This is a genomic window from Halomonas sp. KM072 (assembly GCF_050710315.1).
Classification (GTDB): Bacteria; Pseudomonadota; Gammaproteobacteria; order Pseudomonadales; family Halomonadaceae; genus Vreelandella; species Vreelandella hamiltonii.
On sequence record NZ_CP136132.1, the window covers coordinates 1,476,488 to 1,534,158 of the forward strand.

The 57,671-nt window shown below is 59.6% G+C and carries 47 protein-coding genes, 2 tRNA genes and 2 rRNA genes (1 of these 51 cut by a window edge); 19 read left to right on the forward strand and 32 right to left on the reverse strand.

Features of this window, described 5'->3' with window-relative positions:
* The 4 genes from RVM26_RS06950 to RVM26_RS06965 form a co-directional block, all read right to left on the reverse strand.
* Positions 1 to 2,701: ribosomal RNA gene (locus RVM26_RS06950) — 23S ribosomal RNA — on the reverse strand (it extends 192 nt beyond the left edge of the window).
* Positions 2,702 to 2,945: 244 nt separating this feature from the next.
* Positions 2,946 to 3,021, reverse strand: a tRNA-Ala gene (locus RVM26_RS06955).
* Positions 3,022 to 3,135: 114 nt separating this feature from the next.
* Positions 3,136 to 3,212 (reverse strand) — tRNA-Ile (locus RVM26_RS06960).
* A gap of 85 nt (positions 3,213 to 3,297) precedes the next feature.
* Positions 3,298 to 4,830: ribosomal RNA gene (locus RVM26_RS06965) — 16S ribosomal RNA — on the reverse strand.
* Together the 16S and 23S rRNA genes with 2 tRNA genes alongside form the textbook arrangement of a ribosomal RNA operon.
* 405 nt (positions 4,831 to 5,235) lie before the next feature.
* Here RVM26_RS06965 and RVM26_RS06970 point away from each other — a divergent pair.
* Positions 5,236 to 6,219, forward strand: coding sequence for a cytochrome-c peroxidase (locus RVM26_RS06970; protein WP_498941495.1), 984 nt, complete (start codon positions 5,236 to 5,238; stop codon positions 6,217 to 6,219).
* Positions 6,220 to 6,259: 40 nt separating this feature from the next.
* Here the strand turns inward: RVM26_RS06970 and RVM26_RS06975 are convergent, their stop codons facing one another.
* The 6 genes from RVM26_RS06975 to RVM26_RS07000 form a co-directional block, all read right to left on the reverse strand.
* Complete coding sequence (locus tag RVM26_RS06975) at positions 6,260 to 7,252, reverse strand: adenosine deaminase family protein (protein ID WP_498941496.1); 993 nt, start codon at positions 7,250 to 7,252, stop codon at positions 6,260 to 6,262.
* A gap of 31 nt (positions 7,253 to 7,283) precedes the next feature.
* Complete coding sequence (cydC, locus tag RVM26_RS06980) at positions 7,284 to 8,990, reverse strand: thiol reductant ABC exporter subunit CydC (RefSeq protein ID WP_287805988.1); 1,707 nt, start codon at positions 8,988 to 8,990, stop codon at positions 7,284 to 7,286.
* Positions 8,987 to 10,663, reverse strand: coding sequence for a thiol reductant ABC exporter subunit CydD (gene cydD, locus RVM26_RS06985; RefSeq protein WP_172416231.1), 1,677 nt, complete (start codon positions 10,661 to 10,663; stop codon positions 8,987 to 8,989). Before cydD ends, cydC begins: the two co-directional genes overlap by 4 nt.
* A 3-nt stretch (positions 10,664 to 10,666) precedes the next feature.
* Positions 10,667 to 11,668, reverse strand: coding sequence for a cytochrome d ubiquinol oxidase subunit II (cydB, locus tag RVM26_RS06990; protein WP_054644964.1), 1,002 nt, complete (start codon positions 11,666 to 11,668; stop codon positions 10,667 to 10,669).
* A gap of 3 nt (positions 11,669 to 11,671) precedes the next feature.
* On the reverse strand, positions 11,672 to 13,087 hold the full coding sequence (locus RVM26_RS06995) for a cytochrome ubiquinol oxidase subunit I (RefSeq protein WP_062360351.1): 1,416 nt from the start codon (positions 13,085 to 13,087) through the stop codon (positions 11,672 to 11,674).
* Between the two features lie 220 nt (positions 13,088 to 13,307).
* On the reverse strand, positions 13,308 to 14,282 hold the full coding sequence (locus RVM26_RS07000; protein ID WP_287805984.1) for a calcium/sodium antiporter: 975 nt from the start codon (positions 14,280 to 14,282) through the stop codon (positions 13,308 to 13,310).
* 185 nt (positions 14,283 to 14,467) lie between these two features.
* Between RVM26_RS07000 and RVM26_RS07005 the strand changes: the two genes are divergently transcribed.
* From RVM26_RS07005 to RVM26_RS07040, 8 genes are all read left to right on the forward strand, one after another.
* Positions 14,468 to 15,811, forward strand: coding sequence for a PqiA/YebS family transporter subunit (locus RVM26_RS07005; RefSeq protein ID WP_287805981.1), 1,344 nt, complete (start codon positions 14,468 to 14,470; stop codon positions 15,809 to 15,811).
* A complete protein-coding gene (gene pqiB, locus RVM26_RS07010) occupies positions 15,804 to 17,477 on the forward strand; it encodes an intermembrane transport protein PqiB (protein WP_039182135.1) in 1,674 nt (557 codons plus the stop codon). Before RVM26_RS07005 ends, pqiB begins: the two co-directional genes overlap by 8 nt.
* An 11-nt stretch (positions 17,478 to 17,488) precedes the next feature.
* Positions 17,489 to 18,085, forward strand: a complete 597-nt coding sequence (locus tag RVM26_RS07015; protein WP_287805977.1) for a PqiC family protein — start codon at positions 17,489 to 17,491, stop codon at positions 18,083 to 18,085.
* Positions 18,086 to 18,332: 247 nt separating this feature from the next.
* The gene (locus RVM26_RS07020; RefSeq protein ID WP_039182139.1) at positions 18,333 to 19,589 is read left to right on the forward strand and encodes a DEAD/DEAH box helicase; all 1,257 of its coding nucleotides are present in this window, start codon (positions 18,333 to 18,335) and stop codon (positions 19,587 to 19,589) included.
* 75 nt (positions 19,590 to 19,664) lie between these two features.
* Complete coding sequence (locus RVM26_RS07025; RefSeq protein WP_039182141.1) at positions 19,665 to 20,168, forward strand: hypothetical protein; 504 nt, start codon at positions 19,665 to 19,667, stop codon at positions 20,166 to 20,168.
* 9 nt (positions 20,169 to 20,177) lie between these two features.
* Positions 20,178 to 21,380, forward strand: coding sequence for an MFS transporter (locus tag RVM26_RS07030; protein ID WP_287805972.1), 1,203 nt, complete (start codon positions 20,178 to 20,180; stop codon positions 21,378 to 21,380).
* A 29-nt stretch (positions 21,381 to 21,409) separates the two neighbouring features.
* Positions 21,410 to 22,480, forward strand: a complete 1,071-nt coding sequence (locus RVM26_RS07035; protein ID WP_287805969.1) for an asparaginase — start codon at positions 21,410 to 21,412, stop codon at positions 22,478 to 22,480.
* Positions 22,481 to 22,566: 86 nt separating this feature from the next.
* Positions 22,567 to 22,806, forward strand: a complete 240-nt coding sequence (locus RVM26_RS07040) for a DUF2789 domain-containing protein (RefSeq protein ID WP_039182146.1) — start codon at positions 22,567 to 22,569, stop codon at positions 22,804 to 22,806.
* A 9-nt stretch (positions 22,807 to 22,815) separates the two neighbouring features.
* Here RVM26_RS07040 and RVM26_RS07045 read toward each other — a convergent pair whose 3' ends face one another.
* Together RVM26_RS07045 and RVM26_RS07050 are read right to left on the reverse strand one after the other, a co-directional pair.
* Positions 22,816 to 23,484, reverse strand: a complete 669-nt coding sequence (locus RVM26_RS07045; protein ID WP_498941497.1) for a TVP38/TMEM64 family protein — start codon at positions 23,482 to 23,484, stop codon at positions 22,816 to 22,818.
* A complete protein-coding gene (locus RVM26_RS07050) occupies positions 23,477 to 23,893 on the reverse strand; it encodes an SRPBCC family protein (protein ID WP_498941498.1) in 417 nt (138 codons plus the stop codon). Before RVM26_RS07050 ends, RVM26_RS07045 begins: the two co-directional genes overlap by 8 nt.
* Before the next feature lie 193 nt (positions 23,894 to 24,086).
* Between RVM26_RS07050 and queC the strand changes: the two genes are divergently transcribed.
* Genes queC through RVM26_RS07070 form a run of 4 tightly spaced genes read left to right on the forward strand, consistent with a single transcriptional unit; the run spans position 24,087 to position 26,582 of the window.
* Positions 24,087 to 24,794, forward strand: a complete 708-nt coding sequence (gene queC, locus RVM26_RS07055; RefSeq protein ID WP_498941499.1) for a 7-cyano-7-deazaguanine synthase — start codon at positions 24,087 to 24,089, stop codon at positions 24,792 to 24,794.
* Entirely contained in the window at positions 24,794 to 25,468 is a 675-nt protein-coding gene (gene queE / locus RVM26_RS07060) for a radical SAM family protein (RefSeq protein WP_498941500.1), read from the forward strand. Before queC ends, queE begins: the two co-directional genes overlap by 1 nt.
* The gene (locus RVM26_RS07065; RefSeq protein WP_287805956.1) at positions 25,468 to 26,301 is read left to right on the forward strand and encodes a 6-carboxytetrahydropterin synthase; all 834 of its coding nucleotides are present in this window, start codon (positions 25,468 to 25,470) and stop codon (positions 26,299 to 26,301) included. The genes queE and RVM26_RS07065 overlap by 1 nt, the downstream gene beginning before the upstream one ends.
* Positions 26,298 to 26,582 (forward strand): YkgJ family cysteine cluster protein, encoded by a 285-nt coding sequence (locus RVM26_RS07070; protein WP_287805953.1) that lies wholly within the window; start codon positions 26,298 to 26,300, stop codon positions 26,580 to 26,582. The genes RVM26_RS07065 and RVM26_RS07070 overlap by 4 nt, the downstream gene beginning before the upstream one ends.
* Here the strand turns inward: RVM26_RS07070 and RVM26_RS07075 are convergent.
* Both RVM26_RS07075 and RVM26_RS07080 read right to left on the reverse strand, forming a co-directional pair.
* Positions 26,579 to 30,484 (reverse strand): ATP-binding protein, encoded by a 3,906-nt coding sequence (locus RVM26_RS07075; RefSeq protein ID WP_287805950.1) that lies wholly within the window; start codon positions 30,482 to 30,484, stop codon positions 26,579 to 26,581. The genes RVM26_RS07070 and RVM26_RS07075 overlap by 4 nt on opposite strands.
* A 30-nt stretch (positions 30,485 to 30,514) precedes the next feature.
* The gene (locus RVM26_RS07080; RefSeq protein WP_026001703.1) at positions 30,515 to 31,171 is read right to left on the reverse strand and encodes a MiaE family protein; all 657 of its coding nucleotides are present in this window, start codon (positions 31,169 to 31,171) and stop codon (positions 30,515 to 30,517) included.
* 539 nt (positions 31,172 to 31,710) lie between these two features.
* On the opposite strand from RVM26_RS07080, the gene acnB reads away from it, so the two are divergent.
* From acnB to RVM26_RS07095, 3 genes are all read left to right on the forward strand, one after another.
* The gene (gene acnB, locus RVM26_RS07085) at positions 31,711 to 34,314 is read left to right on the forward strand and encodes a bifunctional aconitate hydratase 2/2-methylisocitrate dehydratase (protein ID WP_287805946.1); all 2,604 of its coding nucleotides are present in this window, start codon (positions 31,711 to 31,713) and stop codon (positions 34,312 to 34,314) included.
* Between the two features lie 143 nt (positions 34,315 to 34,457).
* On the forward strand, positions 34,458 to 34,952 hold the full coding sequence (gene rraA, locus RVM26_RS07090; protein ID WP_287805943.1) for a ribonuclease E activity regulator RraA: 495 nt from the start codon (positions 34,458 to 34,460) through the stop codon (positions 34,950 to 34,952).
* Positions 34,953 to 35,039: 87 nt separating this feature from the next.
* Positions 35,040 to 36,923: a glycerophosphodiester phosphodiesterase family protein gene (locus tag RVM26_RS07095; protein WP_498941501.1), complete on the forward strand. Its 1,884-nt coding sequence runs from the start codon at positions 35,040 to 35,042 to the stop codon at positions 36,921 to 36,923.
* A gap of 22 nt (positions 36,924 to 36,945) precedes the next feature.
* Here RVM26_RS07095 and ggt read toward each other — a convergent pair whose 3' ends face one another.
* Positions 36,946 to 38,733, reverse strand: coding sequence for a gamma-glutamyltransferase (ggt, locus tag RVM26_RS07100; protein ID WP_287805937.1), 1,788 nt, complete (start codon positions 38,731 to 38,733; stop codon positions 36,946 to 36,948).
* 167 nt (positions 38,734 to 38,900) lie between these two features.
* Entirely contained in the window at positions 38,901 to 41,285 is a 2,385-nt protein-coding gene (gene ppsA / locus RVM26_RS07105; RefSeq protein ID WP_039182175.1) for a phosphoenolpyruvate synthase, read from the reverse strand.
* Between the two features lie 342 nt (positions 41,286 to 41,627).
* On the opposite strand from ppsA, the gene ppsR reads away from it, so the two are divergent.
* The gene (gene ppsR / locus RVM26_RS07110; protein WP_016913992.1) at positions 41,628 to 42,461 is read left to right on the forward strand and encodes a posphoenolpyruvate synthetase regulatory kinase/phosphorylase PpsR; all 834 of its coding nucleotides are present in this window, start codon (positions 41,628 to 41,630) and stop codon (positions 42,459 to 42,461) included.
* Between the two features lie 9 nt (positions 42,462 to 42,470).
* On the opposite strand, the gene RVM26_RS07115 is transcribed toward ppsR, so the two are convergent.
* The 4 genes from RVM26_RS07115 to RVM26_RS07130 all read right to left on the reverse strand — a co-directional run bounded on the left by RVM26_RS07115 (position 42,471) and on the right by RVM26_RS07130 (position 45,362).
* Positions 42,471 to 43,049 carry a hypoxanthine-guanine phosphoribosyltransferase gene (locus tag RVM26_RS07115; protein ID WP_096922894.1) on the reverse strand — a complete coding sequence of 193 codons (579 nt, stop codon included), beginning with the start codon at positions 43,047 to 43,049 and terminating at the stop codon, positions 42,471 to 42,473.
* Positions 43,050 to 43,079: 30 nt separating this feature from the next.
* Complete coding sequence (gene nagZ / locus RVM26_RS07120; protein ID WP_287805930.1) at positions 43,080 to 44,099, reverse strand: beta-N-acetylhexosaminidase; 1,020 nt, start codon at positions 44,097 to 44,099, stop codon at positions 43,080 to 43,082.
* A gap of 83 nt (positions 44,100 to 44,182) precedes the next feature.
* Positions 44,183 to 44,698, reverse strand: coding sequence for a L,D-transpeptidase family protein (locus RVM26_RS07125; RefSeq protein WP_498941502.1), 516 nt, complete (start codon positions 44,696 to 44,698; stop codon positions 44,183 to 44,185).
* Complete coding sequence (locus tag RVM26_RS07130; protein WP_287805925.1) at positions 44,676 to 45,362, reverse strand: TetR/AcrR family transcriptional regulator; 687 nt, start codon at positions 45,360 to 45,362, stop codon at positions 44,676 to 44,678. Before RVM26_RS07130 ends, RVM26_RS07125 begins: the two co-directional genes overlap by 23 nt.
* Positions 45,363 to 45,586: 224 nt before the next feature.
* Here RVM26_RS07130 and lexA point away from each other — a divergent pair, with 224 nt between their 5' ends.
* Complete coding sequence (gene lexA, locus RVM26_RS07135; protein WP_287805922.1) at positions 45,587 to 46,264, forward strand: transcriptional repressor LexA; 678 nt, start codon at positions 45,587 to 45,589, stop codon at positions 46,262 to 46,264.
* A 34-nt stretch (positions 46,265 to 46,298) separates the two neighbouring features.
* On the opposite strand, the gene RVM26_RS07140 is transcribed toward lexA, so the two are convergent.
* On the reverse strand, positions 46,299 to 46,970 hold the full coding sequence (locus RVM26_RS07140) for an energy-coupling factor ABC transporter permease (protein WP_096922891.1): 672 nt from the start codon (positions 46,968 to 46,970) through the stop codon (positions 46,299 to 46,301).
* 23 nt (positions 46,971 to 46,993) lie between these two features.
* Positions 46,994 to 47,848 carry a formyltetrahydrofolate deformylase gene (purU, locus tag RVM26_RS07145; protein ID WP_189464045.1) on the reverse strand — a complete coding sequence of 285 codons (855 nt, stop codon included), beginning with the start codon at positions 47,846 to 47,848 and terminating at the stop codon, positions 46,994 to 46,996.
* A 274-nt stretch (positions 47,849 to 48,122) separates the two neighbouring features.
* Between purU and RVM26_RS07150 the strand changes: the two genes are divergently transcribed.
* Entirely contained in the window at positions 48,123 to 49,721 is a 1,599-nt protein-coding gene (locus tag RVM26_RS07150) for a ribonuclease J (protein WP_498941503.1), read from the forward strand.
* A 92-nt stretch (positions 49,722 to 49,813) separates the two neighbouring features.
* Here the strand turns inward: RVM26_RS07150 and moaE are convergent, their stop codons facing one another.
* From moaE to RVM26_RS07200, 10 genes are all read right to left on the reverse strand, one after another.
* On the reverse strand, positions 49,814 to 50,293 hold the full coding sequence (gene moaE / locus RVM26_RS07155; protein ID WP_287805916.1) for a molybdopterin synthase catalytic subunit MoaE: 480 nt from the start codon (positions 50,291 to 50,293) through the stop codon (positions 49,814 to 49,816).
* A 3-nt stretch (positions 50,294 to 50,296) separates the two neighbouring features.
* Entirely contained in the window at positions 50,297 to 51,091 is a 795-nt protein-coding gene (moaC, locus tag RVM26_RS07160; RefSeq protein WP_039182206.1) for a cyclic pyranopterin monophosphate synthase MoaC, read from the reverse strand.
* Between the two features lie 4 nt (positions 51,092 to 51,095).
* A complete protein-coding gene (gene mobB / locus RVM26_RS07165; protein ID WP_287805913.1) occupies positions 51,096 to 51,656 on the reverse strand; it encodes a molybdopterin-guanine dinucleotide biosynthesis protein B in 561 nt (186 codons plus the stop codon).
* Between the two features lie 23 nt (positions 51,657 to 51,679).
* Entirely contained in the window at positions 51,680 to 52,909 is a 1,230-nt protein-coding gene (locus RVM26_RS07170; RefSeq protein WP_039182211.1) for a uracil-xanthine permease family protein, read from the reverse strand.
* A gap of 89 nt (positions 52,910 to 52,998) precedes the next feature.
* On the reverse strand, positions 52,999 to 53,628 hold the full coding sequence (gene upp / locus RVM26_RS07175; RefSeq protein WP_039182214.1) for a uracil phosphoribosyltransferase: 630 nt from the start codon (positions 53,626 to 53,628) through the stop codon (positions 52,999 to 53,001).
* A 97-nt stretch (positions 53,629 to 53,725) separates the two neighbouring features.
* Positions 53,726 to 54,409, reverse strand: coding sequence for a uracil-DNA glycosylase (gene ung, locus RVM26_RS07180; protein WP_287805909.1), 684 nt, complete (start codon positions 54,407 to 54,409; stop codon positions 53,726 to 53,728).
* A gap of 1 nt (position 54,410) precedes the next feature.
* Positions 54,411 to 54,890, reverse strand: coding sequence for a xanthine phosphoribosyltransferase (gene gpt, locus RVM26_RS07185; RefSeq protein ID WP_100731227.1), 480 nt, complete (start codon positions 54,888 to 54,890; stop codon positions 54,411 to 54,413).
* Positions 54,891 to 54,896: 6 nt separating this feature from the next.
* Positions 54,897 to 55,442: an adenine phosphoribosyltransferase gene (locus RVM26_RS07190; RefSeq protein ID WP_039182221.1), complete on the reverse strand. Its 546-nt coding sequence runs from the start codon at positions 55,440 to 55,442 to the stop codon at positions 54,897 to 54,899.
* A 34-nt stretch (positions 55,443 to 55,476) separates the two neighbouring features.
* Entirely contained in the window at positions 55,477 to 56,775 is a 1,299-nt protein-coding gene (locus tag RVM26_RS07195; RefSeq protein ID WP_498941504.1) for an NCS2 family permease, read from the reverse strand.
* A 192-nt stretch (positions 56,776 to 56,967) separates the two neighbouring features.
* The gene (locus tag RVM26_RS07200) at positions 56,968 to 57,594 is read right to left on the reverse strand and encodes a riboflavin synthase subunit alpha (protein ID WP_100731228.1); all 627 of its coding nucleotides are present in this window, start codon (positions 57,592 to 57,594) and stop codon (positions 56,968 to 56,970) included.
* Positions 57,595 to 57,671 lie beyond the last annotated feature (77 nt).

Sequence of the window (57,671 nt, forward strand, 5' to 3'; positions counted from 1 at the left end):
ATGCCACTGGCGTGACAACCGGAACACCAGAGGGTCGTCCACTCCGGTCCTCTCGTACTAGGAGCAGCTCTTCTCAAACATCCAACGCCCACGGCAGATAGGGACCGAACTGTCTCACGACGTTCTAAACCCAGCTCGCGTACCACTTTAAATGGCGAACAGCCATACCCTTGGGACCGACTTCAGCCCCAGGATGTGATGAGCCGACATCGAGGTGCCAAACACCGCCGTCGATGTGAACTCTTGGGCGGTATCAGCCTGTTATCCCCGGAGTACCTTTTATCCGTTGAGCGATGGCCCTTCCATACAGAACCACCGGATCACTAGAACCTGCTTTCGCACCTGCTCGACGTGTCTGTCTCGCAGTCAAGCACCCTTATGCTCTTGCACTCATTGCACGATGTCCGACCGTGCTGAGGGTACCTTCGTGCTCCTCCGTTACGCTTTGGGAGGAGACCGCCCCAGTCAAACTACCCACCACACACTGTCCTCGATCCGGATCACGGACCTGAGTGAGAACGCCAATGATGCCAGGCTGGTATTTCAAGGTTGGCTCCCCCGAACTGGCGTCCGGGGTTCAAAGCCTCCCAGCTATCCTACACAGGCAACATCAGCGTCCAGTGTGAAGCTATAGTAAAGGTTCACGGGGTCTTTCCGTCTAGCCGCGGGTACACCGCATCTTCACGGCGATTTCAATTTCACTGAGTCTCGGGTGGAGACAGCGTGGCCATCATTACGCCATTCGTGCAGGTCGGAACTTACCCGACAAGGAATTTCGCTACCTTAGGACCGTTATAGTTACGGCCGCCGTTTACCGGGGCTTCGATCAAGAGCTTCGGACGAATCCTAACACCATCACTTAACCTTCCGGCACCGGGCAGGCGTCACACCCTATACGTCCGCTTGCGCGTTAGCAGAGTGCTGTGTTTTTACTAAACAGTTGCAGCCACCTGGTATCTTCGACCGGTTCGGGCTTGGAGAGCAAGTCTCGTCACCCTACGCCGGCGTGCCTTCTCCCGAAGTTACGGCACCATTTTGCCTAGTTCCTTCACCCGAGTTCTCTCAAGCGCCTTGGGATTCTCACCCTGACCACCTGTGTCGGTTTGGGGTACGGTCGCACATGATCTGAAGCTTAGAGGCTTTTCCTGGAAGCGTGGCATCAATGACTTCGACACCGTAGTGTCTTCGTTTCGTGTCTCGGCCTTGGAGGGTCCCGGATTTACCTGAGACCCCAGCCTACTCACTTTCACCAGGACAACCAACGCCTGGCTCACCTAGCCTTCTCCGTCCCCCCATCGCAATCATGTCCGGTACGGGAATATTGACCCGTTTCCCATCGACTACGCCTTTCGGCCTCGCCTTAGGGGCCGACTCACTCTGCTCCGATTAGCGTCGAACAGAAACCCTTGGTCTTCCGGCGAGGGAGTTTTTCACTCCCTTTATCGTTACTCATGTCAGCATTCGCACTCGTGATACCTCCAGCATGCTTCTCAACACACCTTCATCGGCTTACACGACGCTCCTCTACCGCTCATCCGTAAGGATGAACCCGTAGCTTCGGTACCTGGTTTAGCCCCGTTACATCTTCCGCGCAGGCCGACTCGACTAGTGAGCTATTACGCTTTCTTTAAAGGATGGCTGCTTCTAAGCCAACCTCCTAGCTGTCTGAGCCTTCCCACATCGTTTCCCACTTAACCAGGATTTGGGGACCTTAGCTGACGGTCTGGGTTGTTTCCCTTTTCACGACGGACGTTAGCACCCGCCGTGTGTCTCCCACGCTGGCACTCACCGGTATTCGGAGTTTGCCTCGGGTTGGTAAGTCGGGATGACCCCCTAGCCGAAACAGTGCTCTACCCCCGGCGGTGATACGTGAGGCGCTACCTAAATAGCTTTCGAGGAGAACCAGCTATCTCCGAGCTTGATTAGCCTTTCACTCCGATCCACAAGTCATCCAAATCTTTTTCAACAGATCCTGGTTCGGGCCTCCAGTTGATGTTACTCAACCTTCACCCTGCTCATGGATAGATCGCTCGGTTTCGGGTCTATATCCAGCGACTGTGTCGCCCAGTTAAGACTCGGTTTCCCTACGGCTCCCCTATACGGTTAACCTCGCCACTGAATATAAGTCGCTGACCCATTATACAAAAGGTACGCAGTCACCCAACAAGTGGGCTCCTACTGCTTGTACGCACACGGTTTCAGGATCTATTTCACTCCCCTCTCCGGGGTTCTTTTCGCCTTTCCCTCACGGTACTGGTTCACTATCGGTCAGCCAGGAGTATTTAGCCTTGGAGGATGGTCCCCCCGTCTTCAGTCAAGGTTTCTCGTGCCCCGACCTACTCGATTTCACGTGATCAGATTTTCGACTACGGGGCTATCACCCGCTATGGCCAGACTTCCCAGTCTGTTCGTCTAATCTTTCACACGCTTAAGGGCTGGTCCCCGTTCGCTCGCCGCTACTGGGGGAATCTCGGTTGATTTCTTTTCCTCAGGGTACTTAGATGTTTCAGTTCCCCTGGTTCGCCTCTTACGCCTATGTATTCAGCGCAAGATACTCATCTTGTGATGAGTGGGTTTCCCCATTCAGAGATGTCCGGGTCACAGGTCGTTTGCCACCTCACCGAACCTTATCGCAGGCTACCACGTCTTTCATCGCCTCTGGCTGCCTAGGCATCCACCGTGTGCGCTTCATTGCTTGACCCTATAACCCGAAGGGGTCTGGGGTTCGCAATGATAACGATTGCCGGATACGCTTGAGACGTATCACAATACAATTTACGTAGAAACGCGTTCAACGCGTTTCTGTCAGCATGATATACATTGTTAAAGAGCGACTGTTCTATGAACAGTGATAAGACAACGCAGTGCGTTCTGGCTTATCAATGGTCACAAAACCAACAAACGGCACGAGAAGCACAGGAGGTATCACCTGGTACGACGCGATATGGTGGAGCCAAGCGGGATCGAACCGCTGACCTCCTGCGTGCAAGGCAGGCGCTCTCCCAGCTGAGCTATGGCCCCATCGTGTTATGCAAGACCAACCTCTTGTTATAAATTCCTCGCAGACACGTCAATGAACCGCACATTGCAGCAAGCTGCAGGGGGCGATGTCGTCGTTTCGGCGTAACAGGAATTTGGTGGGTCTGGGCAGATTTGAACTGCCGACCTCACCCTTATCAGGGGTGCGCTCTAACCAACTGAGCTACAGACCCAAGAGGGGTCGTGCGAAAACCGTTTGCTCTATCATCTGATCAGGTAATTCATTGTGAGCGCTTGCCGCGAGGGGAAGACATCGTTTAAGGAGGTGATCCAGCCGCAGGTTCCCCTACGGCTACCTTGTTACGACTTCACCCCAGTCATGAACCACACCGTGGTGATCGCCCTCTTGCGTTAGGCTAACCACTTCTGGTGCAGTCCACTCCCATGGTGTGACGGGCGGTGTGTACAAGGCCCGGGAACGTATTCACCGTGGCATTCTGATCCACGATTACTAGCGATTCCGACTTCACGGAGTCGAGTTGCAGACTCCGATCCGGACTGAGATCGGCTTTTCGGGATTGGCTCACTCTCGCGAGTTGGCAACCCTTTGTACCGACCATTGTAGCACGTGTGTAGCCCTACTCGTAAGGGCCATGATGACTTGACGTCGTCCCCACCTTCCTCCGGTTTGTCACCGGCAGTCTCCTTAGAGTTCCCGCCATTACGCGCTGGCAAATAAGGACAAGGGTTGCGCTCGTTACGGGACTTAACCCAACATTTCACAACACGAGCTGACGACAGCCATGCAGCACCTGTCTCTGCGTTCCCGAAGGCACTAAGGTATCTCTACCGAATTCGCAGGATGTCAAGAGTAGGTAAGGTTCTTCGCGTTGCATCGAATTAAACCACATGCTCCACCGCTTGTGCGGGCCCCCGTCAATTCATTTGAGTTTTAACCTTGCGGCCGTACTCCCCAGGCGGTCGACTTATCGCGTTAACTTCGCCACAAAGTGCGCTAGGCACCCAACGGCTGGTCGACATCGTTTACGGCGTGGACTACCAGGGTATCTAATCCTGTTTGCTACCCACGCTTTCGCACCTCAGTGTCAGTGTCAGTCCAGAAGGCCGCCTTCGCCACTGGTATTCCTCCCGATCTCTACGCATTTCACCGCTACACCGGGAATTCTACCTTCCTCTCCTGCACTCTAGCTTGACAGTTCCGGATGCCGTTCCCAGGTTGAGCCCGGGGCTTTCACAACCGGCTTATCAAGCCACCTACGCGCGCTTTACGCCCAGTAATTCCGATTAACGCTCGCACCCTCCGTATTACCGCGGCTGCTGGCACGGAGTTAGCCGGTGCTTCTTCTGTGAGTGATGTCTTTCCTGATGGGTATTAACCACCAGGCGTTCTTCCTCACTGAAAGTGCTTTACAACCCGAGGGCCTTCTTCACACACGCGGCATGGCTGGATCAGGGTTCCCCCCATTGTCCAATATTCCCCACTGCTGCCTCCCGTAGGAGTTCGGGCCGTGTCTCAGTCCCGATGTGGCTGATCATCCTCTCAGACCAGCTACGGATCGTCGCCTTGGTGAGCCGTTACCTCACCAACCAGCTAATCCGACATAGGCTCATCCGATAGCGGGAGCCGGAGCCCCCTTTCTCCCGTAGGACGTATGCGGTATTAGCCTGGGTTTCCCCAGGTTATCCCCCACTATCGGGCAGATTCCTATGCATTACTCACCCGTCCGCCGCTCGTCAGCGGGTAGCAAGCTACCCCTGTTACCGCTCGACTTGCATGTGTTAGGCCTGCCGCCAGCGTTCAATCTGAGCCATGATCAAACTCTTCAGTTTAAGATCAATGCGATCCTTACTCGCTGCCCGAAGGCAACAAAAGCGGATCAAACTTGGCTCAAGGTTCAAACGAATTCACTGCGATACTCCGAAGAGTATCTTGGTGTTCGCTTGCCTTGATATTGGGTGATGATTCACCCTCATCGGCAAGCGCCCACATGAATTACCTGATCAAATTGTTAAAGAGCCATCTGTCGGCGTTGCCGTTCGATGTGGGGCGTATTCTACCCAATTCTTTTTGATCGTCAAGCTTTTTTCTCATTCACCGTTCAAGCACCTGCGGGTCACCAATGGCCGGAAAGTTGACCTGAGGCAAGCCCTGCCCTTCCCCGCTTTTTTAGACTTGTTGAAGCACCGCTGAAAAGAACGGTGCACACCAGACCGGTCAAACAGGAGGGGGAAACCATGACAACATCACGTATTGCCATCGGACTTGCGAGTGTCGCGCTATTAGGCACGACTTCACTGTGGGCAGACGACGAACTCGGTAGCTACCGCGACAGGTTCGAACCGCTGCCCCACTTACCACCTTTACCTGCCCACAATTCACAGACCGATGAAAAGGTGATGCTGGGCAACATGCTGTTTTTCGAGCCCAGGATCTCCGCCAGCGGTGTCATCAGCTGTGCCACTTGCCATAACCCGGCGCTCGGCTGGTCAGATCGCATTCCTAGAGCCGTGGGCCATAACGGTCAGGTTGGCGAACGCAACACACCCACCGTGCTCAACAGTGGTTTCCTGGGATCGCAATTCTGGGATGGACGGGAGCCGGATTTGGAGGGTCAAGCACTGGGCCCCATCGAAGCCGATGTCGAGATGGCCATGCAGTTGGAACACGCCCTGGACAGGTTGACAGAGTTCGAGCTCTACCAAGAGCGCTTCACGGAAGCGTACCCCGACCAGGATGACCCTATCAATGCCGAGAACCTGGCCAAGGCACTGGCCGCCTTCCAGAGAACGCTCAACACGCCCAACGCACCTTTCGATCGTTATTTGCGGGGTGATATGGACGCCATCAGCGATCAGGCAAAAGAGGGCATGGTAGCTTTTGTTGATAATGGCTGCATTGCCTGCCATCGCGGCGCCAACTTTACCGATAGCCAGTTCCACGCCATTCAGGTGCCGGGGTCGACAGATTTGGGTCGCTACGTGGTGACCGGCGAAGAAAGAGACAAGTACCGCTTCCGCACCCCCACCTTGCGTAATGTCGGCGTCACTTACCCGTACATGAACAATGGTGCCACCGAAACGCTCGAAGAAGCCGTGGCCATCATGGGCCAGGAAATGCTGGGACGTGAGTTTGACGAACCCACCATTGATAACATCACGGCATTTCTGCACTCCCTGACAGGTGAAATGCCCGATTTCGAGGTGCCCACTCTACCCTGATGCACTATGCCGCCGCCCATAGGGGCGGCGGCAGGCTGTATCAGGCTGCCTCCAGGCGCTTCAGCAGTTCGGCGCGCCGCGCGTCGCTGACGAAGGCTTCTTCCATGGCATTGCGATTCAGCCATTTGAAGGTATCTTCTCCCCAGCCAAAGGCATCGGCACAGGCGATATGATTTTCGAGCAGCCCACCACCAAAATAGGCAGGATCGTCAGAGCTGATGGTGACCTTCAGACCCGCTTCCAACAACGCCGGTAGCGGATGCTGATCCAATTGATCGACCACTTTCAGGCTGACATTGGAGAGCGGGCACACGGTCAGTACCGTCTGGGACTCCTTGAGACGCTGCACGACGTCTTCGCTTTCGAGACAGCGCACGCCGTGGTCGATGCGCTGAACGTCCAACAGGTCCAGGGCTTGCGTAATGTAAGCGGCAGGCCCCTCCTCGCCCGCATGGGCCACACGCACCAGCCCAAGCTCCTTGGCGCGCGCAAACAGGGCCTGAAACTTCTCGGGCGGGTTGTCACGCTCGGCGCTGTCCAGGCCAATGGCATCCAGTATTTTCCAGTAGGGTGCCGCCTGCTCGAGAACGTGCAGTGCCTCGTCGGCTGGACGATCTCTCAGGAAGGCCATGATCATGCCCACTGAAAGGTCCAGCTGGCTCTCGGCCTCCTGTTTGGCCCTGAGCAGTCCCGCCATGACCACCTCCAGAGGCACTCCACGCTGCAGATGCGCCTGGGGGTCGAAGTGCATATCGATATGCAGCACGCCTTCCGAACGGGCACGCTTGAAATAATCCATGGCCAGGTCATAGAAGTCCCGTTCACTGCGCAAGACGTTCATGCCCTGGTAATAAAGATTCAGAAACCCTTGCAGGTCTTTGAAATCGTAAGCTGCCTTGGCCTCTTCGACCGTGGCATAGGGGAGTTCGATGCCGTTGCGTTCCGCCAGTTGGAACATCAGTTCCGGCTCGAGAGAACCTTCGATATGCAAGTGAAGCTCAGCCTTGGGAAGGTGCCGTAAAAAGTCGTTCATGGTCGCCGCCTACTTGCCGATTCGGTGAATATCAAAATGAAGTATCGTGAATTAACTTACCACCATCAAGCCGCCATTGATGAGCCAAACCCGGCACCAGAGCCGCATCATCCACTTGATGAACAAAGAAAATCGCCGTACGGCCTACCAACCAGGCGTCCAGCGAGGCCGCCACGTGCCGGGCGGTTGCCGCATCCACTCCCGCGAAGGGCTCATCCAGCAATACCACCGAGGGCGAGCGTAAGAACAGCCTCGCCAACGCCACTCTGCGCGCCTGCCCGCCTGAAAGCTGCTGCCCTCTTTCTCCCACCTGAGTCGCCAACTGACGAGGCTGGCGTTTCGCCCAGTCCGAGAGAGCGACCTGGGCAAGCACCTGCCAAAGCTCTTCGTCTGTCGCGTCAGGCTTGGCGATCCTCAGGTTATCGGCCAGCGATCCATCGAACAGGTCTATTTGCTGGGGCAGATACCCCATATGTGCTGCGCTACTTTCGAGGGTAATGACAGAGGGTGCATGCTCGGCCACCCACACATCCCCTTCAGTGGGAGAGATACGGCCCATGATCAAATTGGCCAGCGTCGATTTGCCCGAACCCGAAATACCCATGATGGCACCACGTTGACCGGCAGGCAGCGTCAGAGAAACCTGACATATCGCCCAGCTCGCCGCATCAGGATAACGGAACATGACCTCACGCAGTTGCAGGGCATGGCCACCCTCGTCATCCGGAAGCGAGCCCACCCGCGTTTGCCCTTGTGTCGCCTGCAGGGCATTCAGCCGCTGAGCCGCCCCGTGGCTGGTGCCAAACCGCACAAAAGCGGCAGGCAGGCTGGCCAACACTTCATTGATACCAAACACGGCAATCACGGCCATGACCATGATGGGGCCCACCACGCGCTGTTCAGCCAGTGCCAGACTCCCCAACCAGAGCACACCAATGATCAACAGCCCCGTTACCGCCATCAGTAGCGCATTTCCCAGCGCGGCCTTCACGGCCAACTGACGCTGGTTATCCAGCGCTTGCTGTTCGTGAGATCGTATTTTTCTGTGATACCAGTCACTGGTTCGGTAGCTCATCAGCTCAGCGGACGCCTGCACCTGATCCAACACCAGCCGCCGAAGCTCCTCCTGATCATCCACTTGCCGATGGCTGTTGGTGAAACCCAGCCTGGCAAAGCCCAGGGTGATGACCAGCCACAGCAGCGTCAATACACAGGCCACGACGGCTCCCACCAGCGGCAACCAAATAGCGATGAAACCTGCAACGATCCAGACACTCAACAAGGCCACTACTGGTGGCACCAGCAGGCGTAGATACAGGCTATCCAGGGCATCGATATCCGACGTCAGGCGACTCAACCACTCACCGACTCGCCGACGCCGCAGCGATGCGTCATCCAGGCGCGTCAAGTCACCAAAGACGCGATAGCGTAAATCCGCCAGCAGCGTCAGCACGGTATTGTGGTTGTAGAGCCGCTCGGTATATCGAGCGACAGTGCGCAGCAAGGCAAAAAAACGAATGCCGCCGCCGGGCACATAAATATCCAGCGATGACGGCAACCCGGCAGCCAATGCAATGCCCGCCAGGGCACACGCCGCAATGAACCAGCCGGACAAACCCAGCAGCGCAAGGCCCGCCATCAACGTTACCCATACCAGCAGTGCACCCACGAGGAAGCGCTGCCTGCGCCTTAACATGAGCGCCAGCCATGGGCTCAGGTCATTGTGCAGAAACTTCATGGCGCCACCTCGTGAAGCTGGCCGTCTCGACACACCCAGTGGCGAGTGGCAACGGCCATCACCGCAGGGTGATGTGTTGCCATGACCAACGTTCGCCCTTCCGCCGACCAGGCCAGCAGTGCGTCGATCACGCTCTTTTCCGTCGCCGAATCAAGGCTAGCGGTGGGCTCATCCAACAACACCAGCGGTGCCTGGCTGAGAAATACTCTAGCCAGGGTCAAGCGCTGCGCCTGACCCCCCGACAAGCCGACCCCGCGCTCCCCTACCACCGTCTCCAGGCCATGGGGCAAGGCAGCCAACAATTCACCCAGGCCTGCGTTTTCCAGGGCCTCCTGCATAGCAGCCGGTGTCGCATCAGGCGCCGCCAGGCGCAGATTATCGGCCAACGAGCCTTGAATGATGCAGGGTGATTGATCCAGCCACGCCACTTGCTCGCCCTGGCGGACTCTGCAAGCGCCACGCAGAGGCGCCATAAAACCGGCCATCAGCGCCAGCAAGGAAGATTTGCCACTGCCTGACTCTCCGGTAATGACCACCACATCTGCCTGACGTATCGTGGCCGAGACGCCCGTCAAGACCGCCGAGTGCCGACCATAGCCCACCTCGACATCCACCAATTCAATCGATGCATCTGGTTCGACGGGGGCGTCAAACCGGGTCGGCACCACGTCAGGCTCATCGAGGATGGTCACGATACTCTCTGCCGCCCCCAGCGCCGCAGCACGGTCGTGATAATGCTGCGAGAGGGTTCGCAAGGGCTGGAAGAACTCCGGAGCCAGTAGCAACACCGCCAGACCACTGAACAGGGTCAGCGAGGGGGAAGGACCGTAATCGATATAGCCCAACAGACCAAGCCCCACGTACATGGCGACGACGGCGATGGCCACCGAGGCAAAAAATTCCAATACCGCTGACGAGAGAAATGCCAGCCTGAGAGTGCGCATGCTCAGGCGGCGATACTGGTCGGTGGCATACCAGACGTCCTGCTGGGCAGCACGCGTATGACCAAATAGCTGCAACGTCGTCATGCCGCGTACGCGGTCGACGAAATGCGCCGAGAGCCTGGCAACGGAAGCAAACTGCTCCTTGTTGAGACGCTCTGCCCCCATGCCGACCAGCGCCATGAACAGCGGAATCAATGGCGCAGAGAGCAGCAAGAAGATGGCCACCAGATAATCGAGCCAGCCCACCACGACGGCAATCAGCAGTGGCAGCAAAAGCACGATGCGCATTTGCGGGAGGAAGCGCGCGAAATAGCCATCGAGGGCTTCGATGTGCTCGACCGACTGGGTCGCCAGGGCCCCGCTCTGCTGCCGCGTCATCCAGACCGGGCCTAGCGCGGCGACCTTGTTCAAGACCTGCTCCCGAGCGTACTGACGAATGCGCAAGCTGGCAGTTGCACTGAACGACTCTTGCAGGGCAAGAAACAGTGAGCGCAACGCCACGGCGACCACCAGGCCGAGCAGCACGGGCACCAGCGTGACAGGTGAGCGGCCATGAACGACCAGTTGCTCGATCGACCACGCCAACCCGACCACCAGCAAGATCGTCTGAGCGCCGGACAGCACGCCGAAGCACGCCGCCAGCGCCAGCCGAGCACGCTCACGACGAGCCAGCGTGCTCAGCCAACGGCGCGGCGTCAACGAATTCGACTGGGCCGCTGGAGGGGCCATGAATCAGTGGTACCCTTCGCCGACGCGCACCTTGCCGCGGAAGACCCAGTAGGTCCAGGCGGTATAGGTCAGGATAATCGGAATGACGAACAGCACACCGATCAGCAGGAACAGCTGAGATTCAGGGGCGGAGGCGGCATCCCACAGCGTGTAGTTGGGGGGCACGATGATGGGCCACTTGCTGACGATCAGCCCCAGGTAAGTGAACACGTAGATGCCGATGGTGGCTACAAAGGGAATGCCCTCGTCACGACGTTTCACGGAGCGATACACCATGAAAGCCGACAGCAGCGCCAATGCCGGGAACACCCAGATCAGTTGCAAATGACCGAACCAGCGCTCCCAGACCACCGGATTCACGAACGGAGTCCAGATGCTGATGATACCGAAGACGCCCAGTACCAGCGCCAACAGCAGCGGGGTGATCTTGTACGCCCACTCCTGAATGTGGCCCTCGGATTTCAAGATCAGCCAGGTGGCTCCCAGTAACGCATAACCTGCCATCAGGCCGAAGCCGGTCAGTACCGAGAATGGCGTCAGCCAATCGAAAGCGCCACCTGCAAAGGCAAAGTTTTCGACATGAAACCCCTGAATGTAAGCACCAACCACCGCCCCTTGAGCGAAAGCGGCCACGCCGGAGCCCCAGCAGAAGGCGCGGTTCCACCAGCGACGATTGCGCCGGGACTTGAAGCGGAACTCGAAGGCCACACCCCGGAAAACAAGCCCCGCCAGCATCAAGAACACACCAATATAGAGTGCGGGCAGGAAGACCGAATAGACCAGCGGGAAAGCCCCGAGCAAACCGGCACCCGCCAGCACCAGCCAGGTCTCGTTGCCGTCCCAGACCGGCGCCACGGAGTTCATCATCACATCCCGGGCGTCTTCGTCCGGGGCGAAGGGATACAGAATCCCAAGCCCCAGATCGAAACCGTCCATCAGCACGTACATCATCAGTCCGAACCCGATAATGCCTGCCCAAATTATCGTCAGATCAAACATTTCCATGTCTCAGTTCCTCACCGGGTCGACATCGTCATCAAAGGGAGTTTCCGTGGCCGACAGTGGACGCATGGGGCGTCTGAAATTGTCGCCTGCCGCTTCACGCTCTTCCTTGGGCAGCATGCCGTTACGCACCACGCGGGTCAGATAGTAGATACCGGCATAGAACACCACCGCGTACACCAGCACGTAGCCCACCAGCGTAAACAGCGCCATGGGGCCGGTTAGCGAAGGCGTAACGCCTTCCGCATGGGTCATCATGCCGTATACCAGCCATGGGGCACGTCCTGACTCGGTCACGATCCAACCAGCCAGCACGGCGACGAACGGCATGGGGATCATGTACACCAGCGTCTTGAGGAACCCGGTGTGCTGATGGAATTTGCCTTTGCGACGCAGCAACAGTCCTATCAGGGCGGTGGCAATCATCAACAGTCCGATCCCTACCATCACGCGGAACGCCCAGAAGACGATCCAGACCGGTGGCTGCTCTTCAGGAGCAAATTCATTCAGCCCCTGAATAACCCCATCCGTAGAGTGGGTCAGTATGAGACTGGCAAGATTGGGGATACCGATTTCAAAGCGATTGGTTTGCGCTTCCTGGTCCGGAATGGCGAACAGCAGCAACGGAACGTTGCCAGAGGTTTCCCAATGCCCTTCCATGGCCGCCACTTTGGCCGGCTGGTGCTCCAGAGTATTCAAACCATGGAAGTCCCCCACGACCGCCTGGGCTGGCGCCAGAAACAGCAGCAACCAAAGGCACATGGAAAGCGCTCGACGGTTGGCTTCCGGGTCGCGACCACGCAGCAGGAACCAGGCACTCACACCGGCCACCACGAAGCCACCGGTCAGAAAAGATGCCATGGCCATGTGCGCGAAGCGGTAAGGAAAGGAGGGATTGAATATCGCTTCGGTCCAGGAAACCACGTGGAACCGATAGTCGATGAGTTCTACCCCTGCCGGCGTATGCATCCAGCTGTTGGCAGAAAGAATCCAGAACGACGAAATGAAAGTACCGATCGCCACCATGATGGCAGCAAACAGGTGAACCCCTTGTGGCACCTTGCCTCGGCCAAAGAGCAGGACACCGAGGAATGCCGCCTCAAGGAAGAAAGCGGTAACGACCTCGTAGCTGAGCACCGGCCCGAGGAAGTTGGAGGCCGCCTGGGAGAAGTTGCTCCAGTTGGTGCCAAACTGGAAAGACATGACGATCCCGGAGACGACGCCCATTCCGAAAACCACGGCAAACACCTTGGTCCAGAACAGTGCCAGGCGGTCCCAAGCGGGGTTGTTGGTCTTGAAGAACAGCCCATGAAGCAGCGCTATGTAAGACGCCAGACCGATGGTGAAGACCGGAAAAATCGCATGAAACGATACAACGAAGGCGAACTGCATTCGCGATAGTAAAAGGGGGTCGAGTTCCATCACACGCTCCTAAGACCTGGATTAAAATCCCATCAATGGGTGTCACAAGCTTAGTTGAGCCTTAATGGCGCTGCATTTTAGTTATAAGCACTAAGCTTATTCTTTACATGTGTTGTAGTTTAACGTTTCGAGCGCCGTTATACAGCGATAGTTTGCCTGAAAAGCTGTGTCGCATTGACGCATACTCCTCAGACAAACCACCATTTTTCGGTGCAATCGTTTAAGACATCACCACAATGCTGACCATATAGCCTGTGTAGGCGATAAAAATGGCGAAGAGAACACCGCCTTCAACGCGGTTGATACGCCGTGGGCGACCACGCCAAGAAAATGCGAAGAGCACCATCATAAGCGTCATAAAGGTCATGACACTCCAGTCACGCACCAGCACCTCACGACCCACTTCGATAGGTGTGATGACACCCGCCAACCCTACCACGGCCAAACTATTGAACAGATTGGAGCCCACCACGTTGCCCAGCACCATATCGTGCTCTTTACGCCTCAAGGCACTGATGGACGAGGCAAGCTCGGGTAGCGACGTACCGACGGCCACCACCGTCAAACCGATGATGAGATCGCTGACACCAAATCCTACGGCAATTTCTACCGCGCCCCACACCAACAGACGCGAGCTGGCCACCAACAGCACTAACCCCACCAGCGTCCACATCACTGCTTTACCACGTGACAGCGGCTTGCTGTCCAGGCTCTCCGTCACTTCATCGGTCAGTGCATCCGCCTGATGACGCCGTGACTGGATGATACTGACCGTAATGAAGATCCCCAGCGCGGCCAGCAGCAACACTGCCTCACCGCGGGAAATCCAGCCATCCATCAACATGTAACCGGTCAGCAGCATGACCGCCACCAATAGCGGCATCTCCTTGCGAATAACGCTGGAGTGCACCGCCAGCGGCGCTATAAGCGCCACAAAACCCAGCACCAGCCCTATGTTGGCAATATTGGATCCGTAAGCATTGCCAACCGCCAGCCCGGGATTACCCTGCATGGCCGCCAGTACGGAGACCATCATTTCAGGGGCCGACGTTCCGAATCCGATCACCAGCATACCGATCAGCAGTGGCGACAACCCCAACCACCGCGAGGTAGCAGCAGCGCCATCGATAAATTTTTCAGCACTCCAGATCAGCAGGACGAGCCCTACCACCACTGCTACAAAGGCAAGCAACATTTCGGTTCCTTAATGTCATCGTATTAGGCACTATCGCGGCTGCATCCTTGTCGAACCGGGAGGCGGAGTCAAGCACCGAGTTCAAGAGAAGCGTGTTGACTCTGATTCGACACTCACGTCTCGGCTCTATATTGATTTAAAATGCGCCAACTATCGAGAGTTTGCCATTACCTGATGTCTCTTTCATGAAACGACCCACCCTTTCCATGCATACCCCCGCCGTGGACTGCACGCCCCCCGAGGCACGCGTTCAGCGCAGGCGGCTGCGCGCCTGCCATGAGTGCGACTGGGTCTCGGCCCTGCCCCCTTTGGGCTCGGGTGAGAAGGCCTCCTGCCCACGATGCTCCCATGTGCTGGTCAAGCGCCACCGCTACCCCGCGCAACGTAGCATGGCACTGGCCATTGCCTCACTGGTGGCACTCATCCTGGCCGTTTCGTTTCCTTTCGTCAGCTTCAGCGTAGGCGGTATCGGCAACCGCATCGAGCTGACCCAGACGGCCACGGCGCTGATCAATTTTCATCAGCCTGTCGTGGCCATCGCAGTGATCATGACCATCGTGGTACTGCCTGCGGTCTACTTGACAGGGGTCATCTGGCTGCAGTTCGGGTTACTGCGCGCCCGCCCGCTGCCATTGAGTCGTGATATCGCTCGCTCGCTGGCCCACCTGACCCCCTGGATGATGGCCGATGTATTCATCATCGGCGCGCTGGTCAGCCTGATCAAAGTGGCCGGCATGGCACAGATCGAGCTGGGCATCTCCTTTTGGGCCTTCTGTGTGTTCGCAATCCTGCTGCTGATGACCACACAGTCCATCGACGCGGACTGGATGTGGTTTTCATTGGAGGGCGAGCCACTGGCCCCGGAAGGCACCCTGACGGGTGCCACGGCGGCGAGCCAAAACGTGACGGGCTGCCCCACCTGCGGGCTGGTCAACCGCCTGGAAAAAGGCCATGGACGGTGCGTTCGCTGCCACGAAAAATTGCACACGCGGCTTCCGTACAGCTTGCAGCGCACCTGGGCGCTGCTCTTTGCTGCGGCGATCATGTATATTCCTGCCAATGTCTACCCCATCATGACCACTACCAGCCTTGGCCATACGGCACCCTCGACCATCATTGGCGGTGTCGTGCAGCTCCTGCAAATGGGGTCCTGGCCCGTGGCTGCGGTGATTTTCATTGCCAGTGTCATTGTGCCTGTCGGCAAATTGGTCGCGCTGGTATGGTTATGCCTGATGATCAATCGCAGCGACGAGCTCAACGCCAACAGCCGCACGCGGCTATATCGCATCACCGAGTTCATTGGCCGCTGGTCCATGGTGGATGTATTCGTGGTAGCGATCCTCGTTGCCCTGATCCGTGCCGGTTCGCTGATGTCGATCACCCCCGGCCCCGCAGCACTCGCTTTTGGCGCCGTGGTCGTGCTGACCATGCTGGCCGCCATGACGTTCGACTCTCGCTTGATCTGGGACTCCCCGACTCCACGCCCTGCCCGCCGCACGACGGCCACCAAGGACGCTATTGATGGCTAATGATGTAACCCCCAACACCGATACTGACAACGAACTCCACCGAGCCAAAGCCTCTCGGCAGACACGCCTGTCGCCCATCTGGATCGTACCGCTCGTGGCCGTCATCATTGGCCTGTGGCTGGTGTATGACAACTACACCAGCCGTGGCACCTTGATCACGTTGACCATGAGCAACGCCGAAGGCATCGAGGCAGGCAGCACCTTGATACGCAGCCGCAACGTCGAGATTGGTCGCGTACAAAGCGTGCGCCTGTCGGATGACCTCTCACAAGCCGTGATGACCGCCCGAATCCAGCCCGAAGCCGAAGCCATGCTCAGAGAGGACAGCCGATTCTGGGTCGTCAAGCCGCGCATTGGTCGCGAAGGCATCAGCGGCCTGGGCACCGTGCTATCCGGAGCCTACCTTCAATTGGAGCCCGGCCAATCGGACGAACCGAGAAGGGAGTTCTCCGTCAGCGACGTGCCGCCGGTGGCCACGGCAGGACAGGCCGGACTTCAAATCAGCCTGGTCAGCCAACTGGGCAACTCCCTGCGCGTCGGCGACCCGGTTTCCTATCAGGGCTATACCGTTGGTCGCGTCGAAGATACCCGTTTCGATGCGGATTCGCGCACCATGTATCACCAGGTTTTCATCGAAGAACCCTATTCCCAATTGGTGACCGACAGCACCCGGTTCTGGACGGCCAGCGGCGTCGATTTTCGCCTGGATGCCAATGGCTTTCGGGTCAATGTCGAATCGCTCGAAGCATTGCTGGGCGGCGGTGTGACCTTTGGCGTGCCCGAAGATCTGCCCATGGGACGACCCGTTGAGCATAACGCGCGCTTCAATCTTTACGCCGATGAAGACGACGCCCGCGAAGGTACCTTCAACCGCTATCTGGAATACGTGCTGCTGGTCGACGACACGGTGCGTGGTCTTTCTCGCGGAGCGCCGGTGGAGTTTCGCGGCGTGCGCATAGGTACCGTGGCAGCGGTACCCTGGAATTTTACCGCGCCTCAACCAGATTCCAGAGCGCGGTTCGCGATACCGGTACTGATTCGCATCGAGCCACAACGGCTGGGCATCGAAAATTCAGATATCGATCTGGAAGATTGGGACAATCGCTTCACCAGAATGTTTGGCCTGGGACTGCGCGCATCGCTGAAAAACGGCAGTCTGCTCACCGGGGCGCTGTTCGTCGATCTGAACTTCCAGCGCGACCTGGCCGATGAATACATAGCGGAAACTTTCTCGGAACGGACGGTATTCCCCACCGTCGCCGGTGGCTTTGCCCAGATTCAGGGGCAGATTACCGATCTGCTGGAAAAGCTCAACGCACTCGAGGTCGAACCACTACTGGCAGGCCTGGACCGCAATTTGCAAGCCTCAGAGCATGTGCTCAACGAAGTGCGTGACGTCAGCCGCTCGATCAACGAACTGTTGAGCGACCCGGATACTCGCGCGATTGGCGGCAATTTGAACAGCACGCTGGAAGAGCTGCGCAGCACACTGCAGGGGGTATCGCCGTCGTCGCCCGCCTATCAGGAGCTGACCACGGCCATCGAGCGGCTGGACCGCCTGATGCGAGACCTGCAGCCCCTTACGCGTACGCTGAATGAAAATCCTCGCGCCCTGCTGTTCGATAACCTCGACACCCAGGACCCGACGCCCCGCGCCCCGCGCTGACAGGAGAGACCATGATTCAACCTTTTACACGACTGCTGATCATTGCCACTGCCTGCATGGCCCTGACCGCGTGCGCAAGCAGCGTCACTCCCCCAGCTCGCTACATGCTGCCCAGCCCCGCGGCCAGCAGCGCCCCTAGCCAGCCCACGGGCACGCTGGCCATCCGCGCTCCACGCTTGGCGCACTATCTGGACGTGGATGGCATCGTCATGCAGTTGGACGACATCACGTTGAACCAGGCTCGTGAACACCAGTGGGCCGAGGGCATTGGCCGTCAGCTGGAACGTAGCCTGCGAGCGCAGTTGGCCCAGCAGCTTCCCCAGCTGCAGGTGGTGCGTTCAGAGGGCGCCCTGCCAGACGCCTTGACGCTTTCAGTGGAGGTGGATCAGTTCCAGGGGCGCCACGATGGCATGGCGGTAGCCAGCGGGCAGTGGCAGCTGCGCCGCGCAGACAATAGCCTGGTCACACTGCAAAGCTTCACTACGCAAACGCCCCTGGAAGAAGATGGCTACCCTGCCCTGGTACGCGCGCTGGGTGAAAGCTGGAACCTGCTGAGCGTGGAAATCGCCGAGCAGATTCGGCGCAATGGCTATTTCACTGGCGGCTAATTCACGTCCGCATCGACAGCGCTGAGTGAGACTTTCGTGTTACACTCGGCGCCAGCGCCTTTCGCAAGCGCACCCCATCACTTCCACGCAGCCCTGCGGGCAATGGCTGCGTGGCTTTAGAACGCCCGTCGTGGCTGCCCGATCTGATTCTTAGATGCGCCCTCATGGCGCAATTACATCCTCGTATCTTGAACATGACGCCACCCCCTCACTTAGAGAGTGAGGGAGTGGCGACTGCGGAGAATGCATGAGCTTTTCTGACCTTGGTCTGCACCCTGATCTACTCAGCGCCATTGGCGCACAGGGCTATCATCAGCCCACCCCGATTCAACGCCAGGCCATTCCCGTCGTACTAGAAGGCCGAGACCTGCTGGCCAGCGCCCAGACGGGCACCGGCAAAACCGCAGGCTTCACGCTGCCCATGCTGCAACGCCTGATGCAAGGCAAACGCCCCGGCAAACGCCAGGTCCGTGCACTGGTTCTGACCCCTACTCGGGAGCTGGCCGCCCAGGTCGGTGAAAGCGTCACCGCTTACGGGCAGCACTTGTCACTGCGCTCGCATATCATTTTCGGCGGTGTCGGCCAACAGCCCCAGGTAGACGCCCTGAAAGCCGGCCTGGACGTACTGGTGGCTACCCCTGGCCGCCTGCTGGACCTTCACCAGCAGGGGCACGTGGATCTGTCTGGCGTGGAAATACTGGTGCTCGATGAAGCCGACCGTATGCTCGACATGGGCTTCATCCACGACATCAAGCGCCTTCTGCGCCTGGTGCCCAAACAGCGCCAGAACCTGCTGTTCTCGGCCACCTTCTCCAACGAGATTCAGGCCTTGGCCCAGCAATTGCTGAACAACCCGGCGATGATCGAAGTGGCGCCGCGCAACACCACTGCCGAAAAAATCGAGCAGGCCATCTACCGCGTGGACCGCGACAAGAAACGCGACCTGCTGGCCCATTTGATTCAGCGCCATGGCTGGTTTCAAGTACTGGTCTTCACGCGTACCAAGCACGGCGCCAATCGCCTGGCAGAGCAGCTGACCAAGCAGGACATTCCCGCCATGGCGATCCATGGCAACAAGAGCCAGGGCGCGCGTACTCGAGCGCTCGGGGCCTTCAAGAGTGGCGACCTGCAGGTACTGGTCGCCACCGACATTGCCGCACGTGGCCTGGATATCAGCGAACTTCCCCACGTGGTCAACTTTGACCTGCCCAACGTCGCCGAAGATTACGTGCACCGCATCGGGCGCACAGGCCGCGCGGGCAGCAACGGTGAAGCGGTATCACTGGTGTGCGTCGATGAGCATGGCCTGCTCAAGAACATCGAGCGGCTGATCAATCAAACGCTGCCCAAGCACGTCGAGCCCGGCTTCGAGCCTGACCCCAATGCCAAGCCCGAACCCATCGAAAATGGCCGCCGCAGCCAGCGTCAACCTCGCGCCCGTCGCGCGTCCGAGAGCCCGCAAGCCAATAACGGCGGCGAGCGCCGCCGTCGCGCTCGCCGCTAGCCCCAACGACCGGAATGTGCGAAGGTATCGCCTCGCATATTCCGGCGTTTCGCTGAACCAATTCATGGAGTGACTATGGCGTCTTCACAACTGATGGCAGATTATCGCCAGTGGCTGACTTTTCAGCGTCAGGAGCAGCTGAGCCGCGAGCATCAGGGGATCTCACAGCGTCTGGAAGATGCCCGCGCTTCCTCGGCACAGGTCATTCAGGCCTATCGCAGCATGGCTGAAAAAGCCTCGAACGAAGGCGCCTGCTATCGAACGCTGTTTCTGCGTGAATGCGATGACAACGCTTCCCTGCCTTGTGAAGGTTGGCTGTTCGTACGTCGCGTGCTGAGTGAAGGCAACAGCACTCGTATCAGAGCGACACTGCTGGAAACCTTCAATTTGGCGGATGGCGCCATTGCATTAGGCGACAAACCGGCACGCAAGCTGACCCTGGAAATCTACGACAAACTGGACATCAACAAAGGCATGCGCACCCAGGTACGTGTGGATGCCATCGATACGCCCCAGGACTACCACTTCATCACCCTGCTGGATGCCGTACGCGGCGACCTGCGCCCTTACATGAAATAAGCGCTCGTCATGGTGACACGCCGCGCCGTCAGCTTCATCCTCTTGATGTTCGTGGTTGGGCTCAATCTACGCCCGGCCATGTCGTCGGTGGCCCCCCTGCTGCACAGGCTGCAGGAAAGCGCGGGGCTGTCGCCTACCGCGGCCGGCATTTTGACCACGCTGCCCGTGCTGTGCCTGGGTCTTGCCGCACCGCTGGCACCCTGGCTCAGCAAACGCCTGGGCAGTGAGCGGGCATTGAGTGCCGCACTGCTGCTGTTGGCGACCGGCCTGCTGGTACGGGGCGCTCCCTTGCCAGGGTTGCTGTACCTGGGGTCGGCCATGGCAGGCGGTGCTATCGGGATAGCGGGCACACTGCTTCCCGCCCTGGTCAAACGCGAACTGCCGCACAGCGCCGACCTGCTGACAGGACTGTACACCATGGCGCTCTGCTTTGGTGGCGCCTTGGGAGCCGGACTGAGCGTCCCGCTACTGACTTGGCTGGGCAGTTGGCAACTCAGCCTGATGAGCTGGTCACTACTGGCCTTGGCAGCCTGGCTGCTATGGTCAGGCTTTGCGCCACGCCCCGTCGCAGCGCCATCGCTTCAGCCCACCTTCCGAGTGCCGCTTGCCGCTTTGCTACGCCAACCCTTGACGTGGCATGTGATGCTCTTCATGGGCATTCAGTCTTCCATGGCTTACATCGTGTTTGGTTGGCTGCCCACCCTGCTCATCGACCGTGGCTACAGCGAAGCAGACGCTGGCTGGACCATGGCCGTCTCCATCATGAGCCAACTGGCCTCGGCGCTGGCGGCCCCATGGGTTGCCCGCTGGCACAAGGACCAACGACCTGCCCTCCTCATGGTACTGGCCGCCACGGCCATCGGCTTGGCGCTGCTGTTGATTGCCCCGATGGCTTGGCGCTGGCCGGGCGCCGTCCTGCTGGGCCTTGGTCAGGGTGGCAGTTTCAGCCTGGCTCTGGCACTGCTCGTACTCCGCACCGCCAACGCACCCTTGGCTGGACAGCTTTCCGGGCTGGTGCAGGGAGGCGGTTACACACTGGCCGCACTGGGCCCTTTTGGCGTGGGTGTGATGCTGCAGATGGGCGCCTCGACCGCGCACATTGCCTGGCTGCTGATCGGCTTGATTCTGGTCTGTTGCGGCTTTGCCTGTCTGGCAGGTCGCAATCGGCAGCTGGATGATCAAGGCGGTCAGCTGCGCGTCTACCTTCAATAACTCTTTTTTGCCTTTACCAGGACATGGCCATGAGTAACGCTCCTCGTTTGACAGACACCCCCTACCCACATGAGCGGGTACTGGTCATCTACACCGGCGGTACGATCGGCATGCAGCCCACCTCCGAGGGTCTGGTGCCCGCGGGCAACTTTGCCGAGAGGTTGCAAAACGCCCTTCAACAGCTGCCCATCGCTCGCCAGCAGACATTGCCTGCCTACGACATCATCAGCCATGATCGCTTGATCGACTCCAGCGCCGCCACGCCCACGACGTGGCAAACGCTGGCCGCCGACATCGCCGAACGCTTTGCAACCTACCGAGGCTTTGTCATCCTGCACGGCACCGACACGCTCAGTTGGAGCGCCTCGAGCCTGGCCTATCAGCTTCAGGGGCTGGACAAGGCGGTCATATTGACGGGGGCCATGCAACCGCTGGAGGCAGCCAATAGCGATGCTCTGGACAACGTATGCGGCGCCCTGCAATTTGCGGCTATGAGCGCCCTGCAGGAAGTGGCGATCTACTTTGCGGGACGCCTGATGCGGGGTGTCAGAACGGTAAAGCAGCACTGTGAAGCGATGACCGCGTTTGCCTCCCCCAACTACCCCCTGCTGGGTGAACGGGTAGACGATGACTGCGTGCTGTATCCCAGCCAAGGGCTGGCAATGCATCAGCGCGGCGCCCCCCGTTTCGAACTCCCGGACTACAGGTGCCTTGCCCAGGGGCAAGTAGTGCGCATTGCGCTGTGGCCAGGCATGGCCGCCTGGCAGCTCTCCAGCTGGTTGGCTCACGACAGCGTCAAGGGAGCACTGTTGCAACTCTGGGGAGCAGGCAACCTGCCTGACGACCCGGATCTGTTAGCGGTACTGGCGCGTGCCAGCGGGGAAGGAAAACTGATCGCGGCGGTCAGCCAGTGTCCACAGGGAACCCTTCACCTGGGCGCGTACTCGGCGGGCCATGGCCTGACGGATGCTGGCGTGCTTTCCGGGGGATCCATGACGCCCGAGGCGGCTTACACCAAGCTGGTACATTTGCTGGCGCAGCCGCTTGCTCACGAAGACCGGGCAACGCGCTTTGTCACTCCCTTAGTGGGCGAGCGATAGCCAGACTGGCATCCCGGCACAGAACGGCTATGGTTAAACAGAACACATGGAGTGCAACATAACCTTCTGAAAACAGGTGGAAACGTATGGATCAACCGGTACATCACTTTAGCGAACTGTTTGAGCAACTGGGGCTGCGCTCGGATTCAGCCTCCATCGAACGCTTTATCGAACGGAACTCCCCGCTGCCCAAAGAGATGCCCTTGGCCGACGCCCCCTGCTGGAACGAGGGCCAAGCGGATTTTCTACGCGAAGCAGTGGAAGAAGATGCCGACTGGGCCGAGGTCGTCGATCATCTGGATGCCTCGATGCACAAAGCCGAATAGGCCTTCGCATCACGCCTGCTCCCGCGCCGCTTCCAGGCGGCGCCGGTACCAGGCCCCCGCCAGCAATAAAGCCGTCAACGCCAGAAGCGGCAGCAGTACGTCCATCTGCAGCGGGTCTTCTTCTTCGATGGCTTCCAGCGCACCGTAAATGGCACTGCTGTAGACAGCCCATTTCACGGCCAGCCCCAAGGCTGCAGCCAGCAGATAACGCCCCAGGGCAATATGCCCCAAGCCTGCCGCAAAATTGATCACTGAATGTGGAAAGCCCGGCAACACACGCATGGCACATTGCGTCAGCAGATCGCTACGCGCTTTCAGCGTGTCCATGACCTTGAGGGTCAGCCCCTTGGGCTGCCAACGCTCGCCGACCCGTGCAGCAAGCAGATAGGCTCCCCAGGCACCCGCGACACTGCTGATGGTCAACATCACCGTAGCGACCAGGGGGGGATAAAAGGGGGCAATCAACCACAGTCCAATACTGCCAGGCAAGCCAATCGCCAGGGTGACCGCCATGGTCAGCATGACCGTCACCACGACCACGGGATGATGAGACATGGTCGCGGCCCAGCGTTTCACCGCCATCAGGTCCGGGGAGTACCAAAGCCATACGTAGGCCAGCATGGCAGCCACCGCAAACGCGGCCGCCCAACGCCAGGAATAGAGAGATAATTTACGCATTGAGGCGTGCTTCAACCCGCTCGAGAATTTGTCGACTGACCTTTCCGACCAGCGGTTTAGCCGCCTTGTTCACCGCTTTTTCCATCAGACGATTGCGGATGTCATAGCTCAGCGTCAGCGACACCTCAGTCCCTTCGGGTACGGCACGCAGCTGATAGCGCCCCTGGTTCCTGACACCTTCCAGGGATTCCCAGGCCAGCACCGTTGGAGGATCGATATCGGTTACCTCCACGTCAAACGCCCAATCCATGCCCATTGCCCGCACGTGCCAGCGGTAGCGGTTTTCGCCAAGACGATCGATCGAGCGTATCAGGTCCGAATAATCCGCAAAATCTTCCACTCGGCGTAACAAGTCAAATACGCGCTCCGGGGAGGCTCTAACGATTTCACTATGTTCTATGGTGGCCATGCGTCCATCTCTAGCGGCTGTAGATGAGTAGCTTATCACGCCAATTCCCTTGGCACACCGGATGCCACCCCCCAGAACACTGGTCAGCAAGCGCGGCATTGCGTAAACTGCCCGCCTTCCGGACCGGACCCCGGAACACCGCCCTGCTGCTTGGGCAGGCACGACATAAATTCTCCGACCATGAGTACCCAGCATGTCATCCACTGCATCATCCGGCGCCCAGGCGCCATCCACCGTCGTCATCTACTCCGGCGGCATGGACTCCTATACCGTCCTTCACCGTGCGCTACGCGAGGGCCTCGCTGTCCATGCGCTATCCTTCGATTACGGTCAGCGCCACCGTCGTGAACTGGACGTTGCACGTCAGGTATGTGAGTCCTTGTCCATCCCTCATGAGGTCGTCGATATTCGCGCCATCCACGGGCTGATCGACAACTCGGCATTGACCAACGCTGCGTTGACCATGCCTCAAGGGGAGTACGATGCCGACTCGCTCCACAGCACCGTGGTGCCCAATCGCAACATGATTCTGCTGTCGTTGGCCATTGCCAAGGCAGTCAATATCGGTGCCAGCCGTGTGGATTATGGCGCGCACGGCGGCGATCACGTGCTTTACCCCGACTGCCGCCCGGCCTTCGTCGAAGCCATGAACGATGTGGCGCAGATTGCCAACTTCGAACCCGTCACGGTCCATGCCCCTTATCTGGCCTCCAGCAAAGACGACATCCTGCGTGATGGGCTCGCCATGGGCCTGGATTACCGCCATACCTGGACCTGCTACGAAGGCCAGCGGCTCGCCTGCGGGCAGTGTGGCAGCTGCCGTGAACGGCTGGCGGCCTTTGCCGCCAATCAGGCCACCGATCCGCTCGCGTATGCTCCCCTTGCCGAGCGAGACTGCTGATGTACCACGTCAAAGAAGCGTTTTACACGCTGCAGGGCGAAGGTGCCCAGGCGGGGCGCGCCAGCGTTTTCTGTCGCTTTGCGGGCTGCAATCTCTGGTCGGGGCGTGACGCCGACCGAGCCACGGCCAAGTGCACTTTCTGCGATACCGATTTCATCGGCACCGATGGCGCCAATGGCGGTCGCTTCGAAAGCCCGCAGCAGTTGGCACGGCATATCAAACAGCTGTGGCCAGCCAACGCAGGCAGCGCGGTGCCCTATGTGGTGTTTACCGGAGGAGAGCCGTTACTGCAGCTCGATACCCCGCTCATCGCCATGCTGCACAGCGAAGGGTTCGAGGTCGCCGTGGAAACCAACGGCACGTTGCCCGCGCCCGCCGGAATCGACTGGCTATGCGTCAGCCCCAAGGGCAGCAACCCGCTGGCCATTCACCAAGGGGATGAGCTGAAGCTGGTGTACCCACAGCACGATGCCCCGCCCGAGCACTTTGCCGCGCTGCACTTTCGACACTTTTACCTGCAGCCCATGGATCACGTCGCCCAGCATGCCGACACGATCCATACCACTGTCGCTGAGCGCAATGCCGCCACGGTGGCCGCCACGACGGCCTATTGCATGGCCCACCCCCAGTGGCGCTTGTCGCTGCAAACCCACAAGATCGCAGGATTCGATTGATGGCTTTATTCGTTCACCACCTGACCCATATCGATGTCTCACTCTGGTGCCCTGAGCGTGGCTTGACCGGCTGCAGTTGGCAGGTCGACGCCCATCTGGATGGCGAACTGGGTGAAGACGGCATGTTGTTCGATTTTGGCGAAGTGAAACCCTGGATCAAGCGCACGCTGGACAACGGGCTGGATCATACGCTGCTGGTGCCCACCAAGGCGCCCGGCGTAGACATCAGCGAGTGCCCAGAAGGCCTGTGCGTTCGCACAGCCACGCCCTATCCGATGGAAGTTCGCGGACCTGCCCAGGCGTTCACACTGCTCCCCTGGGAACACATCTCGCTGGCCAGGGTGACTCAGCTCCTGAGCGAAGAGCTGACACGCGCTCGGCCTCGCAACGTCACCCGTGTCACCCTGAACCTGCAGGAAGAGCGTATCGAAGGCGCATCCTATGGTTACAGCCACGGCCTGAAACGTCACCTGGGCAACTGCCAGCGTATCGCCCATGGCCACCGCTCCCGGCTGCATGTCTATCAACAGCAACAGCGCCAACCTGCCCTTGAGACACAATGGAGTGAATGGCTGGATAACCGCTACCTGCTGGAACAGGCCGATGTGGCGGAACAGACAGCCACCACACTGACCTGTCGCTACACAGCCGAACAGGGTGAATTCTCGATCACCCTGCCCGCTCACCGCTGCAGCGTATTGCCAACGCCCACGACCGTGGAAAATATCGCCCGTTGGCTGGCCGGCAGTATCGCCCAGCAAACTCAGCAGGAAACCTACGTGGAAGCCTTCGAAGGTATCAACAAGGGGGCTACGGCACAGGCAGCGCCATGACGACTCTGATCACCAGTGACCGAAAGGGCAGTTGTCGCATGGGCTGCGGCGCCTGCTGCATCGCGCCGTCCATCAGCTCGCCCATTCCCGGCATGCCAGACGGCAAGCCCTCAGGCGTTCGCTGTGTTCAGTTGAATGAGCAACATCTCTGCATGCTCTTTGGTGATGCCCGTCGCCCTGCCGTATGCAGCCAGTTCGACTTCGACAAGGAGGTGTGTGGCGAGGACCGAGAAGAGGCCCTCGCCACACTCTACTGGTGGGAAACCGCCACAGCCGATTAGGCCTCGCCTCCCAGGCTCACCGGGTGCGGCAAGCGACGGTCCAGCAGGCTGATCCAGCGCACCAGCACCGGCGCATCGCTATGGCTTACCTCGCCCAGCAGTCGACGAAACACCTCTTTCGCTTTCTGGTCATTGGGCTCTATACGCGTAAGCCATAGCTCCAGCGCCGCCAACTCCTGATGGCGGTTGCCATGCTCGCGGGATTGCTGAATGGCCATTTCCGCCAACGCCTTGACCTCGTGGGCAGGGTGGCCCAGCAGGTCACGCACGCGGGCCAGCTGGGTGGCCAGTTCGGGCAGGAAAAGAGTCGTGCGCTCACGGGCAATCACCAGACACTGGTCGAGATACTCTTCGGCTGCGTGCAGCTCACCCAGCTCGATACAGGCATCGGAGTACCACAACACGGGCCGCTGGAAGCGGTCTCGGCCGTTCAATTCGGCCATCTGATCCAGGCTGTCGTGCATTTGCACCAAGCCACCCTGATCCCCCGCCAACGCACGCTGCCAACCCAACACTCCCTGAGCGGAAATCTGCCACAGCTGAAGGTCTGGCGTTCCTGTCATGGCCGCAGCTCGCTCGGCATGCCGCGCCGCCAAATGCACATGGCCCAACTGACGATACAGCGCTGCTGCAAACATCAGCGCCATGGCCAAAGTGCCGGGATGGCCGATCTGCTCCGCTAGCCGAATGGCCGCCGAAACATGCCGCTCAGCACGATGGTAATCACCTCTCAAGCAGAGCGCCCAGCCCTGAAAACAGGCTGCCGTTACCTGGGGATGGTCCGAGAACGGCAGCCACTCGATCATCATCGGGGCATTCAGCGGATCGATTTCGTCCAGATGGTCGTGGGCCTGCTGAATGCGCCCCGCCCAGTATTCACAGTGCGCTCGTGCGTAATCTGCCAGTCGACGGTAGCGCGGGTCTTCCAGCCGAGCGGCAATATCCGCCAGGGTCGATGCCAACGCAAAGGCGTCGGCATGGGCATAGCGCTGGCTACGCCCCACCCATAGCCCCCACTTGACCAGGAAGATCTGCTCGAGGTCTTCCGGATCTTCAGGGGTGTCGCCGCCGCTTTGACGCAGCAGCTCCCGGGCTCTCACAAAGCTTTCATGGGCCGTAGGCGAACCGTGCCCTTCCAGGGCGAACGCTGCCTGGCCACGCACCGTCAGCAGGCTGACTTCACGCGCCACCTCATGGGCTACGTGGCGCAAGCTGGCCAGGCCGAAATCGGCCATGCGCAGCGCCGTGCGGTTGGCGCTCACTTTGAGCGCTTCGCGAGCAGAGAGCTCGAAGTAGCGGGCCCCACGTGCATAGTGGCCACTGCGCCGCAGATGCGTGGCAAAGTCTCCCGGATGGCGACTGATCCATACTGGAAAACGCTCTTCGATCAAGGTCACGACCTGCTGATGCAGCTTGACCCTGACATCACGAGGACAGGAAAGATAGGCAGCCTCCTGAAGCAGCTGGTGGCTGAACTGGTACTCGTGATCACCGCCCTCCTTGTCGATGGGTTCGATGATCTCCAACGCGCGCATGTGCTCCAGCGCCTGGCACAATCGCGGCTTTTCCCAACCGCTGCATTCTGTCAGAAAATCCAACCGGAAACGTTTGCCCAAGACCGCTGCGATATGGGCAATGACACGATCACCTTCCAACTGATCGATTCGGCTGGCCAGGAGCCCCAGCAGCCCCTTGGGCAGCTCGTCCAGGTGCACGCTGCGACCTTCGCGACGATCCATGTCGAGGCGCCGACAAATTTCCTGCATGTAAAGCGGTACGCCATCACAGCGCTCAATGATCTGGTTGCGCAGCCTTGGGCTCAGATGAATACGGTAGCGACGAGAAAGCTGCGACAGCAGCCGTGAGGACTGCAATGCATCCAGCCTGCCCAGGGTGATCTGCTGATCCCAGTGCAGCTTGACCGGTAGCGGTTCGCGGCCGTGGTGGCTGGCCACCATCATGAAGGCCGTATTGATCGGCAGGCGGGCCTGCAGCCCTGCCAACACCTTGAAAGACGGCTCATCGAGCCACTGAAGGTCATCAATCATCAGCACCAGCGTTTGTGTCGCGGCACGATGGTCGATCAGCCGGTGCAAGAGCTTCACCACCAGCTCCACGGCTTCGCCATTTTGAGTCAGCTGGGTGATTTCCTGAACTTCGCGGACCCCGAGAGCTTCTTCGAGCAGCTGTTGATGCGCACCGTCAGCAGTATCGAGCCCCAACGTTGCCTGCAGTGCATGCACCGACTCGCGCGTTGGAGGGTGCTCAAGGTGCCAAGCCAGCAGTGAACGCGCCACTCCGTAAGGGTCCAGTACCGAAAGCCGAGTGGTCGGAAGCCAGCAGATTGCCGCATCGCGACTCAACTCCAGCTGACGGAATCCCACCATCAGCGCCGACTTGCCCATGCCCGAGGCACCACGCACCAGCACGCTTTGCCGCAAACCGATGCCGGCACGTGCCAGCGCATCGCGCAAGGTGCGTAGCGAGGTTTCCCTTCCCACCAGGCTCGGCGGCAAAGCGTCACGCCCGCCTTCGTTCTGACCCAGCGCCAGCGCACGCAAACGCACTCGGCCATCGCTGGCCACCAAGCGCGATACCAGCCTGGGCTGCAAATCCAGCGCGGGGGGCATGTGCTGGCTGGCCTCCTGAGAGATGACCAGCTCGCTTCCCTCGGCGGCACTCATCAGCTCCAAAGACTCTTGCGTCACCTGACCCAGCGGGTCGGCCAGCTGGCGCTCCGGCAAGTAGACCACGCGCCCGCTGTGCAGCCCGGCCGCCAGCTCGAACACCGGCGGTTCGGCGTCCCCGGTCCAGTGGCGACGGCTCTCCTGGGGTAGCGCCTGACGGCAGTGTTCATAAAGCGCCACCAGTTCCGCCAGTTGATGGGCGGGGCCATGGGTACCGAAGCAGGCCAGACCCAAGCCCCCCGTTGCCCCCGGCAGCCAGAAACCGCCCAGATGGTGGCACTGCTGCTCCAACCATCTCAACAGTTCCAGCTGTAGGGCCAAGCAGTTGCGTGTAGCCGCGCGATCCGGCCAGTCACCCTTCAAGCGCAAGCGGATGGCCATCACCGAAAGCTGACGCAGCTCGATCTCATCTTCGCGCAGCGGCTTGCTATCCGCAGCCAACGCGCGCGAAAAGGCCCCTTGTGGCGACATCGCGCGGGGGTCGTGGTGCCCATCCGACCAGAAACTGGCCAATTGCACGAAACTGGGCTCAGGCTGTTGTCCGGAGAGCGCCAGCAGTTGAAGGTAGCTGTTGTATTGCTCGTGAGCCGCAGCCATCTGGTTCTGCTCGGCTAGCTGCCGCACCCAGCGCTCGTGGAACGGGCCGTAGCCTGAAAAGCGGCTGACCAGTCCTTCCAGCATGGCATCCGGCACTTCGGCATGTGTTTCCAGCACCTGTTCGGCAAAGCGGATGACTCGTTGGCGCCACTCATTGCGCACTTGCACCAGCCAACGCTGGAACTCGCTGCAGTTGCTGAGCTGCAGTTCCTCGATCAGATCCCCCTGGTAGCACTCCATCAGCGCTTCCAGCGTCTCCAGATCCTTGGGCCCTTCCAGCAGTTGCTGCAGCTCATGCAAATCCACCTGCCAGTGGGACGGCAGATGAAAGGCAATGGTCTGCCGCGACACGTTGAGGACGTGATCGGCATGCTCGCCCATGGATTGGCGCAGGCAGTGCAGCGCATGGCGCAGGTTGGTTCTGCCTGAGGAGAGGCCTTGGTCTGGCCACAGCAGCTCCGCAAGGGCGGCACGATTGACGGGCTGGCGATGAAGCAGCAGGTACACCAGCAGCGCCTTGACTTTGTCGTAGCTGAAATGAGTGAGCACGTCCTCCCCTTGAGTCAAGGAGAAGTGACCAAACAGGGTCAACTGATCTGTCTGTTGAGCATCACGCATGTTACACATCCTGCCTTGGCTAGCGGCGCATCACGCAGGCACGCCACTATGAAAACGAAAAGCCGTATCTGGAGACATGATCAGTTCCGCCTCACGAGCAACGAAGAAGGCGATGCGTTCGTCGATAGGCGCATCGGTCTGCTGGCGAGCCAGCAAGAGATAGTCTTCGAAATGACGCCCTTCGGACTTGACCAGGGTGCGATAGAACTTGGCCAGCTCTTCGTCCAGGTAAGGAATGAGTCGCGCGAAGCGCTCACAGCTGCGCGCCTCGATCAGAGCGCCGATGATCAACAGGTCGATCAAGCGCTCAGGATCCTGACTGCGTAAATGCTTTCTAAGGCCTTCGGCGTAGCGTGACGCCGTCAGATGGCGATAAGGAACACCACGGCGTTCCATCAAGCCCACTACCTGCTCGAAATGAAGCAGCTCCTCGCGAGCCAATTGCGACATCTTGCTCAACAGCAGCGGCTGATCCACGTAGCGATACAGCAGGCTCATGGCCGTGGAAGCCGCTTTTTTTTCACACTGTGCGTGATCGATCAGCAGTGTTTCCGGGTTGGCCAATGCCCATTGCAACCAGGCATCGGGGGTCGGGCAAGCTAAAAAGTCATGCAAACTTTCTGGCAACAGATCATCCGCTTGCAGCGCATGTTCCGCTGTTTGCAACGCCATTAATTGTATCGACATAACACCAGCACCAAGCGTTTATCACACTATTGTACAATATATAAACGCCAATGGCGTCCGTTCCCTGATTGGTTCGAGGATGAACAAACGTGTCTTCCAGCCTCGCCTAAAAATGCATTGACACTATTGACACTAATGTATAGCAAGCCTGAATCACGCTCCACACGGGAATCATGCTTGCCGAGGCTACCCAGCTCTACAGGCCAGCGCTCGCTTGGCAGCCATGGTAACGCGGCATCACGATAATCACACCAGCCGTCACCCAAAAACACGCCTCTTGGTAAAAACTTTCATGTTTACGGCACATTAATCAAAAAAGCTGCTCTCAGGAAAGCGTCTTTCAACATCTCAACACAAAGTACAAGTAGGCATCCTGCCTGACTTCTTAACATTGTCGACAGTTTCCCGTAGAATCCGAGCCATCCACCAGACGCTGATTCTCAGGCGTATGTCATGTGATCGAAGGATGTCCTTGTTACCGTGCAGGCGTCTTTTGCTAACACTGATGATCACTACCAAGAAGATGAGAGGGCCCCAACGTGCTTGAAGCTTACCGCCAACATGTCGAGGAACGCGCTGCAGAGGGCGTCCCAGCCAAGCCCCTGACCGCCGAACAAGTCGCCGACCTGATCGAGCTGCTGAAGAACCCGCCGGCCGGAGAAGAAGAGTTCATTCTGGACTTGATCACCAACCGGGTACCGCCGGGCGTCGACGAAGCCGCCTATGTCAAAGCGGGCTTCCTGACCGCGTTGGCCAAAGGCGAGGCGTCCTCGCCGCTGATCGACAAGGTCCATGCCGTCAAACTGCTGGGCACCATGCAGGGCGGCTATAACATCGTTTCCATGGTCGAGCTGCTCGATAACGAAGAGCTGGCCCGTGAAGCAGGTGAGCAGCTCAAGCACACCCTGCTGATGTTCGATGCGTTCCACGATGTGGAAGAGCGCGCCAAGAATGGCAACGCCGTCGCCAAGGACGTCATGCAGTCCTGGGCCGACGCCGAGTGGTTCCTCTCCAAGCCTGCGCTGGAAGAAAAAATCACGCTGACCGTCTTCAAGGTCCCGGGTGAAACCAACACCGACGACCTGTCGCCCGCGCCGGATGCATGGTCACGCCCCGATATTCCACTGCATGCCAACGCCATGCTTAAAAACGAGCGCGAAGGCATCGAGCCTGAAGTACCGGGCACCACGGGCCCGCTCAAGCAGATCGAAGACGTCAAAGCCAAAGGCTTCCCGGTTGCCTATGTAGGTGACGTGGTAGGTACCGGCTCTTCGCGTAAGTCAGCCACTAACTCTGTGCTGTGGTTCTTTGGTGACGACATTCCTTACGTGCCAAACAAGCGCGCTGGTGGCTTCTGTTTCGGCGGCAAGATTGCCCCGATCTTCTTCAACACCATGGAAGATTCCGGTGCCCTGCCGGTAGAAATGGACGTTTCCAAGCTGGAAATGGGCGACGTCATTGACGTTTATCCCTACGAAGGCAAAGTGTGCAAGCACGGCACCGATGAAGTGTTGAGCACTTTCGAACTGAAAACTCAGCTGATTCTCGATGAAGTGCGTGCAGGCGGTCGTATTCCGTTGATCATCGGCCGTGGCCTGACCGGTAAAGCGCGCGAGTCGCTAGGCTTGGCGCCTTCAGACGTTTTCCGACTGCCCGATCAGCCGGCCGATACCGGCAAAGGCTTTACGCTGGCACAGAAGATGGTGGGCAAGGCCTGCGGCATGGACGGCGTTCGTCCCGGCATGTACTGCGAACCGAAGATGACCACCGTAGGCTCCCAGGACACCACTGGCCCGATGACCCGCGACGAGCTGAAAGATCTTGCTTGTCTTGGTTTCCAAGCCGATCTGGTCATGCAGTCCTTCTGCCACACGGCGGCTTATCCGAAACCGGTTGACGTAGACACTCACCACACCCTGCCCGACTTCATCATGAACCGTGGCGGTGTTTCACTGCGCCCCGGCGACGGTATCATCCACAGCTGGCTGAACCGCATGCTGCTGCCGGACACGGTCGGCACCGGCGGTGACTCCCACACCCGCTTCCCGCTCGGTATCTCCTTCCCGGCAGGTTCTGGTCTGGTTGCCTTTGCTGCTGCCACTGGCGTCATGCCGCTGGATATGCCCGAGTCCGTTCTGGTGCGTTTCAAGGGTGAGCGTCAGCCTGGCGTCACGCTGCGCGACCTGGTTCACGCCATTCCTCTCTACGCCATCAAGCAGGGTCTGCTGACGGTCGAGAAATCCGGCAAGAAAAACGCCTTCTCCGGCCGCGTGCTGGAAATCGAGGGCCTCGAAGACCTCACCGTCGAGCAGGCTTTCGAGCTTTCCGATGCCTCGGCCGAGCGTAGTGCGGCTGGCTGTACCATCACGCTGTCCGAAGAGAGCGTGACCGAGTACCTGAAGTCCAACATCACGCTGCTGAAGTGGATGATTGCCAACGGTTATGGCGACGCCCGTACCATCAGCCGCCGTATCGAAGGGATGGAAGCGTGGCTGGCCAACCCGTCACTGATGCGTGCGGACAAAGATGCCGAGTACGCCGAAATCATCGAGATCGACCTCAGCGAGATCAAGGAGCCTGTTCTCTGCGCTCCCAACGATCCGGACGACGCTCGCCTGCTCTCCGACGTGGCTGGCGAGAAGATCGACGAAGTGTTTATCGGTTCGTGCATGACCAACATCGGTCACTTCCGTGCCGCCGGTAAGCTGCTGGAGAAACAGCCTGCGGGCAGCCTGAAGACCCGCCTGTGGTTGGCGCCGCCGACCAAGATGGATCAGCACCAGCTGACCGAAGAGGGTTACTACGGCATTTACGGCCGTGCAGGCGCCCGCATGGAAATGCCGGGATGTTCACTGTGTATGGGTAACCAGGCGCGTGTGGCTGCCAAGAGCACCGTCGTGTCTACGTCTACACGTAACTTCCCGAACCGCCTGGGAGATGGCGCAAACGTCTACCTCGCCTCGGCGGAGCTGGCAGCGGTCGCAGCGGTGGAAGGCCGCTTGCCGACAGTGGCTGAGTACCAGCGTTACATGGGCGAATTTGACGCCTTGGCTGGCGAAATCTATCGTTACATGAACTTCCACGAAATCGAGGAGTACCAGAAGGTCGCCTCGAACGTGATTCCAGTAGCCCAAGAGGCCTAAGCGCCACGGCTACTGCCCCATCGCCGATGCTCGCAACATCGCAGAGACGCCACGCGACTCTGAGCCGATGACCGAACGCCCCTTCCTTCGCAGGTCGGGGCGTTTTTATTATCAGCGGCGTCACTCACTGACAGGAGACTCTCATGACGACCACACCTTACGTCGTTACCCCCGATCTGTGCGACCAGTACCCCGAGGTCAAGGTGCTCGAGCCGATGTTTGCCAACTTCGGCGGCGTCGATCACTTTTACGGGCCTATTCGTACCGTCAAATGCTTCGAAGACAACACCATGGTCAAGCAGGCCGTCGCCGAGCCCGGTGAAGGCGCCATCCTGGTGGTGGATGCAGGCGGCTCTCATCGCTGCGCCATGCTGGGCGACATGCTGGCTGAACAAGCTGCCAAAAACGGTTGGGCAGGCGTCATCATGTATGGCTGTGTGAGAGACGTAGACATTCTGGCGACCCTGCCACTGGGCGTGCAAGCGCTGGGCAGCCACCCTCGTCGCAGCGAAAAACATGGCGAAGGCCAGCGCGACGTGGCAGTGACCTTTGCAGGCGTCACGCTGCAGGTGGGTCAATGGCTCTACGCCGACAATAACGGCATCATCGTCGCCGAACAGCCGCTCAAACTCTCTTGAACGCGCCTAACCCCGGCTAACCCGCCAGACTTGTCAGTGGTGGCAGATAGTGCCACCCTGATATTTCATTTTCATGCCACGGACACCATGCAGCCGCTCAAGCCACTGGGCTATGCCCTCCTTCGCACCCTTCGTGACCACCTGCGCCCACTGATTGCCTACCACCTGCTGTTCACGCTGTTGGCATCGGCCGTGGTGTTGCCGCTGGTGGCTTGGGCTTCCCAGCGATTCATGGCGCAGCTCAACCGTACCGTGGTCACCAACGATGCCTTGCTGGCGCTGCTGTTCAGCCCCCTGGGATTGTTCACCCTGCTGGCGGGCCTTGCGGTCACTTTCTTGCTGATCTACTGGCAGCAAGCGGGCATGCTTCAAGTGGCCAGCAGGCCCAAAGACAACCACTACCGCCTGGCACTGGAGGCCCTGTGGCTCAGCACTCGGCGCCTACCAGCACTGCTGCTGCTGGTGATCCTGCAGGTGGGTGCCCACCTGCTGCTGCTGGCCCCCTTCATGGTCGCCATCGCCTGGCTATACGACCTCTGGATCAGCGGTCTTGACCCCTACTATCTACAGCGTGTACGCCCGCCGGCACTGTGGTACTTCATTGCCTGTGCGTTGCCGGTCGTGCTGCTGTGGATGAGCCTGGCTGCCTGGCTGTATCTGCGCTGGCTACTGGCTCTGCCGCTGGTGGCGCTGGAACAGTGCCACCCGCTGCAGGCCCTGAAGCGCAGCGTGCACCTTACCCGGGGCTGGCACCGCTCCATTGGCGCAGCGGTGCTGCTGTTACTGCTCGTCATCATTGCCTTGCCGATTGCCACCACCTGGCTCTATGACACACTCATCACGCCGCTGCTATGGTGGCTGCCCGAGCACAGTGCCGTTCTGGTACCGGCGATGCTGGCCTATCTGACCGGCTATGTCCTGATCACCCTGACCATCACGTTTCTGGGTATTACCACCCATGCGCTGCTGTCGGCCTGCCTTTACTTGCAGCTTGCCTATCGGGAGGCCCGGCCTGCCGCTTCCGAGAGCGAACAGACAGGCCGCTTGGCCTGGGCATTGGAAGTGTGCGTCTTGCTGATTGCCGCACTGCAAGCCTGGTGGATACTCAACAGCTTCGAAATACGCGACAACGTCGCCATCATCGCCCACCGAGGCAGCTCCATGGTGGCGCCTGAAAACACCTTGGCCGCCGTGCGCCAGGCACTGGACGATGGTGCCGATGCCGTCGAGCTGGACGTGCGTCTCAGCGCCGACCAGCAGGTCATGCTCTACCACGACCGCACGCTGGCTCGGCTCACCGGTGACCCCAGGGAGTTTCGCGAACTGACCCGCGACGAACTGAGCGAGTTCGATGTGGGCAGCTGGTTTGGCGATGCCTTCCAGAACGAACGAATCGCCGGGCTGGACGAGACCCTGGCACTGGTGAAGGGCCGCGCCGCGCTGATGATCGACATGAAACCGCTACCGGGCCAGGAGGAAGCGCTGGCTCAAGCGGTACTGGATGAACTGGATGAAGAAAACGATCGTCGCTACCGCTGCTGGGCCACCCAGCACGATGCCTTGAATGGAATGGCCGCCTGCGGATTCCCGCATACGCTGCTGGAAATGCGCATGGCCACCATGTCGCCCGCGCTGGTCAACTTCATCAAGCAGCGGGCGCCCGAGCTGAGGGTGACACTGCTGGCGCAGCTGATACTCCCCGGCACGCTCGACCGTCGTCAATTCGATGCGCTGGGCTTGCGACATAACCGCATTACCCGACAGGAAATCCGTCTGGCGGCACTGTATGGTTATGAAATCCATGCCTGGACGGTGAATGACCGAGCCAGGATGTCGACGCTGATCGATCTTGGCGTAGATGCCATCATCACCGACTATCCTGACCGCTTGAGGGAACTGATCGAAGACCGCCACGCCATGAGCGATGGCGGCCTGATGCTGGTAAAACTGCGCAACTGGCTACGTCAGTAGCGCGCGACGGCGGGCAAGGACATCACTCACCCATGACCACGCCCTCACGACGCGGGTCGGCGCCACCGTACAAGGTGCCGTCCTCCAGCTTCATGATGGCTTGCAGGCCACTGGTCAACTCCCGCTCACTCACCTGATGCCCGCGCCCACGCAGTGCCTCGGCGGCCTCCTCCGAGAATCGACCCTCTTCCAGGTAGACATCGCCTCCCAGGGTGATGGCATGAGGCAGATTCAGCGCTTCCTGAGCATCGAGCCCCCAGTCACGCATGGCCACCAGGCTTCTGGCCGTGTAATGAATGATCGCTGCGCCACCTGGCGAGCCCAGGCTGGCCACCAGCTCACCGCTTTCCAGATCGAAGACCAGCGTCGGGCTCATGCTGGAACGGGGACGTTTGCCAGGCTCAACGCGATTGGCCACGGGGAGGCCTTCGCTTTCCGGCTCGAAGGCAAAATCGGTCAGTTCATTATTGAGCAGATAGCCCCCTGCCAGCCCCGTGCCCCCGTCTGCCAGGATACGTGACCCAAAGGCTTGCTCGATGGTCGTGGTCATGGCCAGCGCATTGCCATCGCCGTCCACGATGCTGATGTGGCTGGTGCCATACTCAGGCTGTTCGGGCTGGCTGGCAAAGCTCACTTCCAGCTCACCGGGGTTGCCAGGCTCGACGCTATCGCCCAGTGACGCTTCACCCATCAGGCGACTACGCTGGTTGAGGTATTCAGGGGCCAGCATCGTGCGCCAATCGCCTCCCGGCGCCTCGACAAAATCAGGATCACCGATGTAGCGACCTCGGTCGGCAAAGGCCAGCCGAGACGCTTCAAGGAACTGATGCAGCCAACCGCTACTGGGAGCACCGTTATCCAGCGGTGCTTCGATCAACGGCTGCTGATCGAGAATACCGAGGATTTGCATGACGGTGATATGGCCCGACGACGGCGGTGGGAAGCCACACACTTCCCACTCCTGCCAAGGCGTACAGATCGGCTCACGCTCCACCGGCTCATAGCCGCTGAGGTCGTCCAGGCTCATCTCGCCCGGACGCTGTGGATGGGACTGCACTCGGGTCACCAGATCCTCGGCAATCGCACCTTCGTGGAACGCGCTGCTGCCCTCTTCTGCCACTCGGCGCAAAATGGCGGCCAATGCGGGATTGGTCAATGTGTCACCAACGGCCAGCGGCTCGCCTTGCTCATCGTAGTAGTACGCTCGGGCCAACGGGTCCTCGCGCAGCGCCGTATCGTTGGCCAGGCTGGTATGCAGCCGATGGCTGACGGCAAAGCCCTCTTCCGCCAGCGTAATGGCAGGGGTGAAAAGCTCTCGCCAGGCGAGTTGGCCATGTTCGGCGTGGGCCTGCTCCAGCATGCGCAGTACCCCCGGCACCCCCACAGAGAGACCGCTGGCCACCGCCTCCATGAACGGCAGCGGCTCGCCATCTTCCATGAACAGCTCACCGGTGGCCGCGGCAGGCGCGGTCTCGCGACCATCGAAGGCCTGCACATTGCTGCCGTCGTAATGCATCAAGAAGGCACCGCCGCCGATCCCACTGGACTGCGGCTCTACCAGGGTCAGCACCATTTGCACGGCCACCGCCGCATCGATGGCATTGCCACCGGCCTTGAGCACTTGATAACCCGCGTCAGTGGCCAGCGGGTTCGCCGCAGCAACGGCAAAGGATTCAACGGCCCAACCGGGCTTCTCCTCATACCCTGAGCCTACTTCCGGCGACATCTCGGGGGCCTGGTAACTAAACCCCCAGCTCACCATAGGAACGAGTAGTAGGCCCGTCAGGGGGATTGCCCGTTTAGGCAGCATAATTTATCTCCTTTTAACCAGGACACAGGCAGACATCGCACAGCGCCTCGGGGGCGGCGTTATCCAGAGCGGCGTTATCCAGAACAAAGCGTAGCCTATAAAACCCGTGCGCCCGGCACAATGGCCGGGCGCAAAAACAAACAGCAGGCTCACGAATGTCATGCCACTCAGGCGATACTTTCTCCGGCCAGCATGAACCAGGTCTCGAGGACCGCGTCCGGATTCAGCGACACCGAGTCGATTCCTTGCTCCATCAGCCATTTGGCCAGGTCCGGGTGATCCGAAGGCCCCTGGCCACAAATCCCCACGTACTTGCCTCGTGCCTTACACGCCTGAATGGCCATGGCCAAAAGTTTTTTCACCGCCGGATTACGTTCATCGAACAGGTGGGCCACGATGCCCGAGTCACGATCCAGCCCGAGGGTCAACTGTGTCAGGTCGTTGGAGCCAATCGAGAAGCCGTCGAAATATTCGAGGAACTCGTCGGCCAACAGCGCATTGGCAGGCAGCTCGCACATCATGATGACCTTGAGGCCGTCAGGGTCGCTGCTGCCACCGCGCTTCAGGCCGTTGGCGGCCAGCAGCTCGACCACTTCACGGGCTTCATCCGTGGTGCGTACGAAAGGCACCATGATCTCGACATTGGTGAAGCCCATCTCTTCACGCACGCGCTTCAGCGCCCGACACTCCAGCTCGAAACAGGGGCGGAAGGCATCGGAAATGTAGCGAGAAGCGCCACGGAAGCCCAGCATGGGGTTCTCTTCACCTGGCTCGTACAGCTTGCCGCCTATCAGGTTCTCGTACTCGTTGGATTTGAAGTCCGAGAGGCGGACGATCACCCGCTGCGGATGAAACGCCGCCGCCAAGGTGGAAATCCCCTCCACCAGCTTGTCGACGTAGAAACTGACCGGGTCGGCGTACCCTGCCGTACGCAGGTCGATCACCTGCTGAAGGTCAACCGGCAGCGTTTGATAATCCAGCAGCGCCTTGGGATGCACACCAATCATGCGGTTGATGATGAACTCCAGGCGCGCCAGCCCCACGCCCGCGTGGGGAAGGCTGGCAAAGCCAAAGGCACGGTCCGGGTTGCCCACGTTCATCATGATCTTGAAGGGAATCTCCGGCATGGCATCGACGCTGGAGACGTTGCAATCGAAGGCCAGCAGGCCCTCATACACATGACCGGTATCGCCCTCGGCACAGGAGACCGTCACGTCGCTGCCTTCCTGTAGCTGCGTGGTGGCATCTCCACAGCCCACCACCGCGGGAATGCCCAGCTCACGGGCAATGATCGCCGCATGACAGGTACGCCCGCCCCGGTTGGTGACGATGGCCGATGCCCGCTTCATGATCGGCTCCCAGTCGGGGTCGGTCATGTCGGTGACCAGGATGTCACCCTCTTGAATCTTGTCCATCTCGTCAGGACTGAGCACGATCTTGACCGCACCACGACCAATGCGTTGCCCGATGGCCCGGCCAGTGATCAGCGTGCGGCCCTTTTCGCGCAGCTGGAAGCGCTCCAGCTTGCCGCCCTCCTGCTGGGAAACGACGGTTTCAGGACGTGCCTGCACGATGTACAGCTTGCCGTCATCGCCATCCAGCGCCCACTCGATATCCATGGGCCGCTGGTAATGCTGCTCGATGGTGACCGCCTGACGGGCGAGGTCCATGATCTGCTCGTCGTCGATACAAAAACGCCCGCGATCCTTGTAAGGCACGTCAACGGTTTCCACCGAACGACCTGCGCTGGCATCCTTGCCGTACACCATCTTGATCAGTTTCGACCCCAGGGTACGACGCAACACGGCCGGACGCCCGGCGGCCAGCGTGGGCTTGTGCACATAGAACTCGTCAGGGTTGACCGCCCCTTGCACTACGGTCTCACCCAGCCCCCAGGAGGCGGTGACGAACACCGCGTCCCGGTAGCCGGACTCGGTGTCCAGGGTAAACATGACACCGGACGCACCGGTTTCGGAGCGCACCATTTTCTGCACACCGGCCGACAGGGCAACGTTCTCGTGGGCATAGCCCCGATGGACGCGGTAGGAAATTGCGCGATCATTGAACAGCGAAGCAAAGACTTCGTGAACCGCATGCTTGATGTTGGCCAGGCCTTCGATATTGAGGAAGGTTTCCTGCTGACCGGCGAACGATGCATCCGGCAGGTCTTCCGCCGTTGCCGAGCTGCGCACCGCTACCTTCAGGCCGGGGTGTTTTGCCTGCAACTGCTGGTACGCCTGCTCCAGTGCCGCTTCGAAGGTGGGCGGCAACGGCGTCTCGATGATCCACTGGCGAATACGCTTTCCAGCTTCGGCCAGCGCCTTGACGTCGTCGACGTCGAGCCGTGCCAGGGTGTCGTTGATACGGTCGTTGAGGCCTTCGTGGGAGAGAAACTCGCGGTATGCATGGGCCGTAGTGGCGAAACCGCCGGGCACCGTGACACCCACACCGGCCAGATTGGAGATCATTTCGCCAAGCGAGGCGTTCTTACCACCCACGCGTTCGACGTCCGCCATACCCAGCTGATCGAACCACAGAATGTACTCTTCCACGCAACCCCCTCACTCAGACATTGATGCAACCGTTGGGACGACACCCATTCACGCTGTCACCCTAGCATCGCGGCCCCCTATTCGCCATTGGTCTAACAGCGCAGGGAGTGGAGGATTTTTACAACAACGGCCGAAAACACAGCGTTTATGTAGTCAGTACAGAACGCAGACCTGTTTGCGCGAGCACAATTGCGAGCCCAATCGCAAGTAACCTGCACACGCAAACCCTGCTCACGAAAACCCTGTGCTCGAAAACCCTGCACTCGAAAACGTTGTACTGCCATGGCACACGGCACACAATGAGCGCTCGTAAATCAGTTGGATGAGGATGGCGGACAGACTATGAAACGAACAGCCTTTTTTATTTCCGATGGCACGGGGATCACGGCAGAAAGCCTGGGGCGCAGCCTGTTGGCGCAGTTCAGTGACGTGGACATCAACATGATCACCAAACCCTACATCGACACGTTGGAAAAGGCTCAGGCCGTCGCCGAGATCATCGAGTCCACCGCGATGCGCGACGGTGTTCGCCCCATCATCATCGACACCATCGTCGACCAGCAGATCCGCAACGTCATCCGCCAGGCCTCCGGCTTCAAGGTCGATATCTTCTCGACGTTTCTGGAACCGCTGGAGCAAGAGCTGGGAACGCACTCTTCCTACAGCGTGGGGCGCACCCACTCCATAGGCAGCGACGATGTCTACATGGACCGTATCCACTCGGTGCATTTTGCACTGGATAACGATGACGGTGCCCGCACCCATCAATACGACAAGGCAGACATCATTCTGGTGGGGGTATCTCGCTGCGGTAAAACGCCAACGTCCTTGTACCTGGCGCTTCAATTCGGCATTCGCGCAGCCAACTATCCGCTGACAGAAGACGACCTGGATGAAGATGGCCACTTGAAATTGCCGAAAGCGCTGGCACCCCACCGGCACAAGCTGTTCGGCCTGACCATCGATGCCCGGCGACTGGCGGCCATTCGCAACGAGCGTCGCCCCAACAGCCGCTACAGCTCCATGGATCAGTGCCTGCAGGAAGTCGAGCAGGCCGAATCGCTCTACCGCAGCATGAACATTCCTTTCATCGACACCACACGCTTCTCCGTGGAGGAGATCTCCACCCGCATGATTGCCGAAACCGGCCTGGCAAGACGTTTCTCGCCCCGCTAGGCCAGAGCTTTACATGCCCTTGGGCGCAAAAATACCCGGGGCATTTCGCCAGTAGCCTTTGTAGTCCATGCCGAAACCGAAGACGTAGCGGTCGGCGACTTCCAGACTGCAGTAATCGGCTTTCAGACCAGGCACCGCTTTGCGGTCGTGCTGCTTGTCCACCAGTACGGCGGTGGTCACGCTGGCGGCCTGGGCTTCCTTGCAGTACGCCAGGATGGCCGCCAGGGTGGCGCCTTCATCGAGAATATCGTCGACGATCACCACATGCCGACCCGCCATGGGTACTTCCGGAGAGACCCGCCAGAACAGCTCGCCGCCGCGCAGTTCATTGCGGTAGCGGGTAGCGTGCAGGTAGTCCACTTCCAGTGGGAAACCCAGACGTGTCAGCAAATGACCGGTGGTGATCAACCCCCCGTTCATGACGCAGTAGAAAACCGGCAGTTTATCGCCCAGGTCACGGGTAATCTCTTCCGCCATACGGTCCAGCGCACGCTCGACCTGCTCCTGTGAAATCAAACAGTCGGCGTTGTCCATCAACTCGCGCATGGAGTCCAGCGACTCCAGCGCTTCTTTATCCAATTTGGACATCGAGCCTCTCCAAAACAGTCTATGGGTCAATTAGCTGGCGTCAGCGACCAGCGCTTCCAGCCTGGCGTGGGTCTTGCGCCAACGGCCCAGCGCGGCCAGTGCTTCCAGCTGCGGTCGCGCGCGACCATAACGCAGCTTGGCGGGCCGCTTGTTGAATACGTCATGACAAGCCTGCACCACTTCCAGCGCAGCCTCACGGTCGTTGCAGATCAGCAGCATGTCGCAGCCCGCTGCCAGGGCAGCCTTGGCACGCTCAGCGGGGCCACCCGCCTCATGAGCCCCCGCCATGCTCAGGTCATCCGAGAAGATGCAGCCTTTGAAGCCCAGTGACTCACGCAGCATGCCTAGCCAACTGGGCGAAAAACCAGCCGGGCGGGAATCGAAGGCAGAGTAGACGACATGGGCGGGCATGACGCCGTTGAGCAGCGTGGCAAGCTGGCTGAAGGGCACCAGGTCGTGCTCCTTGATGGCCGAGAGCGGACGCTCATCGACAGGGAGAGCGGTGTGCGAATCGGCCCCCACGCCGCCATGACCGGGAAAATGCTTACCCACGGCCGCCATTCCTGCTTCGTGTAACCCGTGTACGAAGGCTTGCCCCAGCAAGGCGACGTGCTGAGGGTCGCGGCTGAAGCTGCGCTCCCCGATCACGCTGGAAATACCGCTGTCCACGTCCAGCACGGGGGCAAAGCTGATGTCCAGGCCACAGGCGGCCATTTCCATGCCCAGCAGCCAGCCGGTATCTTTGGCCAGCGCCAGCCCTACCGACTGATCATGGGCAAACACGTCGCCAATCCGAGCCATGGGCGGCAGGCGCGTCACGCCTTGCCGGATACGCTGAACCCGGCCGCCCTCTTGGTCGACGGCCAGTAGCAGGTCGCCACGCACACGACGAATGCTGTCACACAGCTCCCGCACTTGGGTGGCGCTTTCCACGTTACGAGCAAACAGAATCACGCCACCTACCGCGGGATTCTTCAGCAGGCGCTGGTCTTCCTTGGTCAGGGTCTGGCCTTCCAGGTCGAGCATGACCGGGCCTAGAGGTTGAGTCATCGTACTGGGTCCAGGAAAAAGGGCGTCATTCTAGACCACCCGTGTGATCTTTCAAAATGTGGAGTATGCCAGCGGGGACAACGTCAATGCAGCCATACTGGCGTACCCAGCACAGCCCGTTTGAAAAGCCAGAGCAGGTCGGCATTACGTAGACGCACACAGCCGTGAGAAGCAGCAAGGCCCATGGGCTGGTCAGGGGGAGTACCGTGCAGGTAGATGTAGCGACGCTGGGAATCGACACGGCCGCCGCGATTGATACCACGCTCCAGGCCACATAGCCACAGTATGCGGGTCAAGATCCAGTCGCGCTCGGGGAATTCGACCGCCAAATCGGCAGAGTAGACCTCTCCGGTCCAACGACGCCCTCGAAAGACCGCATCCTCGGGTAGCCCATCGCCAATGGCTGCCCGCACATAGTGCCAGCCCAGTGGCGTACAGCCACTGCCCTCCTCTTGCCCCACACCGGCCTTGCCCGTGGAAACGGCGCATTCGTGCTTTAGCTCGCGCCCCTGCCACCAGCGCAGGCGTTGGGCCTGGGTGTCGATTTCCATCCAGCCACCTTCAACGGGCGGCAGATCAGCCAACCTGGGCGTTTGCATGAGGCTTCTCATCCACGGTTGCTGCAGGCAACGGCATTGGCGCGCTCATGGCCGCCACCACGACGGGGCGCAGGCGTCGGATCAAGTCGCGTACCGTTACCTGCTCCTGATAATCCTTGGCGGCGATATCGCGCAGTGCATCCAGGCCAGACAGAGTGAAAATTACCGTGCCCAGCATGAAGTGCAGCCGCCAGAAGCGCTCGGCATCTGGCAGCTCGGGCGTTGCCCGGCGCACCAACTCCGTGAAGCGCGTGAAGACATCACCATACTGCTGCTGAATATAGCGACGCAGGTGTCCTTGCGCCTGGCTGTAAGCCAGCCCCAGCAGCCGCATGAACACTTTCAGGCTATGGCGCTCGGCAGGCACGGCCAGCACGGTGGTGGCCATGGTTTCCAGCAGCACCTCCAGAGGAATGGCCTGGCCTTCGTAGCGCGCTTCCAGCTCGTCCAGCGCAGTATGGAAGCGTTCGGAGAACGGGTCCAGGTAACGGGCAAATACCGCCTGTATCAGCGCTTTCTTCGACCCGAAGTGATAATTGACGGCAGCAAGGTTGACCCGCGCTTTGCTGGTGATATTGCGCAGTGATGTTTCGGCAAACCCCCGCTCTGCAAAGAGCACCTCTGCCGTATCCAAAATACGTGTGACCGTATCCGACTGGGCCATAGCGCCCTCCCAAAACAGGTGTTTAAAACATGGCGATCGCGTTGGCGAATAGTATGCCATTCCCCCTGCTGGCTCAAACGATTATCCCGCTCAAGGTTCAGGCCGCGTGCCCCGGTACGGATTGCAACTCATCATGTACTGGACAGAGCAACATACTGTATACTTAAACACATACTGATTTTACGGACATGTAGCGACTGTCTTTTCACTGTTTGGAGTCTGATATGTCACGCCCACTCACCGCACGCCAGCAGCATGTATATGATTTTATCGTGAAGACCATGGGCGAGCTTGGCTACCCCCCTACCCGCGCCGAAATCGCCAAGGCGCTGGGCTTTCGTTCTCCCAACGCCGCCGAAGAGCATCTGCGCGCTCTGGAGCGCAAAGGTGCCATTCGCATCATTCGCAATACGTCCCGGGGCATTCGCCTGCCCAACCAGGAGCCGCTCGACGCCACGCCCCCGGCAGCCGAGCCTACCAGCGCCGCCAACGATGCCACGCCCAACGGGCTGCCGGTCATTGGCGAAGTCGCGGCAGGCAGTCCCATTCTGGCAGCGGAGCATATCGACCGTTACTGCCCGCTCCCTGCAGAGTACTTCACCCCCAAGGCCGACTATCTGCTGCGAGTTCGCGGCCTGTCGATGAAGGATGTGGGCATTCTGGAAGGCGATCTGCTGGCGGTGCATCGTACCGACCGCGTGCGTGACGGTCAGATCGTCGTCGCGCGCCTGGAAGACGAGGTCACGGTCAAGCGTTTTAAACGCCAGGGGCATCACGTCACGCTGCTCGCCGAGAACGAAGACTTCGCCCCCATCGAAATCGACCTGAGAACTCAACAGCTGGATATCGAAGGCGTCGGGGTAGGCGTCATCCGAGGCGGCAACGGCCAGGCACTGGGCTAAAATACTGGGCTAGGACACTGGACCAAGCCACCGCCTACTGCATATCGATGTAACGATGATCGTTGAACGTGGCGACCCAGTGCGGGTGGTAGACTAGCAAGATACTCAGCAGCATGCCGGTGATGAAGGCTTCCGAGGGCATCAGCAAGGGTAAAAAGCGGGCATACTCCTGAGCCAGATAGATCGCTTCAGGGTCGGTGCCCGCCACCAGAATCAGCCCCACGGCCGCCAGCCCGCCTCCTAGCGTGGCCAGCGCAGCACCGAAAAAACCGCAGGCAAACAGAAACACCATCAGGTTGTCCGGCAAGCGGCGATCCACGATACGCCATACCACCCCCGTGATCACGGCGGGCACCAGTCCCGTCACCAACACGTTGGGCCCCAACAGCTCCCAGGCATTGCGCCCGATCACCACCATCGCCACGTTGAGCAGCAGGTTGCTGATCAAGGCCAGGGGCACCTTGAACACCAACGTCATCAGCACCGTGAACACCAGATGCAGGGTCAACCAATCGACCGCCTGGGCCCGCAGCTGCCACATCAGCATCACGGCAAGCGTCGCGGCCATCCAGCGATGCTGCAAACCGGTATCTTCCAGCAGCGGCTGCCAGGGGCGCTGCCAAAGCACCCACCCCAGCGCACCTGCCGACACCAGCCAGGTAGCCAGCAGTGCCCAGGTGGCCAGCACGCTTTGTGCAAAGGACATGGCGCCCCTCCCCGGTGGGCGAGTTAGCTGAACACGACGGTCTTGTTACCGTGAATCAATACGCGATCTTCCAGATGCCAGCGCAGGCCGCGGGCCAGCACGGCTTTTTCCACATCACGGCCAAAGCGCACCAGGTCGGTGGGCGTATGGCAGTGGCTTACCCGATGGATATCCTGCTCGATGATGGGCCCCGCATCCAGCTCTTCGGTTACGTAATGGCAGGTGGCACCGATCAGCTTGACGCCACGCTCGTAAGCCTGGTGGTAAGGCTTTGCCCCGGCAAAGGAGGGCAAGAAGCTGTGATGAATATTGATGACGCGCCCGGCATAGCGCTCGCACAGCGAGGGGGGCAGTATTTGCATGTACCGCGCCAACACGACACAGTCGGCCCGTGCCGCATCGATCTGGGTTTGTACCTGCTCGAAAGCCGCCTGCTTGTTGGCTGGGTCCACCGGCACGTGGTGATAAGGAATGCCGTACCACTCGGTGAGCGAACGCATGTCGTCATGATTGGAAATGACGCTGACGATATCGCAATCCAGCTCGCCTGCCTGCCAGCGATACAGCAGATCCACCAGGCAGTGGGATTCCCGGGAAACCATCAATACCACGCGGCGGCGCTTCTGGGTGTCCACCAGTGACCACTGCATATCGAATTCGGCGGCGACGGGTTCGAACGCCGTACGCAGCGCCTCGGCCGACATGCCCAATGAATCGGCGAGAATTTCGTAACGCATGAAAAAGCGACCCGTCTCCAGGTCGGAGTGCTGGCTAGCCTCGGTAATCGAGCCGCCCTGCTGGGCAATGAAGCTGGAAACACGCGCCACGATGCCCACCTGATCCGGGCACGACACAACTAAACGGTAATAATGAGACATCAATGAACACTCTTGCGTATGTAACGGCACGTTCGCCAGGGACTTACCTGCCGACAGGCAAGTCTCACCAGGCGCACTAGTGTAACGCAAGCGCTGCAACCAAGCACTGTGGTGCAGTGCCGCGATGATTGTTACAGGCCCCTCCCTTCCCGTATAGTTAAGAGATTACTTCCCAGGCTTTTCATGACCGATGCATCCACCACGCGTTCAACTTCGTCCCCGTCGCCGCCCGCCCCTGCACCTGCTTCCGCTAGGTGGATGCGGTGAAATTGGAATGAATCTTACGCTGTATGGATACGACGATCAGTGGATCGCCGTCGATTGCGGCATGATGATTCGTCAAGATCTGCCCAACTCGCCGCTGCAGGTACCCAACACCGACACCCTGCAGACCCTCGGTATTACGCCTGCCGCACTGTTCATCACCCATGGTCATGAAGACCACATCGGCGCCGTGGCCTGGCTATGGCCGCGCTGGGGCTGCCCTATTTTTGCCACCCCACTGGCGGCGGGTCTGCTGCGCCACAAGTTTGCCGAACACCAGCTCAGCAGCGCTGCCATCGAAATCATCGAACCCGGCGATGCAGTTGAGCGCGGGCCCTTTACCCTGCGTTACTTGAGTGTCACCCACTCCATACCTGAAAGCTGCGCCATCATGATGCAGGCAGGCGACTATCGGGTTCTGCACACGGGTGACTGGAAACTGGACCCGGAGCCGCTCATCGGTGCGCCGGTGAATGCCGCCCATTTCCGCGCGCTGGCCCCTCTGGACCTGGTGGTGGGTGACTCCACCAACGCCCCCATGCCAGGGCAGTCGGCCAGCGAAGGCAACGTCGCCAAGGCACTGGCCAGCACCCTTGCGAAGTGCAAGGGGCGCGTCGTGGTGTCGTGTTTCGCCAGCAACCTGGCGAGGGTTCTGGCCATCGGGCGTGCCGCACAAGCCTGCGGACGCCGCGTCAGCTTGATGGGCCGCTCCATGGAGCGCATGGTGAGCGTGGCCAGAGGGTTGGGCTACCTGGACGATTTTCCGGCACTGGTACCGCCCCACGATCTTGGCTATTTACCCCCCGAAGAAGTCGTGATCATTGCCACGGGCAGTCAGGGTGAGCCACGCGCCGCGCTTCAACGACTGGCGCAACGCCGTCATCCCTTCGTCGACCTGGAGCCCGGTGACAGCGTCATTTTTTCCGCCAAGGCCATCCCGGGCAATGAGCGCCCCATCGAACAGCTTAAAAAACGTTTGTTACAGCTGGGTGTCGATCTCTTCGATGAAAACAATCATCCCGAGCTGCATGCCACAGGGCATCCAGCCCAAGAAGAGCTCAAGAAGCTTTACCAATGGGTACGCCCAAAAGCCCTGTTACCCGTGCACGGTGAAGCTAGACATCAGCAGGCCCACCAGGCACTGGCCGAACAGCTGGGCATCAGCGCGCCCCTTACGCCGGTCAATGGCGACATGATCGCGCTGGACAACCAGGGCCTGCGCCTGGAAAAACGCCACCCCCAGCCACCTTGCATCGTCGATCAAAACAGCGTGAGGCCCCACCCCGGGCTCGAGCACCAGACTCCCGGCGCACGGCGCGGAAGCCTGTTTCTGGCACTACCGGTGACCGCCACCGAGACCGGCTGGTGGCGCATTGGACGGATGATGCTGGATACCACGGGAGCCAGCCCGCTGGATGAGGAGAGTTTCAGCGATTGGCTGGACGATCAGTTGGAAGAGATCGAGGCCGAGACCCTGGCAGACTTGCGCCAGGCGCTGCAACCGCGCCTGATGCACTGGCTGGCCAACCACCTTCAGCACATGCCTGAGGTGCACCTGCAGATCATGGCCGCCGATATGCCGACCGAGGAAGAACTCGATCGGCAGTAGTTCATGCGGTAGTTCATGCGGTAGTTCATGCAAAAATTCAGACAAAAATTCTTGCCAAAGTTCATGCCGAATTCAGCAGGTCCAAGCGCGGGTCATGACCAGCGCTCGGCATCCTGCTGATCGGTTTTGCGCTCCTTGACCCAATATGTCCCCTGGCGTGCGCGCTCCTTTTTCCAGAACGGCGCCTGGGTCTTGAGATAGTCCATGACGAAGTCGCAGGCCAGGAAGGCATCCCGGCGATGGGCACTGGCGACCAGCACGCGAACGATAGGGTCACCTGGCGCCAAATCTCCCACCCGATGAATGATGCGCACCGCCTGGAGCGACCAGCGCTGCCAGGCCTGCTCGGCGATCTCCATCAGGCTGCGCTCGGTCATTCCCGGGTAATGCTCCAGCGTCAAGCCCAGTACATCGGGCGACTCGTTGAAGTCGCGCACCAGTCCGGTAAAGCTGACCACCGCACCGATATCCGTGCGACCCTGCAGCGCCTGCTCGTAGCCATGAGCCATGGAGAAGCTGTCCCCGGTGACCTCGACCACGAGCGCTTTATGCGGATGTTCAAGCAGCGCCATGACTCAGCCCCCCGTGACGGGCGGAAAGAAGGCCACTTCGTCATCGTCGGTAATGCGCGAACTGTCGCTGGCCATGACCTGGTTGATGGCACATAACGTACGCTGATCGGACAACAGCGCATAGCGCGCATCCTGAGCGCTGAGCGCCGCCTTCAGGCCCGCGACGTTGCGGCTCGGCAAGCGGTCCAGATCCACCGACACATCGCTTTCCCCGACCCGCTCGCGCAGCTCGGCCAGAAACTTGACCCGCACGCAGGGAGATGAGCAACGCTCCCCAAGGCTTACTTCCCCGGATGCCCCTTCGCCGGTCACGATGGGCGCGGGCATCAGGCGCTGGTAGTCTCCCCGGCTGCCTCCCTGCTTGCTCTCCAACTGCACGGCTTCGATGCGCATCTCTTTATCGACGGCCTTGCACATGTCATACAGCGTCAGGCAGGCCACGGACACGGCCGTCAGGGCCTCCATCTCTACCCCCGTCCGGCCATTCAGGCGACACAGCGCCGTAACGTTGACCCAACCGTTGTCGTGGTCGATCTCGAAGTCCACCGACACCTTGGAAAGCGCCAAGGCGTGGCACAGCGGTATCAGCTCGTGGGTGCGCTTGGCCGCTTGAATACCGGCGATGCGCGCCGTGGCCAGCACATCACCCTTGGGCAAGGCACCGTCCGTCAGCAGCTGAAGCGTCTGAGCGCTCATCACGATTCGTCCAGAGGCAACGGCCTCTCGGCGTGTCTCAGCCTTGTCGCCAACATCGACCATGTTGGCTTCGCCTTGGGCATTGAGGTGGGTTAACTGCATCGTGTCACCTTTTGCTATCAATCAGAGAGTGGCGCTGCTCGGCAGCCCAGTCGAACACCCAGCGGGCAATACCATCAATGTCGTCGAGGTTCAGCCGCATCACATCCTCACGCAGAGGCACAGGCACCGCGCCACTCAGCGCAACGGCCACCCCATGCGGGTCATCGAGGATGTGCGCATCACCAATGCCCTCTCGGTAGAGCACCAGCTTGGCGATGGGCCAGGCTTTGAAACCTTCGACGATGACCAGGTCAGGTGCATGCGGTGCCATGAGCGAAAGCAGATACGCCAGATCCGGCTCTTCCTCTGTCGGCATATCCATCATCAGTGCCAGACGGCGACTCGATGCCACCAGCATCGGGGCCGCTCCGGCCTTGCGCAACTGGTAACTATCCTTGCCAGGCTGATCCACCTCGAACTGGTGATGGGCATGCTTGATCACCGCCACCGACAGCCCAAGTGCTCGCAGCCGAGGCAGCAGCTGCTCGAGCAGCGTGGTCTTTCCCGTCCCGCTCCACGCGGCGACACCCAGCACCGGAAACGCACAGTTTGGTGACTCTTTCATGGCATACCTCGTCAACTGAGCGACTATTCGCCTTCTTTCTCTGCAGGCAACAGCCAGTTTAACGCAATGCCCACCAAGGCTGCCAAACTTACGCCCTGCAAGGTGAATTGACCACCCCCGAACTGCATGCCGCCAATGCCGAAGACCAGAATCAGCGACACCACCACCAGATTACGCGCCGCCGTCAGCGACTGCCCTGCGCGCACCAGGGTATTCATGCCCACCACGGCAATCGAGCCAAACAGCAGAGTCATGATGCCGCCCATCACCGGACCGGGAATGGTTTGCAGCAAGGCACCCAGCTTGCCGACGAATGCCAGCACGATGGCCAGCACGGCGGCAATCACCATGTATTTCGGGTTGAACGCCTTGGTCAGCGTCACCGCGCCGGTCACTTCGGAATAAGTGGTATTGGGCGGACCACCGAACAGCGCCGCCGTGGTCGTGGCCAGGCCGTCACCCAGCAGCGTGCGATGCAGGCCGGGTTTTTCCAGGTAGTTCTTGCGAGTCACCGAACCAATCGCCACCATGTCGCCGATATGCTCCACAGCGGGTGCGATCGCCACCGGAATCATGAACAGAATTGCGGCCCAGTGAAAACTGGGGGCAGTGAAATTGGGCACCGACAGCCAGGCCGCTTCCCTGACCGGGGCAAAATCGACCACCCCCATCAGCAGGGCCAGTACGTAGCCCACCGCAATACCGCCCATGATGGGCACCAGACGCAGCAAACCACGCCCGAACACAGCCAGCACCAGCGTCACCAACAGACTGGCCATGGAGAGAAAGATCGCCGCACCGTAGCCAATGTTGTCACTGGTTTCACCGGTGGCCATGCTGACCGCCACTGGCGCCAGAGCAAGGCCAATGACCATGATGACCGGCCCCACCACCACCGGTGGCAACAAGCGGTGCAACCAGGCCGTGCCTTTCAGTCGAACGGCCTGTGAAATGGCCACGTATACCAACCCGGCGGCCATCAGCCCACCCATGGTGGCAGAGACTCCAAAGCTCGCAATCGACCCCTGAATGGGGGCAATGAAAGCAAAGGAAGAAGCCAAAAAGACCGGCACCGTCTGGCGCGTAATGCCGTGGAAAACGAGCGTGCCCACCCCAGCGGTAAACAAGGCCACGCTGGGGTCCAAGCCCGTCAGCAGCGGTACCAGCACCAAGGCACCAAATGCGACGAACAGCATTTGTCCGCCGGTCAGCAGTAGTTTAGGCCACGACTCTTGTGCACTATTCGTTGTCATTGCACCACTCCAGGAAGGTCTATCGTAGATAACGGAGGCAAAAAAATGCCCCCAACGCGGTGCGTAAGGGGCTGTATGTTACGGAGCGCTTAACGCGTCCCGAAAATCTTGTCGCCGGCATCTCCCAAGCCGGGGACGATGTAGCCATTCTCATCGAGTCGGTCATCTACCGACGCGGTGTAGATTTCTACATCAGGATAAGCATCTTGCACCCGTTTGATCCCTTCAGGGGCAGCCACCAGCACGATCACTTTCATGTGTTCACAACCGCGCTCACGCAGCATGTCCAGTGTCGCCACCATGGAACCACCGGTCGCCAGCATGGGGTCGATGACGATGGCCATGCGCTCTTCGATATCGTTGGCAAACTTGGCGAAGTATGGCACCGGCTGCAGCGTTTCCTCATCACGATAAAGGCCCACCACGCTAACCCGCGCACTGGGGATGAGGTCGGTCACGCCTTCCAGCATCCCCAGGCCTGCGCGCAGGATAGGCACGATGGTCACCTTTTTGCCCTTGAGGCGCTGTGTCGCGATAGGCTCACCGTTCCATCCCTGAATCTCGTGATTTTCAAGCTCCAGACCCTTGGTCGCTTCGTAGGTCAGCAGCTTGGCCACTTCACCCGCCAATTCACGAAAGCTTTTCGTGCTCAGGTCAGCTTCACGCATGAGTCCCAGTTTATGCTGAACAAGCGGATGGTTAATGGCGTACACACTCATGGGACTTCCTCACTACAGGGGATTCGGGGTGGCAATCAGGATCGTATCGACACGCGATCAAAATTGCGCGCCATTCTACCCGCAACTGACCATCAGGTTAAGGCTTTTCCGGCAATTGCCACGTAATAGGCGTACGGCCCTGCTGCTGGAGGAACTGATTTGCCTTGGAAAAATGGTGATTACCGAAGAAGCCACGGTGTGCCGACAGTGGCGAAGGATGGGGCGACTCCAGTACCAAATGGCGCTGGGTATCGATCAGCGCTTTCTTCTGGCGGGCATGGCTGCCCCAGAGCAGAAACACACAGGGCTCGCCGTGCTGGCTGACGGTTTCGATGGCCCGGTCGGTGAACGACTCCCAGCCCTTGCCGCGATGCGACGCTGCATTGCCCTGCTCCACGGTCAGCGCAGTGTTCAGCAACAACACGCCCTGCTTGGCCCAGGGTTCCAGGAAGCCATGGCGCACCGGTGTAAAACCTACGTCCGCCGCCAACTCTTTATAGATGTTGACCAGCGACGGCGGCACCGGCACCCCTGGCTGTACCGAAAAACACAGGCCATGTGCCTGGTTGGGGCCGTGGTAGGGGTCCTGACCGAGAATGACCACCTTGACCGAGGCCAGCGGGGTCAGCTCAAACGCACGAAACCAGAGGGACGAATGAGGATAAATGACCTTCTTGGCCGCTTTTTCCTGAGCCAGAAAGGCTTTCAAGGCCGACATGTAGTCGGCCTTGAACTCTTGCCCCAGCCACTGTTGCCAGTCATTGGGTAGCGGAGTCGACATGTTACTTCTTCATCTGGTCGGCGAGAGGCTCGACATAGGCAATGCCCATGTCCCAGGGAAACTGAATCCAGCACTGCTGTGCCACTTCGGTCAGGTACTGATCCACCAGCGGCCGACCTTCGGGCTTGGCGTAGATGGTCACGAAATGCGCCTTGGGCAGCATTTCACGCACCGCACGCGCCGTCTTGCCGGTGTCGACCAGATCATCCACCAGCAGCCAGCCTTCGCCGTCGTGGTCGACGCCTTTCATGATGTCCAGACCACCCTGGCTCATGTGGTCGTAGCTCTTGATGCAGATCGTGTCGATCAGGCGGATGTTGAGTTCACGGGCAATCAGCGCCGCAGGAATCAATCCGCCTCGGGTAATCGCCACGATCCCCTTGAAGTCACGCTCGATCAGCAAATGGCACAGCTGACGAACGTCACGATGAATCTGATCCCAGGAGACGGTGAAGTGTTGGTGGTAGCGTTCGCTGCTCATGGGGCGTTACTCGTCTTCATTAAAGGAACAGACCGCGAATACGCTATAGCCCGCATCGCGAATTTTGGTAGAGCCACCCAGTTCAGGCAGGTCGATGATCGTTGCCGTCTCGACGACCTGGCCGCCGCAGCGCTGAATGAGGTTGGCCGCTGCCAGCATGGTACCGCCGGTGGCAATCAGATCATCCATCAACAAAATACGGTCATTCTGCTGAAAAGCGTCGGCGTGCAGCTCGACTTCCGAATGACCATATTCCAGCGTATAGGTCTCGCTGATCGTCTTGAACGGCAGCTTGCCCTTCTTGCGCACCGGCACGAAGCTGCAGCCCAGCTCATAGGCCAACGGGGCGCCAATAATGAAGCCACGAGCGTCAATCGCCGCGATGGCATCCAGGTTCATCTCCTGGTAGCGGTGCACGAAGCTATCGATCAGCTTGCGAAAGGCAGCGCTGTTTTGCAGCAGCGGAGTGATGTCACGGAAGTTCACTCCTTGCTCTGGCCAGTCAGGAACCGTGCGAATAACGGACTTAATGTAATCGCCGTAGATGCTCATCGCGTCTCTCATTGATTAGTCAAAATGCGGGCAGTTAGCCCAGGAACAGGAATTTTGCTGCAAACAGCAGCGCCAGCACGACCACTGCCGGATTCAGGTCGCTGAATCGACCTGACAGGGTCTTGATGGCAACGTAGCTGATAAAGCCCAGGGCAATACCCTCGGCAATTGAGAAGGTTAGCGGCATGGCCAGCGCAGCGATCAGCACCGGCGCGGCGTCTGTGGGGTCTTCCCAGTTGGCATGCGCCAGGCTACCCGCCATCAGCACCGCCACGTACAGCAGAGCGCCCGCCGTGGCATAGGCCGGAATGGAACCCGCCAGCGGCGCAAAGAACAGGCTGATCAAAAACAGTACGCCAACGACCACCGCCGTCAGACCGGTACGGCCGCCCGAGGCAATGCCCGCTGTCGACTCGATGTAACTGGTCGTGGTGGAAGTACCCAGCGCAGCACCGGCCATGGACGCCGTGCTATCGGCCATCATGGCGCGGCCAATGCGCGGCAGCTTGCCGTCCTTGTCCAGCAGCTTGCCACGGTGTGCCACGCCCACCAGCGTACCCGAGGTATCGAACAGGTCCACGAACAGGAACGCAAAAATCACGCTCAGCATGGCCACGTCCAGCGCACCCATCAGATCCATGGCCATGAACGTCGGCGCGATGGAAGGCGGCATGGACATGATCCCGCCATACTGGTTGTGGCCCAGCACCATGGCCATGACGGTCACACCCAGAATACCGATCATCACCGCACCGGTCACGCGCAGGTAGGCCAGCGCGGTAATCACGAAAAAGCCCAACAAGGCGTAAATGGCCGGCGGCTGGGACAGGTCGCCCAGCGCCACATAGGTCGCCGGATTGGACACCACGATGCCCGCATTCTTCAGGGCGATCATCGCCAGGAACAGGCCGATACCCGCCGCAATGCCCAATCGCAGCGACAGCGGAATCGAATTGATGATCCACTCACGAATTTTGAAGATACTCAGCAGGAAGAAGGCCAGGCCCGAGAAGAATACCGCCCCCAGCGCGGCCTCCCAGGTGTAGCCCATTCCCAGCACGACACCATAGGTAAAGAAGGCGTTCAAACCCATCCCCGGCGCCTGGGCAATGGGGTAGTTGGCCCATAGCCCCATCACGAAACAGCCAATGGCCGCCGCCAGACACGTCGCCACGAACACGGCACCGTAATCCATGCCGGCTTCGGAAAGAATGCTCGGGTTGACGAAGATGATATAGGCCATCGTAAGGAACGTGGTGACCCCTGCAATCACCTCGGTTTTTACGTTGGTCTTCTGCTCGGCGAGCTTGAAGTAGTTGTCCAGAAATTTCATGTCGTTTTTATCCTTCGCGCTTACGCTGGATGCGTCCCTTGGTGCGAGAAAAGCCGCACATACTACCGAAAGGCACTGCGCGATGCGAGTACCCCGTGTGCAGCGAATGAAAGGGCGATGGCGCCCCTATCTTATGATTAGCAAACTTCAGGCCATAAGCTAACCGATTGGTCAACACTGGCCGATAATTTTCTACAGTCGACTCGCCAGCACCCGCTCCACGGTCTCCACGATGACCTGGGTTTGCGGGTCGATCTCGATATTGACCCAGTCCCCGACCAGTCGCTCCTTGAGCATGGTGCGCGACAGCGTTTCGGGAATCAGGTTGACGCTGAACTCCACCCCTTCCCCAGCGCCAGCCGGTCGTACGTCCCCCACGGTCAAGCTGATACCATCCACGCCAATGTAGCCTTTCTCGAACACGAACCTGGCCATCGAGGGGGGCAGCAAGAACCACAGCCGACGATTGTTGGGGGCTTCCTCGATGGTCACGACCTTGGCCATACAGATGACGTGCCCGGACATGGAGTGCCCGCCAATTTCATCACCAAAACGGGCTGCACGCTCTATATTGACGCATTGCCCCACCTCGATTGCACCAAGATTAGTCAATCGCAGCGTTTCACGCATCAAATCAAAGCTGACCTTCTCACCTTCGATGCGCGTGACGGTCAAACAGACCCCGTTATGTGCTACCGACGCACCAATTTCCAGCCCCTCACGCAGCTCTTCGGGCAGCGCCACCACGTGGGTACGAAACGCCTCCAGCTCCAGCACTTCGACGACCTCGGCGATACCTTGCACAATACCGGTGAACATGGACTTTCCCTCTGTTGATTCGCCAGCGAACTGGCTCAAGCTGTAAAAATTTCCGCAAGCTTACACCCTATGCCCCA

What these genes read in the sequence shown, in the direction of transcription:
- RVM26_RS07070 (WP_287805953.1), top strand. Translation starts at nt 26,298, where the DNA reads ATGACGACTCTGATCACCAGTGACCGAAAGGGCAGTTGTCGCATGGGC.
- gpt (WP_100731227.1), bottom strand. Translation starts at nt 54,890, where the DNA reads ATGAGCAGCGAACGCTACCACCAACACTTCACCGTCTCCTGGGATCAG.
- RVM26_RS07130 (WP_287805925.1), bottom strand. Translation starts at nt 45,362, where the DNA reads ATGGCCCAGTCGGATACGGTCACACGTATTTTGGATACGGCAGAGGTG.
- RVM26_RS06995 (WP_062360351.1), bottom strand. Translation starts at nt 13,087, where the DNA reads ATGGAACTCGACCCCCTTTTACTATCGCGAATGCAGTTCGCCTTCGTT.
- cydD (WP_172416231.1), bottom strand. Translation starts at nt 10,663, where the DNA reads ATGGCCCCTCCAGCGGCCCAGTCGAATTCGTTGACGCCGCGCCGTTGG.
- RVM26_RS07195 (WP_498941504.1), bottom strand. Translation starts at nt 56,775, where the DNA reads ATGAAATTTCTGGACAACTACTTCAAGCTCGCCGAGCAGAAGACCAAC.
- RVM26_RS07005 (WP_287805981.1), top strand. Translation starts at nt 14,468, where the DNA reads ATGAAACGACCCACCCTTTCCATGCATACCCCCGCCGTGGACTGCACG.
- cydB (WP_054644964.1), bottom strand. Translation starts at nt 11,668, where the DNA reads ATGGAAATGTTTGATCTGACGATAATTTGGGCAGGCATTATCGGGTTC.
- rraA (WP_287805943.1), top strand. Translation starts at nt 34,458, where the DNA reads ATGACGACCACACCTTACGTCGTTACCCCCGATCTGTGCGACCAGTAC.
- RVM26_RS07035 (WP_287805969.1), top strand. Translation starts at nt 21,410, where the DNA reads ATGAGTAACGCTCCTCGTTTGACAGACACCCCCTACCCACATGAGCGG.
- RVM26_RS07020 (WP_039182139.1), top strand. Translation starts at nt 18,333, where the DNA reads ATGAGCTTTTCTGACCTTGGTCTGCACCCTGATCTACTCAGCGCCATT.
- RVM26_RS07190 (WP_039182221.1), bottom strand. Translation starts at nt 55,442, where the DNA reads ATGAGCATCTACGGCGATTACATTAAGTCCGTTATTCGCACGGTTCCT.
- RVM26_RS07150 (WP_498941503.1), top strand. Translation starts at nt 48,123, where the DNA reads ATGAATCTTACGCTGTATGGATACGACGATCAGTGGATCGCCGTCGAT.
- RVM26_RS07080 (WP_026001703.1), bottom strand. Translation starts at nt 31,171, where the DNA reads ATGTCGATACAATTAATGGCGTTGCAAACAGCGGAACATGCGCTGCAA.
- RVM26_RS07200 (WP_100731228.1), bottom strand. Translation starts at nt 57,594, where the DNA reads ATGTTCACCGGTATTGTGCAAGGTATCGCCGAGGTCGTCGAAGTGCTG.
- RVM26_RS07030 (WP_287805972.1), top strand. Translation starts at nt 20,178, where the DNA reads ATGGTGACACGCCGCGCCGTCAGCTTCATCCTCTTGATGTTCGTGGTT.
- RVM26_RS07040 (WP_039182146.1), top strand. Translation starts at nt 22,567, where the DNA reads ATGGATCAACCGGTACATCACTTTAGCGAACTGTTTGAGCAACTGGGG.
- RVM26_RS07115 (WP_096922894.1), bottom strand. Translation starts at nt 43,049, where the DNA reads ATGTCCAAATTGGATAAAGAAGCGCTGGAGTCGCTGGACTCCATGCGC.
- RVM26_RS07075 (WP_287805950.1), bottom strand. Translation starts at nt 30,484, where the DNA reads ATGCGTGATGCTCAACAGACAGATCAGTTGACCCTGTTTGGTCACTTC.
- RVM26_RS07015 (WP_287805977.1), top strand. Translation starts at nt 17,489, where the DNA reads ATGATTCAACCTTTTACACGACTGCTGATCATTGCCACTGCCTGCATG.
- nagZ (WP_287805930.1), bottom strand. Translation starts at nt 44,099, where the DNA reads ATGACTCAACCTCTAGGCCCGGTCATGCTCGACCTGGAAGGCCAGACC.
- mobB (WP_287805913.1), bottom strand. Translation starts at nt 51,656, where the DNA reads ATGAAAGAGTCACCAAACTGTGCGTTTCCGGTGCTGGGTGTCGCCGCG.
- RVM26_RS07095 (WP_498941501.1), top strand. Translation starts at nt 35,040, where the DNA reads ATGCAGCCGCTCAAGCCACTGGGCTATGCCCTCCTTCGCACCCTTCGT.
- RVM26_RS07140 (WP_096922891.1), bottom strand. Translation starts at nt 46,970, where the DNA reads ATGTCCTTTGCACAAAGCGTGCTGGCCACCTGGGCACTGCTGGCTACC.
- RVM26_RS07125 (WP_498941502.1), bottom strand. Translation starts at nt 44,698, where the DNA reads ATGCAAACGCCCAGGTTGGCTGATCTGCCGCCCGTTGAAGGTGGCTGG.
- RVM26_RS06975 (WP_498941496.1), bottom strand. Translation starts at nt 7,252, where the DNA reads ATGAACGACTTTTTACGGCACCTTCCCAAGGCTGAGCTTCACTTGCAT.
- purU (WP_189464045.1), bottom strand. Translation starts at nt 47,848, where the DNA reads ATGTCTCATTATTACCGTTTAGTTGTGTCGTGCCCGGATCAGGTGGGC.
- queE (WP_498941500.1), top strand. Translation starts at nt 24,794, where the DNA reads ATGTACCACGTCAAAGAAGCGTTTTACACGCTGCAGGGCGAAGGTGCC.
- RVM26_RS07045 (WP_498941497.1), bottom strand. Translation starts at nt 23,484, where the DNA reads ATGCGTAAATTATCTCTCTATTCCTGGCGTTGGGCGGCCGCGTTTGCG.
- lexA (WP_287805922.1), top strand. Translation starts at nt 45,587, where the DNA reads ATGTCACGCCCACTCACCGCACGCCAGCAGCATGTATATGATTTTATC.
- ppsR (WP_016913992.1), top strand. Translation starts at nt 41,628, where the DNA reads ATGAAACGAACAGCCTTTTTTATTTCCGATGGCACGGGGATCACGGCA.
- pqiB (WP_039182135.1), top strand. Translation starts at nt 15,804, where the DNA reads ATGGCTAATGATGTAACCCCCAACACCGATACTGACAACGAACTCCAC.
- ung (WP_287805909.1), bottom strand. Translation starts at nt 54,409, where the DNA reads ATGTCGACTCCGCTACCCAATGACTGGCAACAGTGGCTGGGGCAAGAG.
- RVM26_RS07065 (WP_287805956.1), top strand. Translation starts at nt 25,468, where the DNA reads ATGGCTTTATTCGTTCACCACCTGACCCATATCGATGTCTCACTCTGG.
- cydC (WP_287805988.1), bottom strand. Translation starts at nt 8,990, where the DNA reads ATGAAGTTTCTGCACAATGACCTGAGCCCATGGCTGGCGCTCATGTTA.
- moaE (WP_287805916.1), bottom strand. Translation starts at nt 50,293, where the DNA reads ATGGCGCTGCTTGAACATCCGCATAAAGCGCTCGTGGTCGAGGTCACC.
- ggt (WP_287805937.1), bottom strand. Translation starts at nt 38,733, where the DNA reads ATGCTGCCTAAACGGGCAATCCCCCTGACGGGCCTACTACTCGTTCCT.
- RVM26_RS07170 (WP_039182211.1), bottom strand. Translation starts at nt 52,909, where the DNA reads ATGACAACGAATAGTGCACAAGAGTCGTGGCCTAAACTACTGCTGACC.
- RVM26_RS06970 (WP_498941495.1), top strand. Translation starts at nt 5,236, where the DNA reads ATGACAACATCACGTATTGCCATCGGACTTGCGAGTGTCGCGCTATTA.
- moaC (WP_039182206.1), bottom strand. Translation starts at nt 51,091, where the DNA reads ATGCAGTTAACCCACCTCAATGCCCAAGGCGAAGCCAACATGGTCGAT.
- RVM26_RS07050 (WP_498941498.1), bottom strand. Translation starts at nt 23,893, where the DNA reads ATGGCCACCATAGAACATAGTGAAATCGTTAGAGCCTCCCCGGAGCGC.
- upp (WP_039182214.1), bottom strand. Translation starts at nt 53,628, where the DNA reads ATGAGTGTGTACGCCATTAACCATCCGCTTGTTCAGCATAAACTGGGA.
- queC (WP_498941499.1), top strand. Translation starts at nt 24,087, where the DNA reads ATGTCATCCACTGCATCATCCGGCGCCCAGGCGCCATCCACCGTCGTC.
- RVM26_RS07000 (WP_287805984.1), bottom strand. Translation starts at nt 14,282, where the DNA reads ATGTTGCTTGCCTTTGTAGCAGTGGTGGTAGGGCTCGTCCTGCTGATC.
- RVM26_RS07025 (WP_039182141.1), top strand. Translation starts at nt 19,665, where the DNA reads ATGGCGTCTTCACAACTGATGGCAGATTATCGCCAGTGGCTGACTTTT.